The organism is Streptomyces sp. NPDC052020, assembly GCF_040680575.1.
Lineage (GTDB): Bacteria > Actinomycetota > Actinomycetes > Streptomycetales > Streptomycetaceae > Streptomyces.
Map to the genome: position 1 here is coordinate 1 of NZ_JBFAWY010000024.1, position 57,671 is coordinate 57,671.

Below are 57,671 nucleotides of genomic sequence, written 5' to 3' on the forward strand. Positions count from 1 at the left end.
CGTTCCGGTGTTGACGCGCCAACCGCTGCGGGCGGCCACCCCCCGACACGCCCCTCCCCGCCGCGGGCGCCCGCGGGTGGCACGCCCACTCCGGGGGCGGCGGGGGCGCGCGAAGCCGCTGACCGCGGGCAGTCGTGCCTCCCCCAGTGCTCGAACGGCCTGGGAGGTGCCCCAGGGCGGCGCGGGCGGCGCCCTGGCAGCGCCGGGCCGCGCGTCCCGCTCCGGCGGTCACGGCAACGCCGGGCAGCTCCCCGGGCGCGGGCGGTGCCATACGGGCGGCACCCCGGTGGTCACCGTGGTGCCGGGCCACCCGCCCGGCGTTCACCCGGCGGGTGAACGCCGGGTCACCTCACCGCGGTGACTCGTCCGGCGGTGGCGGAGCCGTGGGGCGGAGCTTGAGCCAGGTCAGGAAGAACAGGCCCAGCAGCAGCATCCCCAGCCCGGTCCACAGGTTGATGTTCACGCCCTCGGCCTTGTCGATGTCGGCGTCGGACGCCGTGAGGCCGGCGATCGTGACGATGACGCCGTAGACGACGAACAGGCCCCCGATGATGCGCCGGATGTCGAACAGCCGGGCGGCCGTGGCGGACTTGGTCTCCAGTTCGGAGACCTCCCGCTGGACGTCCTTGTCGGAGTAGGAATCGGACATGCTCTCTCAATCCTCCCGCGGTCAGAACGAGAACGGGACGTAGCAGGCGGCGGCCAGGATCACCGCGCCCCAGCCCAGCAGGGCCGGCTTGCGGTACCAGGCGTCGTCGCCCTGGGCGGGCGGCTCGGACATGCCGGGGGACGTGGTGCCGTAGACCAGGCCCTGGAGCTCGGCGGCCGGCTTCGGCCTGGTGAACAGGGACACCGCCACCATGACCACCGCGCCGGCGACGAAGCCCGCGATCGCGGAGACGAAGTTGGCGCCCTGGTCGGAGGGGATGTCGATGATGCCCTGCTTGTAGATGACGAAGTAGTTGATCATCGCCGCGGTGGTGCCCGCGATCAGGCCCCAGAAGCCGGACTTCATCGACGCGCGCTTCCAGAACATGCCGATGATGAAGACCACGAACATCGGCACGTTGAAGAAGGAGAACAGCGTCTGGAGGTAGGCCATGATGTTCGAGAAGGACTTGGCCAGGAACGCCGTGCCGATGGAGGCGAGGACGCCGATCGCCGTGATCAGGCGGCCGAACTTCACGTAGTACTCGTCCGGGCGGTTCCGGACCACGTACTTCGCCCAGATGTCGGCGGTGAAGACGGTGTTGAAGGACGACACGTTCGCCGCCATGCCCGCCATGAACGCGGCCATCAGACCGGTCACCGCGATGCCGAGCACGCCGTTGGGCAGCAGCGCCTCCATCAGGTACGGGATGGCGTCGTTGTACTGGAGGTCGGAGCCGGGCGTGCCGATGTCCGGGACCAGCGCGGCGGCGACCAGGCCCGGGATCATCACGACGAAGACGATGAAGATCTTCGGCAGGGCGGCGATGAGCGGCGTGCGCTGCGCGGCGGAGAGGTTCTTCGCGGACAGGGCGCGCTGCACCTCGGCGAAGTTCGTCGTCCAGTAGCCGAAGGACAGCACGAAGCCGAGGCCGAGGACGATGGTCAGCCAGTTGGCGCCCAGCGGGTTGTCGCTGCCGATGCCGGTGCCGCCCCAGGAGGTCAGGAAGTCCCCGCCGTGCTGTGCGGTGAGGGTGTCGGACAGGCCGTCCCAGCCGCCGGCCTTCTTCAGGCCGAGCACGGTGATCGGGATGAGCGCGGCGAGGATCACGAAGAACTGCAGGACCTCGTTGTAGATCGCCGAGGACAGGCCGCCGAGCGTGATGTAGCCGAGGACGAACGCGCCGGCGACCACGATGGCCACCCAGTCCGGCCAGCCCAGCAGCGCTTCCACGACGATCGACAGGGCGTACAGGTTGACGCCCGCGATCAGGATGGCGGCGAAGGCGAAGAGGATCGAGCTGAGCAGGTGCGCCGCCTTGTCGAAGCGGAGCAGGAGGAACTCGGGGACCGAGCGGACCTTGCTGCCGTAGTAGAACGGCATCATCACCAGACCCAGGAAGACCATGGCGGGGATGGCGCCGATCCAGTACCAGTGCGTGGTGTAGACGCCGTACTGCGCGCTGTTGGCGGCCATGCCCAGGATCTCGGTGGCGCCCAGGTTGGCGGCGACGAAGGCGAGACCGGTGACCCAGGCCGGCAGGGAGCGGCCGGACAGGAAGAAGTCGAGGCTGGTCTTGACCGAGCGGCGGGCGGCGAAGCCGATACCCAGGACGACGACGAAGTAGATCCCGAGGATCGTGTAGTCGAGCCAGTTGGTGGGAAGCCGTAGCTCGGCTGCCAGATATGTGGGGGTTTGCATGAGAACTCGCTTCGTTGCGCGAACTGATCCGGACGGAACCTACGCCTCCGCGTTCAGGAATTGAACACTTTCGGTGGTGTTCTTTGTTTGATCGTGATGAGCGAACGTGGGTGATCGGTTGTGGTGTGTTATGTTTGATTGTGTTGAGTGATTGGGTGCGGGCGTAGAGGAGTCCGGCAGTGAAGAAGACTTCGACCCGGCTGGCCGACGGCCGCGAGCTCATCTACTACGACCTGCGCGACGACACCGTGCGGGACGCCGTCGACCGCCGCCCCCTGGAGCGGACCGTCACCACGTCCGAGATCCGGCGGGACGTGCTGCTCGGCGACGCGGTGGCCGTCGCCTCGCACCGGCAGGGGCGCACGTACCACCCGCCCGCCGACGAATGCCCCCTGTGCCCCTCGCAGGGCGAGCGGCTGAGCGAGATCCCGGACTCCTCGTACGACGTCGTGGTCTTCGAGAACCGCTTCCCCTCGCTGGCCGGCGACTCCGGGCGGTGCGAGGTCGTGTGCTTCACCTCCGACCACCGGGCCTCCTTCGCCGATCTGAGTGAGGAGCAGGCCCGGCTGGTCCTGGACGCCTGGACGGACCGGACGTCGGAGCTGTCCCATCTGCCCTCCGTTGAACAGGTGTTCTGCTTCGAGAACCGGGGCGCCGAGATCGGCGTCACGCTGGGTCACCCGCACGGGCAGATCTACGCTTACCCCTTCACCACTCCGCGCACCGCGCTGATGCTCCGTTCACTCGCCGCCCACAAGGAGGCGACGGGCGGGGAGAACCTGTTCGACGCCGTGGTGGAGCGGGAACGGGCCGGGGAGCGGGTCGTCCTTGAGGGTGAACACTGGGTCGCCTTCGTGCCGTACGCCGCGCACTGGCCGTACGAGGTGCACCTGTACCCCAAGCGCCGGGTCCCCGACCTGCTGGGGCTGGACGAGGCGGCACGCACAGAGTTTCCCCAGGTGTATCTGGAACTGTTGAGGCGCTTCGACCGGATCTTCGGTGAAGGGGAGCCTCCGACGCCGTACATCGCGGCCTGGCACCAGGCCCCGTTCGGGCAGCTGGAGGAGTTCGACGGGGTCGGCCGCGACGATTTCGCGCTCCACCTCGAGCTTTTCACCATTCGCCGTACGTCCGGCAAGCTGAAGTTCCTCGCGGGTTCCGAGTCCGGCATGAGCGTGTTCATCAACGACGTGCCGCCGGAGCGCGCGGCCGAGCGACTGCGAGAGGTAGCGAGTTGATGAGTGGGAAGTACCTGGTCACCGGAGGCGCGGGGTACGTCGGCAGCGTCGTCGCCCAGCACCTGCTGGAGGCGGGGCACGAGGTCGTCGTGCTCGACAACCTCTCCACGGGCTTCCGCCAGGGCGTGCCCGCCGGTGCCTCCTTCGTCGAGGGCGACATTCGCGACGCCGCCAAGTGGCTGGACGCCTCCTACGACGGGGTGCTGCACTTCGCCGCGTTCTCGCAGGTCGGCGAGTCGGTGGTGAAGCCGGAGAAGTACTGGGACAACAACGTCGGCGGCACCATGGCCCTGCTGGCGGCCATGCGCGCCGCGGGCGTGCGCACGCTGGTGTTCTCCTCCACGGCGGCGACCTACGGCGAGCCCGAGCAGGTCCCGATCACGGAGTCCGCGCCGACCCGGCCCACCAGCCCCTACGGCGCCTCCAAGCTCGCCGTCGACCACATGATCACCGGAGAGGCCGCCGCGCACGGCCTGGGCGCCGTGTCGCTGCGCTACTTCAACGTGGCCGGCGCCTACCGCGAGTACGGCGAGCGCCACGACCCCGAGTCGCACCTGATCCCGCTCGTCCTCCAGGTCGCGCAGGGCCGGCGCGAGGCGATCTCCGTCTACGGCGACGACTACCCGACGCCGGACGGCACCTGCGTCCGCGACTACATCCACGTGGCGGACCTGGCCGAGGCGCATCTGCTGGCGCTGGGCGCGGCCGCCCCCGGCGAGCACCTGATCTGCAACCTCGGCAACGGCAACGGCTTCTCGGTGCGCGAGGTCGTCGAGACGGCCCGCCGGGTCACCGGCCACCCCATCCCCGAGGTCGTCGCGCCCCGCCGCGGCGGCGATCCGGCGGTCCTGGTGGCGTCGGCCGCGACCGCACGCGAGAAGCTGGGCTGGAATCCGTCGCGCGCGGACCTCGCGGAGATCGTCGCGGACGCGTGGGAGTTCGCGCGGAAGCGCGCGCAGTAGAACGTCACGAAGGGTCAGGGTCAGGGATGAGCGAGGCTGTCGCACAGGCTGTCGCCGAGCGGTTCGCACGGCTGTACGGGGCAGGTCCGGAAGGAGTGTGGGCGGCGCCGGGCCGGGTGAACCTCATCGGTGAACACACCGACTACAACGACGGCTTCGTCATGCCGTTCGCCCTGCCGCACACGGCCGTCGCCGCCGTGTCCCGGCGCGAGGACGGCGTACTGCGCCTGCACTCGGCGGACGTCGAAGGCGGCGTGACCGAGCTGCGCGTGGCGGACCTCGCCCCCGGGACCGACCGGGGCTGGACGGCGTACCCGGCGGGCGTCGTCTGGGCGCTGCGCGAGGCCGGCCACGAGGTGACCGGCGCCGACGTCCACCTGGCCTCGACGGTCCCGGCGGGCGCGGGCCTGTCGTCGTCGGCCGCGCTGGAGGTCGTGGTGGCGTTCGCCCTCAACGACCTGTACGGCCTCGGCCTGCGCGGCTGGCAGCTGGCCCGGCTGTGCCAGCGCGCGGAGAACGTCTACGTCGGCGCCCCCGTCGGCATCATGGACCAGACCGCCGCGGCCTGCTGCGAGGCCGGCCACGCCCTGTTCCTGGACACCCGCGACCTGTCCCAGCGGCAGATCCCCTTCGACCTGGCAGCCGAGGGCATGCGCCTGCTGGTGGTCGACACCCAGGTCAAGCACGCCCACAGCGAGGGCGAGTACGGCAAGCGCCGCGCCGGCTGCGAGAAGGGCGCCGCCCTGCTCGGCGTCGACGCCCTGCGCGACGTGCCCTACGCCGGACTGGACGCGGCGCTGGAGCGGCTCGGCGACGACGAGGAGGTGCGCCGCCTGGTCCGGCACGTCGTCACCGAGGACGAGCGGGTGGAGCGGGTGGTGTCCCTGCTGGAGGCGGGCGACACCGCGGCCATCGGGCCGGTCCTGACCGAGGGGCACGCCTCGCTGCGGGACGACTTCCGCATCTCCTGCCGCGAACTGGACCTCGTCGTCGACACCGCCCTGGCCGAGGGGGCGCTCGGCGCCCGGATGACGGGCGGCGGATTCGGCGGCTCGGCGATCGTCCTGGCCCGCGCCGCGGACGTGGACACCCTCACCAAGGCGGTCCAGGAGGCGTTCGCGCGGGCCGGTCTCACCGCGCCGCGCGTGTTCGAGGCGGTGCCCTCGGCGGGGGCGCGGCGGCTGGCCTGAGTCAGGCCAGCGCTTTCGTCAGCGTGTACTCGGTGATCCCCGGCGGGTAGTCGGGGATCACGCCCACCACCTCGTAGCCCCGCTTCCGGTAGAAGCCGGGCGCCTGGAAGTCCCAGGTCTCCAGGCGCGCCGCGCGGCAGGCCCGGTCGGTGCGGGCGACGTGTTCCGCCTCGGACAGCAGGCGCGATCCCAGGCCCGCGCCCCGGTGGCGGGCGTCGACCCACAGATACGTCACATGCAGCCAGCCGGCCCAGGTGTGGCCGACGAGCCCGCCGGCCAGGCCGCCGCCCGCGTCCGACACCCAGACGTGCAGGGGGGCCTCGCGGGCGCCCGCGGTGCCGCGCAGGGCGCGCAGGGCCGGGGAGGCCGCGGTGTTCGTCTCCCTCAGACGGGACCGCAGCTGATCGCGCCGCGCCATGTCGACTTCTGTCTCAAGACGAAACATGCGGCACACCATAAACGCGCCGGACCGTCAGTTCTGCACAGGGACTTCCGCTCCCCGCCCCCGTCCGTACCCTGAGGAGCAGCACCGGTGGGGGCCGGTGCTGCTCAGGGGGCGAGAAGCCGGGTACGGCGCCCGGGGCGGGGGTAGCGGTTCTACGGACGGCGGCGGCCGTGCGGCTGCGGCGCCCGTCCCCGGGTGCGAACGGTCTCACACGGGGTCTCGGGTGCCGTACCCGTGCCGGTGCCGCCCTGTGACGGTCGGGTGATCCCCTGCTCTCTCGGGAGCGCGGGGAAGGGGGTTTCGTGGTTCGCATCCGCGTGCTGGTCGTCGACGACCACCGCATCTTCGCCGAGTCGCTCGCCGCCGCCCTGGCCGCCGAGCCCGACGTCGAGGTCGCCGCGGCCGGCAGCGGACCGGCCGCGCTGCGCTGCCTGGAGCGGGCGGCGGGCGAAGGGCGCCGGTTCGACGTGCTGCTCGTCGACGCCGACCTCGGCGCCGGCGTGCCGGGACCGCGGCCCGCGACGCCGGTGCGCGGCGGCGGTGCGGACGGGGTGGTCGACGGGATCTCGCTCGTCGCCGGGGTGCGCTCCGCCCAGCCCGGGGTGCGGGTCGTCGTGCTCGCCGAGAGGGACGACCCCCGGCGGGCGGCGCTCGCCCTGCAAGCCGGTGCCTCCGGGTGGGTGGCCAAGGACTGCTCCCTGTCGCGGCTGCTCACCGTCATCCGGGGCGTGCTGCGCGAGGAGACGCATCTGCCGCCCGCCCTGCTGACCGGCGTCCTGCGGGAGCTGACCGCCGCCCGCAAGCACCGCACCGAGAGCGAGCGGCTGGTGGAGTCCCTGACCCCGCGGGAGCGGGAGGTGCTGCGCTGCATGGTCGCCGGGCTCGGGCGCAAGGCCGTCGCCGAGCGGCTCTACCTGTCCCCGCACACCGTGCGCACCCATATGCAGAACGTGCTGGGCAAACTGGGCGTCCACTCCACCCTCGCCGCGGTCGCGCTGGCCCGGCGGGCGGGGGTGGGGCCGGCCGAGCTAACCGGGGATGTTGTCGAACGGGGCGGTCAGCTGGCGTAGCAGCCCGGCCAGCTCCATGCGCTGGGCCCGGGAGAGCTCCGCCAGGATCGCGCGCTCCTGGTCCAGCAGGCCCGCCAGGGCCTGGTCGGCGCGGTCCCGGCCCTCGTCCGTCAGCCGCACCAGCACGCCCCGGCGGTCGCTGGGGTCGGGCAGGCGCTCCACCAGCCCCTTCTTGGCCAGGCGGTCGATGCGGTTGGTCATCGTGCCCGAGGTGACCAGGGTCTGGGTCAGCAGCTGACCGGGCGAGAGCTGGTACGGGGTGCCCGCACGGCGCAGCGCCGTGAGGACGTCGAACTCCCAGGGCTCCAGCTGGTGCTCGGAGAAGGCCAGCCGGCGGGCGCGGTCCAGGTGCCGGGCCAGCCTGCTGACGCGGCTGAGCACCTCGAGCGGTTCCACGTCGAGGTCCGGGCGCTCCCGGCGCCATGCTGCGACCAGCCGATCGACCTCGTCCTCCATACGATCAGTGTAGTGGTTGTGTCGACATGAAGTCTCTTGACGTCAAGACACATTGGGGGGAAGGTGTCGGCATGGCCGAACCCGCCTGGGACCCCGCCCAGTACCTCCGCCACGCCGGCCACCGCGCCCGCCCCTTCGCCGACCTTCTCGCCCGCGTCCCCGACCCGGCCGCCGAGGCGCCCCGCGTCGCCGACCTCGGCTGCGGCCCCGGCACCCTCACCGCCTGGCTCGCCGGCCGCTGGCCCGCCGCCCGCGTCACCGGCTACGACAACTCCCCGCAGATGCTCGACCGGGCCCGCCGGCACGCCGGCCCCACCCCGGGCGGCGGCCGCCTGGACTTCGTCCACGCCGACGTCCGCACCTGGAGGCCCGACGGGCCGCACGACCTGATCGCCGCCAACGCCGCCCTCCAGTGGGTGCCGGACCACGCCGAACTATTCCCCGCCTGGATCGACGGCCTCGCCCCCGGCGGCGTCCTCGCCTTCCAGGTGCCCGGCAACTTCGACGCCCCCAGCCACCGCCTGCTGCGGGACCTCGCCCACGCCCCCCGCTGGCGCACCCGCCTGGCCGGCGCCCTGCGCCACGACGGCGCCGTCCTCAGCCCCGCCGCCTACCTGGACCGCCTCACCGCCCTCGGCTGCGCCGCCGACGTGTGGGAGACGACGTACGTCCATCTCCTGGCGGGCGAGGACGCCGTGCTCGACTGGGTGAAGGGCACCGCGCTGCGGCCGGTGCTGACCGCGCTGGACGACGACCCGGAGGCCCGGGACGCCTTCGTCGACGCCTACCGGTCCGCCCTGCGCCGGGCCTACCCGGCCGGTCCGCACGGCACGCCGTTCCCGTTCCGCCGGGTGTTCGCGGTCGCCCGCAAGGCCGCGTGACACGGCTCAGGACTTCCGGTGCCCTATCAGCCGCGGCTTGGGCTCCAGCCCGTCCAGGCCGTGCCACGCCAGGTTCACCAGATGGGCCGCCACCTCCGCCTTCTTCGGGCGGCGCACGTCCAGCCACCACTGGCCGGTCAGCGCCACCATGCCGACCAGCGCCTGCGCGTACAGCGGGGCCAGCTTGGCGTCGAAGCCGCGGCTCTTGAACTCCTTGCCGAGGATGTCCTCCACCTGGGTGGCGATGTCGGAGATGAGCGAGGCGAAGGAACCCGTCGACTGGGGGATGGGGGAGTCACGGACCAGGATGCGGAACCCGTCCGTGTACTCCTCGATGTAGTCCAGCAGCGCGAACGCCGCCTGCTCCAGCAGTTCCCGGGGGTGGCCCGCGGTGAGCGAGCCCGTCACCATGTCCAGCAGGCACCGCATCTCGCGGTCCACCACCACGGCGTACAGCCCCTCCTTGCCGCCGAAGTGCTCGTACACCACCGGCTTGGAGACTCCGGCCTTCGCCGCGATCTCCTCCACCGAGGTGCCCTCGAAACCCTTCGCCGCGAAGAGGGTGCGACCGATCTCCAGCAGCTGCTGGCGGCGCTCGGCACCGGTCATCCGGGTGCGGCGCGTACGCCGCGGCTTGTCGTTGCTGGGGGTGCTGGAGTCGGTCGCCACAGCGACCATCATGCCGCCTTGACGGTTTCCTTCCCGCGCCGGGAGCCGCCTTCCCCGTCGTTACGGCGCGCGTCGATGCGCGAGCGCGACGGCCAGCGCACGTCGTACGCCCAGCCCAGCCGCTCGAACCAGCGGATCAGACGGGCCGAGGAGTCCAGCTGGCCGCGCTCCACACCGTGCCGCGCGGAGGTCGGGTCGGCGTGGTGCAGGTTGTGCCAGGACTCGCCGCACGACAGGATCGCCAGCCACCACACGTTGCCCGAACGGTCACGCGACTTGAACGGCCGCTTGCCGACCGCGTGGCAGATCGAGTTGATCGACCACGTGACATGGTGCAGCAGCGCCACCCGGACGAGTGAGCCCCAGAAGAACGCGGTGAACGCCCCCCACCACGACATGGTGACCAGGCCGCCGATCAGCGGCGGCAGCAGCAGGGAGACCGCCGTCCACAGGGCGAACTGGCGGGAGATCGCACGCAGTGTCCCGTCCTTGATCAGATCCGGCGCGTACTTGTCCTGCGGGGTCTGCTCCTCGTCGAACATCCATCCGATGTGCGCCCACCACAGGCCCTTCATCAGGGCCGGGACCGTCTCGCCGTACCGCCACGGGGAGTGCGGATCGCCCTCGTGGTCGGAGTACTTGTGGTGTTTGCGGTGGTCGGCCACCCAGCGGACCAGCGGCCCCTCGACCGCCATCGACCCCATGATCGCCAGAGCGATCTTCAACGGCCGCTTCGCCTTGAAGGAACCGTGGGTGAAATGGCGGTGGAAGCCGATGGTGATGCCATGGCAGCCCAGGAAGTAGAAGAACACCAGCAGGCCGAGATCCAGCCAGCTCACGCCCCATCCCCACGCCAGCGGAACCGCCGCCAGCAGCGCGAGGAACGGAACGGTGATGAACAGCAGCAGCGTGATCTGCTCGATCGAACGCTTCTGCTCGCCACCCAGCGTGGCGGAGGGCGTGGGGGTGTCGTCGGGCGCCTTCGGAGCCTGTGCGAGCACATCGGAGCTTGTGGTCATACGCGTCCCCTGTGGGGTCGAGGGATGTGGCTGTACCGCGCTGCGAAAACCGTGCCCAGTTCCTACGGTCCCGTAACCTACGGCATCGTAAGTATGGCAGCGCGATCTCCCGCGGCAAGAGCCCACGAGCCTGCGCGTCCGACTCGACACCTAGACTTGGAGACGGTCGGACAGCGCGGTCCGCTCTGAAGTTTTCTTCCCGGACGTCCGGCCCGCAAGCGGCGCGCGCCGCGCGAGACGTCCGTCCGGGTTCCCTCCCAGACGAGCTTCAACACTGCAAGGAGCCGCACCTGTGAGCAGTGCCGACGACCTGACTACGCGGTCCACGACGACCAGCAGCGAGCTGCGCGCCGACATCCGCCGACTGGGCGACCTCCTCGGGGAGACCCTCGTCCGGCAGGAAGGCCCCGAGCTGCTGGACCTCGTCGAGAAGGTACGCCGCCTCACCCGCGAGGACGGGGAGGCCGCCGCCGAGCTGCTGCGCGGCACCGAACTGGAGACCGCGGCCAAGCTGGTCCGCGCCTTCTCCACCTACTTCCACCTCGCCAACATCACCGAACAGGTCCACCGGGGCCGCGAACTGCGCGCCCGGCGCGCCGCCGAGGGCGGGCTGATCGCCCGCACCGCCGACCGGCTCAAGGACGCCGACCCCGAGCACCTGCGCGAGACGGTCGCCAACCTCAACGTCCGTCCCGTCTTCACCGCCCACCCCACCGAGGCCGCCCGCCGCTCCGTCCTCAACAAGCTGCGCCGCGTCGCCGCCCTCCTCGACACCCCCGTCCTGGAATCCGACCGGCGCCGCCACGACACCCGGCTGGCCGAGAACATCGACCTCGTCTGGCAGACCGACGAACTGCGCGTCGTCCGCCCCGAACCCGCCGACGAGGCCCGCAACGCCATCTACTACCTCGACGAACTGCACGCCGGCGCCGTCGGCGACGTCCTGGAGGACCTGACCGCCGAACTGGAGCGGGTCGGCGTCAAGCTCCCCGACGACACCCGCCCCCTCACCTTCGGCACCTGGATCGGCGGCGACCGCGACGGCAACCCCAACGTCACCCCCCAGGTCACCTGGGACGTCCTGATCCTCCAGCACGAGCACGGCATCAACGACGCGCTGGAGACCATCGACGAACTGCGCGGCCTGCTGTCCAACTCCATCCGCTACACCGGCGCCACCGAGGAACTGCTGGACTCCCTCCAGGCCGACCTGGAGCGGCTGCCCGAGATCAGCCCCCGCTACAAGCGCCTCAACGCCGAGGAGCCCTACCGGCTCAAGGCCACCTGCATCCGGCAGAAGCTGGAGAACACCAAGCAGCGCCTCGCCAAGGGCACCCCCCACCAGCCCGGCCGCGACTACCTCGGCACCAGCGAACTCCTCGCCGACCTGCGCATCATCCAGACCTCCCTGCGCGAGCACCGCGGCGGCCTCTTCGCCGACGGCCGCCTCGCCCGCACCATCCGCACCCTGGGCGCCTTCGGCCTCCAGCTCGCCACCATGGACGTCCGCGAACACGCCGACGCCCACCACCACGCCCTCGGCCAGCTCTTCGACCGGCTCGGCGAGGAATCCTGGCGCTACGCCGACATGCCCCGCGAGTACCGCGCCAAGCTCCTCGCCAAGGAACTCCGGTCCCGCAGGCCCCTGGCCCCCACCCCGGCGCCCGTGGACGCCGCCGGCGAGAAGACCCTCGGCGTCTTCCAGACCGTCAGGCGCGCCCTGGAGGTCTTCGGGCCCGAGGTCATCGAGTCGTACATCATCTCCATGTGCCAGGGCGCCGACGACGTCTTCGCCGCCGCCGTCCTCGCCCGCGAAGCCGGCCTCATCGACCTCCACGCCGGCTGGGCCAAGATCGGCATCGTGCCGCTGCTGGAGACCACCGACGAACTCAAGGCCGCCGACACCATCCTGGAGGACATGCTCTCCGACCCCTCCTACCGGCGCCTGGTCGCCCTGCGCGGCGACGTCCAGGAGGTCATGCTCGGCTACTCCGACTCCTCCAAGTTCGGCGGCATCACCACCAGCCAGTGGGAGATCCACCGCGCCCAGCGCCGCCTGCGCGACGTCGCCCACCGCTACGGCGTCCGCCTCCGCCTCTTCCACGGCCGCGGCGGCACCGTCGGCCGCGGCGGCGGCCCCACCCACGACGCCATCCTCGCCCAGCCCTGGGGCACCCTCGAAGGCGAGATCAAGGTCACCGAACAGGGCGAGGTCATCTCCGACAAGTACCTCGTCCCCTCCCTGGCCCGGGAGAACCTGGAACTGACGGTCGCCGCCACCCTCCAGGCCTCCGCCCTGCACACCGCGCCCCGCCAGTCCCAGGAGGCCCTCGCCCGCTGGGACGCCGCCATGGACGTCGTCTCCGACGCCGCCCACGCCGTCTACCGCCGCCTGGTGGAGGACCCCGACCTCCCGGCGTACTTCTTCGCCTCCACCCCCGTCGACCAGCTCGCCGACCTCCACCTGGGCTCCCGCCCGTCGCGGCGCCCCGACTCCGGCGCCGGCCTCGACGGCCTGCGCGCCATCCCGTGGGTGTTCGGCTGGACCCAGTCCCGGCAGATCGTCCCCGGCTGGTTCGGCGTCGGCTCCGGCCTCAAGGCCCTGCGCGAGGCGGGCCTGGACACCGTGCTGGAGGAGATGTACGGCCAGTGGCACTTCTTCCGCAACTTCATCTCCAACGTCGAGATGACGCTCGCCAAGACCGACCTGCGGATCGCCGCCCACTACGTGGAAACCCTGGTGCCGGACGAGCTGCGGCACGTCTTCGACACCATCCGCGCCGAACACGAACTGACCGTGCGCGAGGTGCTCCGCGTCACCGGTGAGAAGGAATTGCTCGACGCCCAGCCGGTGCTCAAGCAGACCTTCGCCATCCGCGACGCCTACCTCGACCCGATCTCCTACCTCCAGGTCGCCCTGCTCAAGCGCCAGCGCGACGCCGCCGCCGGCCAGGAGGCCGACCCGCTGCTGGCCCGCGCCCTGCTGCTCACCGTCAACGGCGTCGCCGCCGGCCTGCGCAACACCGGCTGACCGCGCCCGCGCATAAAGCACACAGGGGTGCCCCCGGGCTCGTACGGGCCCGGGGGCACCCCCTTGCGCGTCTCCCGGCGCGGGGTCAGCCGCGGGCGGCCCCGCGACGCCGGAACACCAGGTAACCGCCCGCCGCGACCAGCACCGCCGCCGCGGCCGACAGCAGGCCCGCCGGGGCGCCGTTGCCGGTCTCGGCCAGGTCACCCTCGATGCCGCCCTGCGCGGACGCGGACGCGGACGGTACCGGGGCAGCGGCCGGGGCGGAGGAGGCGGGCGAGGCGGAGCCGGAGGCCGAGGAGCCGGACGGGGCCGAGGAGGCGGACGGGGCCGAGGAGGCGGACGGGGCCGAGGAGGCGGACGGGGCCGAGGAAGCCGGCGGTGCGTCCGCAGAGGCCGACGGCGACGACGGCGACGACGGCGAGGCGGCCGGGGCGCCGGGCGCCGTACCGGCCTCCTCCGACTCCGCGCAGTCCGTCCAGAACACCTTGTGCTTGGCGGAGCCCTTCTCACCGTCGAAGTTCCAGAACAGCTTGTAGTGCCCGTCGGGCAGCGACAGGTCGTTCGTCCGGCCGTGACCGCCGGCGTCCAGGGTCAGGGAGCCGGACTCCACCGTCTCGCCCTTGGCGGCGGCCGCCGGGGCCCAGGACTCGATGTGCCAGTCGACCCGCTGACCGCCGTCGAAGCCGAAGGCGTCCAGGTAGAACGTGCAGACGTGCGGCTCGTTGTGCCGCAGCTCCTCGCCGGTGGCGGCGTCATGGATCTTGACCGTCCCGTTGTCGCCCGGAGCGGCGTGGGCGGCGGGCGCGAGCAGCAGCGCGGCAGAGGACGCGCAGACGAGAACGCCGGCGCGAGTGAGGGTTCGCATGAAGTAGAAATCCATCTTCGAGAAGTGAACGGGAAGATGTGGAGGGGGCGGTTCAGCTTCCAGCCCGGTCCGGCCCTTCGTCAATCACGAACAGGCAACACACAAAACCCACGCATGCGGGGGAGGGCCTCCTCAGGAGTTGTACGTGCTCTGCGCCCGCTCCAGCCCCTCCGTCACCAGACACTCCACCGCGTCCGCCGCCCGGTCCACGAACCAGTCCAGCTCCTTGCGCTCCACCGACGAGAAGTCCTTCAGCACGAAATCCGCCACCGGCATCCGCCCCGGCGGCCGGCCGATCCCGCACCGCACCCGGTGATACTCCGCCCCCATCGCCTTCGTGATCGACTTCAGCCCGTTGTGCCCGTTGTCCCCGCCGCCCAGCTTCAGCCGCAGCACCCCGTAGTCGATGTCCAGCTCGTCATGGACCGCCACCACATGCGCCACCGGCACCTTGTAGAAGTCCCGCAGCGCGTTCACCGGCCCGCCCGACAGATTCATGTACGACATCGGCTTCGCCAGCACCACCCGCCGGCTCGCCGGCCCCGGCGGACCGATCCGCCCCTCGACCACCTGCGCCTGCGCCTTCCCGTGCCGCTTGAAACGGCCCCCCATGCGCTCCGCCAGCAGATCCACCACCATGAAACCGACGTTGTGCCGGTTGGCGGCGTACTCCGGACCGGGATTGCCGAGCCCCGCGATCAGCCAGGGAGCACCCGCGTCGGTCGTCACGTCCAATGTCTCCTTCATACGCGTCGGCCGCTGCCCCCGAAGGGAACAGCGGCCGACCGACGATGCCTACGAGCCCGAGGCCCTGAAGCGAGCAGCGGCTCAGGCCTCGGCGGCCTCTTCGCCCTCGCCCTCGGCGGGAGCCTCGACCTGGGCGTTCACGACCTGGAGGACGGCCGTCTCGCCGTCCACCGCCAGCTTCGTGCCCTTCGGCAGCGGGATGTCCTTGGCGTGGATCGTGTCACCCGCGGTCAGACCCTCGATGGAGACCGTCACCGACTCCGGGATGTGCGTGGCCTCGGCCTCGACCGTCACGGTGTCCAGCAGGTGCTCCAGCAGGTTGCCACCCGGGGCCAGCTCGCCCTCGGTCTGGACCACGATCTCGACCGTGACCGTCTCGCCACGCTGCACCAGCTGGAGGTCGACGTGCTCCAGGAAGCCCTTCAGCGGGTCACGCTGCACGGCCTTCGGGATCGCCAGCTCGTTCGTCTTGCCGTCGATGTCCAGCGCGATCAGCACGTTCGGCGTACGCAGCGCCAGCAGCAGCTCGTGACCCGGGAACGTCAGGTGCAGCGGGTCCGAACCGTGCCCGTACAGCACACCCGGGACCTTGTTGTCACGGCGGATACGACGCGCGGCACCCTTGCCGAACTCGGTGCGCGTCTCGGCGGCGATCTTCACCTCGGACATGATCACTCCTCGCAGAAATTCAGAAACGGACGTGGTCACCCGGCCACGAACGGCCTGCTACGAAGAGCGCGTCGATTACGGACCGCCGTACGAGCCTCTTCCGAAGCGGTACGGCCTCCCTCGCCGAGCAACTTCGGCAGTCTACTCGGAGAAGGAGGCCGTACCCAAAACGATCTACCGGCGCCCCGGAACCCCGGAACCCCGGCGCCCCGGGGTTCCGGGACGCCGGGGTTCCGGCCGGAAGAACCCTTACTGCTCGTCGAACAGGCTCGTCACCGAACCGTCCTCGAACACCTCACGCACCGCACGCGCGATCGTCGGCGCGATCGACAGCACCGTGATCTTGTCCAGCTCCAGCTCGTTCGGCGTCGGCAGCGTGTTCGTGAACACGAACTCGCTCACCTTCGAGTTCTTCAGCCGGTCCGCCGCCGGACCCGACAGCACACCGTGCGTCGCCGTCACGATGACGTCCTCCGCACCGTGCGCGAACAGCGCGTCCGCCGCCGCGCAGATCGTGCCACCCGTGTCGATCATGTCGTCGACCAGCACACAGATCCGGCCCTTCACATCACCGACGACCTCGTGCACCGTCACCTGGTTCGCCACGTCCTTGTCACGGCGCTTGTGCACGATCGCCAGCGGCGCGCCCAGCCGGTCGCACCAGCGGTCCGCGACCCGCACCCGGCCCGCGTCCGGCGACACCACCGTCAGCTTCTGCCGGTCCACCTTCGCACCCACGTAGTCCGCCAGCAGCGGCAGCGCGAACAGGTGGTCCACCGGACCGTCGAAGAAGCCCTGGATCTGATCCGTGTGCAGATCCACGGCGAGAATCCGGTCCGCACCGGCCGTCTTCATCAGGTCCGCGATCAGGCGCGCCGAGATCGGTTCACGTCCCCGGTGCTTCTTGTCCTGCCGCGCGTAACCGTAGAACGGCACGATGACCGTGATGGAGCGGGCCGACGCGCGCTTCAGCGCGTCGATCATGATCAGCTGCTCCATGATCCACTTGTTGATCGGAGCCGTGTGGCTCTGAATCAGGAAGCAGTCCGCACCACGGGCCGACTCCTGATACCGCACATAGATCTCGCCGTTGGCGAAGTCGAAGGCCTTCGTCGGGACGACCCCGACACCCAGCTCGTGGGCGACCTCCTCGGCAAGCTCGGGGTGGGCGCGGCCGGAGAAGAACATCATCTTCTTCTCGCCGGTCGTCTTGATCCCGGTCACAGCACTTTCTCCTCAGAGGTGTCGCAGCTGGGTCACACACCAAGCCGTCCCCGCACACGCGGGAGGCCATCTCAGCTGGTGGGGTGCGGGTGTGCACTTATCACGGTACGCCGTGTTCGACGCACCGGTTTCCGGTCAGCCTTCGCCGCCCGGCTCCCGGGACGCCGCCTCAGCCGCCTTCGCGGCCGCGCTCCCAGGACGCTTACGAGCCACCCAACCCTCGATATTCCGCTGCTGACCGCGGGCCACGGCCAGCGAACCGGGCGGCACATCCTTCGTGATCACCGAGCCGGCGGCGGTGTACGCGCCGTCCCCGATCGTGACAGGAGCCACAAACATGTTGTCCGAACCGGTACGGCAGTGAGAACCGACCGTCGTGTGATGTTTGTCCTGCCCGTCATAGTTCACGAACACACTCGCGGCACCGATGTTCGTGTACTCACCGATCGTCGCGTCACCGACATACGACAGATGCGGCACCTTCGTGCCCTCACCGATCGTCGCGTTCTTCGTCTCGACGTACGTACCGATCTTGCCCTTGGCCCCGAGCCGCGTACCGGGCCGCAGATACGCGTACGGACCCACCGTCGCCTCCGGGCCGACCTCGGCCGCCAGCGCCACCGTGTTGTCCACCCGCGCCCCCGCGCCCACCCGGGTGTCCGTCAGCCGAGCGTTCGGCCCGACCTCGCAGCCCTCCGCCAGATGCGTCGCACCCTGCAACTGCGTCCCCGGGTGCACCAGCACGTCCCGCTCGAACGTCACCGACACATCGACCCACGTCGTCGCCGGGTCGACCACCGTCACACCCGACAGCATCGCGCGCGTCAGCAGCCGGTCGTTCAGGATCCGGCGCGCCTCCGCCAGCTGCACCCGGTTGTTGATCCCGGCGATCTCGCGGTGGTCACCCGCCACACAGGCGCCCACCCGGTGACCGGCCTGACGCAGAATCCCCAGGACGTCGGTCAGGTACTCCTCGCCCTGGCTGTTGTCCGTACGGACCTTCCCCAGCGCGTCCGCCAGCAACCGCCCGTCGAACGCGAACACACCCGAGTTGATCTCCCGGATCGCCCGCTGCGCGTCCGAGGCGTCCTTGTGCTCCACGATCGCCGTCACCGCGCCCGTGGCCTCGTCCCGCACGATCCGCCCGTAACCGGTCGCGTCCGGGACCTCGGCCGTCAGCACCGTCACCGCGTTGCCGTCCGCGGCATGGGTCGACGCCAGGGACCGCAGCGTCTCGGCCGTCAGCAGCGGAGTGTCACCGCAGACGACGACCACGGTCCCGTCCACCGCGCCGCCCAGCTCCTCCAGCCCCATCCGCACGGCGTGCCCGGTGCCGTTCTGCCGCTCCTGCACGGCGGTACGGACGTCCGGGGCCACCTCGGCCAGGTGCGCGGTGACCTTCTCGCGTGCGTGGCCCACGACGACGACCAGGTTCTCCGGCTCCAGCTCGCCGGCGGCGGCGAGGACGTGGCCCACCAGGGAACGGCCACAGATGTCGTGCAGGACCTTCGGCGTGGCCGACCTCATACGGGTGCCCTCACCCGCTGCGAGAACGACGACGGCTGCCGGGCGGTTGGCGCTCACGGGATGCCCTTCGGCTTATGGGGTGGGGTTGGACATCCGCAGGATACCGGGGGGTTTCGTGGGGGGTATGGGTGCGGGTCCCGAGCGGGGGTGATGGCGGTCGGGACCCGGACCCGGGCTGTGCGCCGTGGGCTCCCGGAGAAGGATTCGAACCCTCATTCAACGGACCAAAACCGTTTGTCCTACCCTTAGACGATCCGGGATGGATTGTGCGCTATGCCCGATTTTGGTGATCGGCCTCACGCACGGACTCCACTATGCCGTACCAGGAGCCTTCGATGCGACGGTACAAATCGGCTCCCTTCAGGACTTTGACGACCAGGCAGCCGCGGTAGGAGTCACCGACGTTCTTCCGGACCGTCCTGGGGTTGTGCCGCTTGAGCGTCGTCTTGTTGAAGGCGGACCGGTCCGCGCCGACGAGTGCGGCCCAGTACCGCTCGGCACCGGCCACATCGGCGGACTCGTGGATCATCACGGTGAACCGCAGGCGCTCTCGCCCCACGCCCAGCAGGTCCAGCCAGGCCAGGAAGACCCGGATCATGTCGGGGTCGCTGTTGACGAAGGCGACGGACTCCCGGCGGGCGTACGGCCTGTCCTTGCCGCCCTCGGCCCAGTACAGGCCCACCCCCAGGAGGAAGAGCTCGCGGGGCGAGAGCCCGCCGACCGCCGTCCTGGCGGCCTTCTTCGCGCGCTCGCGCTCCTCCTCGCGAACGCGCAGCCTCGCCTCCCAGCCCCGACGTGCGATGGTGGCGGCTTGCCCGGGGGTGCGCCTGCGCTCCGGGCGGGGCAGATCCCGCACCCACAGCGAGACCGAGCTGCGGGAGCAGCCCAGCTCCGCCTCGATCCGGTCGTAGGTCCAGCCCTGGAGGCGCAGCTCCCGGGCCCTCTCCCGCAGGTCGTCCTTGGCGTTCGGGCGCTTCGTCCACTGGGGCGGCGGCTCGCCCTTGAGGAGCTGGTTGAGGATGTCGTTGTTGAAGATCTTCAGCTCGTCGCGGATTTGGCGGAGGCTGTAGCCCGCCCGGCGCAGGGCCACCGCCTGCTTCCGCAGTCCCTCGAAGTCGGCGTATTTGCCGGTTGCACGTGCCATGCGTACACCGTCCGGGCGGAATGGTGGAATCCGGGATCGAACGGTGTTTGGTTCAACAGTTCGGGGGAAATGGGTTCGTTTCGCTGACGGAGGGGTCACGGACCGTGGTGGTCCGGTGGGGGAAACTCGCCGGAAAAGCCGCACCCGGCGCCCGTAGGCTGGAGCCATGACCACGACGGGGGAGAACCACGTGCCGGCCCGGGGAGGGCCGTGGTGGTGGGTGAGGCGGCGGGGGGCCGTGCTCGACGCGGGGCTGGCCGCGGTGTCCGCGCTGGAGTGCGCGGTGGAGGGGGTTCCGTTCGCCCGGGACGCGGGGATCCCGGTGGCGGCGGGGGTGGTGTTCGGTCTGCTGGCCGGCTCGGTGCTGCTGGTGCGGCGGCAGTGGCCGATCGCCGTGGTGCTGGTGGCGATCGCGATCACGCCGGCCCAGATGGGTTCCCTGATGGGCATCGTCGGTCTGTACACGCTGGCGGCCTCGGAGCTGCCGCGCCGGATCATCGGCGCGCTGGCCGGGATGTCGCTGGTGGGCACGCTGATCGTGATGTTCGTGCGGTTGCGGCAGGACATGGCGCGGGGGGATCTGGATCTCGGGGACTGGTTCGTGCCGTTCGCGTCGATCACGGCGTCGCTGGGGCTGACCGCGCCTCCGGTGCTGCTCGGGATGTACGTGGGGGCGCGGCGGCGGCTGATGGAGAGCCTGCGGGAGCGGGCGGACAGCCTGGAGCGGGAGCTTCAGTTGCTGGCGGAGCGGGCCGAGGAGCGGGCCGAGTGGGCCAGGAACGAGGAGCGGACGCGGATCGCGCGGGAGATGCACGACGTGGTCGCGCACCGGGTGAGTCTGATGGTGGTGCACGCGGCGGCGTTGCAGGCGGTGGCGCGGAAGGACCCGGAGAAGGCGGTGCGGAACGCGGCGCTGGTGGGGGACATGGGGCGGCAGGCGCTGACCGAGTTGCGGGAGATGCTCGGGGTGCTGCGCAGCGGTGGGGTGGAGCGCCGGGAGCGGGCGGTGTCGGCGGCGCCGTTGGCGGCGGTGGGGGCGGCGGCTGCCGCGGCGGCGTCGCGGGCGGCCGCGGAGGAGGGCGGTCCGTGTCTGGCGGAGCTGGAGGAGCTGGTCGGGCAGTCGGCGGCGGCGGGGATGGCCGTGGATCTGTCCGTGGAGGGTGAGCCGCGTTCGTGTGCGGCGGAGGTGGAGCAGACGGCGTTCCGGGTGGTGCAGGAGGCGCTGACCAACGTGCACAAGCACGCGGCGGGGGCGAAGACGCATGTGCGGTTGGCGTACCGGGCGTCGGAGATCGCGATGCAGGTGGAGAACGAGCCGCCGCCGGAGGGGTCGTCGGCGTCGTCGGCGCGGTTGCCGTCGGGTGGGAACGGCCTGGTGGGGATGAGGGAGCGGGTGGTCGCGCTGGGCGGGGTGTTCGTGTCGGGGCCGACGGAGGCGGGGGGTTTCCGGGTGTCGGCGGTGATCCCGGAGTCGTAGGGCGCGGGGGCGGGGCGGGCCCCCGGGGGCGGGGTGGGCCCGGTGGGGTCAGCCGGCGGTGAGGCGTACGGGCTGGATGCCGGTGACGAGGGCGTTCAGGGCGTGGTCGATGTCGGGGCCGAGGTACCAGTCGCCGGTGTGGTCCAGGCCGTAGACGCGGCCTTCGGCGTCGATGGCGAGCAGGGCCTGGGTGTCGGTTTCGCAGCCGAGGGGGCAGACCTCGGTGCCGAGGGCGCGGCCGAGGTCGCCGAGGGTGCGGGCCAGGTGGAGGCCGTGCAGGGGGTCGAGGTGGACGGTGGCGGGGGCGATCTGGCGGCCGGGTCCGGTGGGGGTGATGGTGAGGCCGCCGAATTCGGCCCAGGCTTCCACGGCGGCGGGGAAGACGGTGTGGCGGTGGCCGGCGGGTGAGGTGTGGCCGCGCAGGGTGTCGGCCCAGATCTCGGCCTGTTTGATGTCCCAGCGTCCGGGGTGCCAGCCGGCGGTGCGCAGGGCGGCGTCCACGGGGGCGGGGAAGCGGGTGGTCGGGGTGCGGTCGGTGTGCATCTGCCCTTCGTTCGTCGTGCGGGGGTGGGGTGGTTCCCGGGGGCGGGCGGGGTGGTCAGGTGCCGGCTGCGGGGTCGACGATGCGGACGCCGAAGTGGGCGCTGAGGGCGGTGCAGGCGCGGCAGGGGTCGGCGAAGCTGCCGTGGAGGGGGTCGCCTTCCTCGCGGATGCGGCGGGCGGTGAGTTTGGCGTGTTTGAGGGCTTTGCGGGCTTCGCCGTTGGTCATGGGTCTGCGGCTGGCGCGTTTGCTGCGGGCGGCGTCGGCGGTGGTGAGGTGCCGGGAGATGAGGAGGGTTTCGGCGCAGCGGCCGGTGAAGCGGTCGCGCTGGCCGCTGGTGAGGGTGTCGAGGAAGTCCTGGACGAGGGGGTGGAGGGCGGGGGGTGTGTCGCCGCGGGCGGCGGTGCCGGTGAGGGTGGTGCCGCGGACGGAGAGGGCGGCGGCGATGGTGGGGAGTATGCCGTCGCGGCGGTGCCGGAGGGTGGGGGTGCGGGGGGCGTCGGTGGCGCTCCAGCCGACGCGCGGGTCGCCGGTCCGGGGGTCGCCGGGCCGGCTGGTGTGCGGGCCCGAGTGTGGGTCCGTCTGCGTCACGCTCATGATCGTCATCCCCTCCTGAGCATCCCCCCGGAGGTCACAGAGTGCCAAATGGCGTGGCTGGTGGGGAAGCTGGGGCCGGGTGACACGCGGGTGTTCGAGCGTGCCGTCACGCTGGGGTGACGTCCGGTCACGGGGGCGGAGGGGGTGGGCGGCCGGTGCCGGTGACCGGTGTCGTCGTACCGCATAGGCTGTTCGGCACCGTGGGCCGTGCCGTGAGGGGTGTGGCCGGCGGGGTGGCGGGACGTCCGGTGGGGCGGTCCGCCGGTCAGTCAGCTGGACGTGACAGTCGATACGGACCGTAGTGTGCCTCGGGTGGCCCTGCGGGTCGTACGGAATGCCGCAGGGGGCAACCGCCATGACGACAGGTCGGCTCGGGCTGGGGGCTGCTCCCGGCTCCCAGGCCGGGGGACAAGCCGTGCCGCCGAACGCGGCCTACGCCGGGCAGGTCGTGCGTTTCCCGGATCCGGTCAGGGCGGCCCGTCATCCCCGGGGGGTGCGGGTGGACGAGCGTGGTTATCCCGATTTCTCGCCGTATGCCCGGGCGGTGGTGGAGATCGCGGAGCCGCCGGCGGGTTTCGGTGTCGACGAGTTGCGGCTGACGGACTACGTGTCGGCGAACGCGGCGCTGTCGGCGGCGGGGCACGAGTTGTGGGACACGGTGCCGACGGTGGCGACGCCGCACGGCTGGACGTGGCATCACGTGGCGGGTACGCGGCGGCTGGAGCTGGTTCCGGTCGAGGTGAAGGCGCTGCTGCGGCACCACGGGGGGATCGCGACCGCCGGCGTCGACCAGGGCAAGCGGGGGACGCGTCCGTTGCAGGAGACGCGTCCGGCGCACTTCGGGCTGCCGAAGTCGGGTGTGGCGGTGACGGAGTCGCAGGTGCAGGGGGTCGAGGAGGATCTCGGGTACCGGCTGCCGGGCGCGTACCGGTCGTTCCTGAAGGCGGCGGGCGGGTGCGCGCCGGTGGGGACGGCGCTCGACGCGGAGCTGGGGCTGCTGCTGGACCAGCCGTTTTTCACGGTGCGGGACGAGGCGGCCGTCAACGATCTGGTCTACGTCAACAAGTGCCTGCGGGACCATCTGACCAAGGATTACCTGGGTGTGGCCTTCGTCCAGGGCGGGTTGCTGGCGGTGAAGGTGAAGGGTGACCGGATCGGTTCCGTGTGGTTCTGCGCGTACGACGACGCGCGGGACGTGGATCCGTCGTGGACGCCGGCGGAGCGGGCGGAGCGGCTGCTGCTGCCGTGCGGGGAGGACTTCGACGCCTTTCTGTCGCGGTTGGCGGGTTCGCCGCCGGAGCTGGAGACGGTGGCGAATCTGATGGTGGACGGGGGCTTCGCGCGCGTGGTGTCCCCTACGGGGCCCGCCGTGGCCGCGGCGGCCCCGGTCGGGGAGTGAGCTGGCGATGGTGACGTTCGCGCAGGCGCAGGAGCGCGCCGAGGAGTGGATCAACGGCGATGTGCCGTCGTACCGGCACCGTGAGGTGCGGGTGCGGGAGTTCGAGCTCGGGTTCGTGGTGTGGCCGGAGGACCGGGCGGACGGGCCGCCTTCGGACGGGGGCGCGCAGCGGCTGGTGATCGCACGGGACAGCGGTGAGGCGACGCTGTGGCCCGCGCTGCCGGTGGGTGAGGTGATCCGCCGGTACGAGGAGGAGTACGGCCGTCCGGACCCGGTGGACGAGCCGGCGCCGGGGCCCGCGGCGCGCGTCGACCTGAATCAGACGTCGTTCCTGCTGACTCCGCCGGAGTGGTTGCAGGAGGCGGCCGACCGGATGGGCGGGGCGGATCGGCGGGGTGCCGGTGCGGGGGGCGGTGCCCCGTCGTCCCCGCCCGCGCCGCGGCCGGGGCCCACGGGGGCGGACGGCGGTGTCTCGGGAGCGCCGGGTGTCCCGGCCGGGGCGACGCCCTGGACCGGGACGGACACCAGCGCGGACGCCGGGGACGACCGTTCCGTACCGCTTCCCGAGACCGTGTCCGCACCCCCTTCGGGGGAAGCCGGTGACGACCCGGAGCCGGAGGTGCCCCCGCGGGGTGCGCCTCGGCCGCCGGCCGGGCGGGGGACGCGGGGGACGCCTTCCCGCGGCTCCGGTCCGGGGACGCCTCCGTACGGATCGGGGCAGGGTGCCGGGGCCGGGGCTCCGGCGTCGCCTCCGCCGGGCGCGGCCGTCGCGGGCACGCCGGAGTCGCCGGGCGCCTGGCCGGGGATCCCGGACGGTACGTCTGCGGAGGCGGAGGGGGCCCACCACGTCGCGCCGGTGCCGGGCGACCCCGGCCGCACGGGCGGCGTCCCGCGGCCCGCCGGGCCTCTTGGGCCTCCGGGGCCGCAGATGGCTCCTGGCGGGCAGGGGGCTGTGCCGCCGCCGGCTCCACCTGTTCCGCCGGTTCCTTCCGGGGCGCCTGTGCCGCCGCCGGGGGTCCCGCAGTCGTCCGGTGGTCCTGGCATGCCTGGGGGTCCCGGTATGCCCGGTGGTCCCGGTGGTCCGGGGGCGCCTGTGCCGCCGCCGGGGGACCGGCAGTCGTCCGGTGGTCCCGGCATGCCTGGGGGTCCCGGCGCTCCGGGCGTGCCCGGTGCCCCAGGCGTTCCCGGCGCTCCGGGCGTTCTCGGCGCTCCGGGCACGCCCGGAGCCGCCCCGGCCGCCGGGCCCGGTACACCTCCGTTCGGCGGGCCGGGCACGCCTCCTGCTCCCCCCTCGGCTCCGGGCACGCCGCTTCCGCCAGCGGTACCGGGCGCGCCGCCGTCGCCGCCGGTGCCGGGCGCGCCGCTGCCGGGCCCGGGCGCGCCTCCGCCGGCTCCCGGGATGCCCCTTCCGCAGCCGGGGCCGGGGATGCCCCCGGCGCCGGGGGCGCCGCTGCCGCCCTCGGCTCCGGGTACGCCCCCCGCGCCGCAGGTCCCGGGTGCGCCCGCCGGACACGGTGTTCCCGCGCCCATGCCGCCCGGCGCGGTGCCGCCGCCCGGCGGGCCCGTGCCCGGCCGGCCCCCGGCGTACGGCTATCCGCAGCAGCCCACCGGCCTGCCGACCGTCGGCCCCGGTTATCAGGCCGTGCTGCGCTACCGGGCGCAGGACGGTTCCGAGCAGCAGCTGATCCGGCGTTCGGCGCCGGGCATGCCGCACCCGGAGTGGCAGATCTTCCACGAGCTGCGCGCGATGAACGTGCCGCCGGACCAGGTGCTGGAGCTGCACACGGAGCTGGAGCCGTGCGAGCTGCCGGGGGCGTACTGCGCCCGGATGATCCGGGAGCAGTGGCCGCAGGCGCGGCTCGCGTCCATCGCGCCCTACGGCACGGATCACGCGAGCCGGCAGCAGGGTATGCGGCAACTGCTGGCCCACCAGGGGGAGTTGCACCAGGTGGCCGACGGTCCGGCGCGCCCGGCTCCGGTGCGGGCGCCGCTGCCGCCGGTGCGGGCGGTGCCGCCGGTGCCGCCGGAGGCGGTCGCGCAGGAGCTGGCGGGGGCGTTCGGGCCGGGGCTGTTCCGGTTCGAGCAGGCCGCGGTGGACCGGCAGGGCGTGCCGCCGGTCGTGGCGCACACCCTGGTGGTGGCGGGACTGCCGGTGGACATGGGCCCGTTCTTCTGGGCGCAGGCCCAGCCAGGCCGTCCGGTGCCGACGCTGGCCGAGCTGGCGGCCGAGCGGGGTGTGCGGCCGGCCTCGGACGCGGGCTCGTACCTCGTCGTGGGCAGCGACTTCGGCAAGGCGATCTGTGTGCAGTACGGCACGGCGCACATCGTCGCGGTGCCGGTGGAGGCGGGTGCGGGCGGTGCGCCGGTGCCGCCGCAGTTCGTGAACACGGGGCTGCCGGAGTTCGCGCGCTGCCTGGCGTTGCTGGGCCGGATGTGGCGGCTGAGGTACGGGCTGAACCAGGAGCAGGCGGGCCGCTGGACCGTCGACTTCCAGGCCCAGCTCGCCGCCCTGGACCCGGCGGCGCTGGGGTCGCCGGAGAGCTGGTGGTCGGTGCTGCTGGAGCAGATGTGGGACGGGCTGCTGTGACCCGGGTCCGCTGACGGCGACCGGCGGGAAGCGAGGGGCCCGGCCCGGTCGTGCGACACCGACCGGGCCCGGCCCCGCGGTGTCGCACGCGGGCCGGGCCCCTCGGTGTCGCGGGCGAGGCGGTGCCGCCCTGGGGGCGCTGAGTCGACGCATCGTGCCATATGTACGGAGTGTCGGATTATGTCACTTACGTCTGATCCTTCAAGATGTGCGCATGAGCAGCGCATCCGGATCGCCCCACGGCTTTGTGGCCGTACGGGGGCGCGGCTACCGCCCCGAGCAGGTCGACGCCTGCGCCACCGCCCTCTTCGCGGAGCGGGACACCGCCTGGGAGCGGGCGGCCCGGCTGACCGTGCTCGCCCGGGAGATGGACGCGGAGGTGAGCCGGCTGCGGGAGGAGGTGGCACGGCTTACGCCGCAGACGTACGAGACGCTGGGGGAGCGTGCGCGGCGCCTCTTCCGGCTCGCGCGCGAGGAGGCCGCGGCGCTCGGAGAGGGCGCGCGGCGTGCGGCGGAGCGCACGATGGAGGAGGCGCGGGCGCACGCGGCCGGTGTGCGCAAGTCCGCGCAGGTGTACGCCGACACCGTACGCGCCGAGGCCGACGAACACGGCCGGCAGCGGCTGCTCGCGGCACGCACCGAGGCCGCCGGGATCCGCGTCGCGGCCCGGCGCGCGGTGCGGGAGAGCCGCCGCGAGGCGCTGTCGGTCCTGCGGGAGGCGCGGCGGCGCGCCTCGGAGACGCTCGCCGGCCAGGCGCAGGAGCACGCTCAGCGGTGGGCGGACGAGGAGCGGGCCGAGGCGGAGCGGGCGGCGGCCCTGAAGAAGCGTCACGCGGAGCTCCTGAAGCGGGCCGAGGACGCGCTCGCCGAGGCGGAGCGGGACCTGTCCGGCGCGCGGACGGAGGCCCGGCGCCGGCAGGAGGAGGCGCGGGCCCGGGCGGCGGAGGTGATCGCCGGGGCGCGGGTGCACGAGGAGCGCATCGCGAGCGAGACGGAGCGGGTGCTCCGCGAGCACGGGGAGCACTGGGACGCCGTACAGGCCCAGATGGACCAGGCGCGCAGTCGGCTGAACGCGCTCTCGGCGCAGGTGGCGGAGTGACCCGCGGCGGCCCGCCCGCGCGGGCGGACCGCGCCGCGTCGGCGGCGCCGCGTCGGCGGCGTCGCGTCGGCGTCCGCTTCGGCTTCGGCTTCGGCGGGCGTGACCCCTGGCGGTGAGTCCTGACAGTCAGTCCTTGAGCACCGGGAAGACGCGTGGCGCCAGCACCAGCAGCACCAGGAACGCCAGGGCGGCCGCGCCCGCCGCTCCCAGGTAGACGGCGTGGACGGCGTCGGCGATGGCGCGCCGGGTCGCTTCGGGGGCGATGCCCGCGTCCAGGGCCCGGGTGACGGAGTCGAGGTCGCCGGAGCCGCCGAGCCGGGCGGCCAGCACGCCGTTGGCGATCGCGCCGAAGGCGGCCGCGCCGACGGTCTGGCCGGTCTGCCGGCAGAAGAGGACGGAGGCGGTCGCCGTGCCCCGCTCGGACCACACCACCGTCGACTGCACGCCGACGATGAGCGGGAGCTGGAACAGGCCGAGCGCGGCGCCGAGCACCAGCATCAGCAGGGCCGGCTGCCAGGGTTCGCCGGGGTAGGGGAGGAAGGGGAAGGCGAAGAGGATCAGCGTGGCCGCGCCGATGCCGAGCATCGCGGTGTTGCGGAAGCCGATCCTGCGGTACACGTGCTGGCTCAGCGCCGCCGACACCGGCCAGCTCAGCGTCCATACCGACAGCACGAAACCGGCCGCGACGGGCGCGAGGCCCAGCACCGACTGGGCGTAGGTCGGCAGGAAGACCGTCGGCGCCACCATCAGCAGGCCGAGCGCGCCGAGCGCGAGGTTGACCGCGGCGATGGTGCGGCGCCGCCACACCCAGCCGGGGATGATCGGCTCCGCCGCCCGGCGTTCGATCACCACCACGGCGACGAGCAGGAGCAGTCCCGTACCGAACAGCGCCAGGGAGGGCGGCGACAGCCACGGCCAGGCCACTCCGCCCTGCACCAGCGCGGTGAGCAGGGCGCCGCCGCAGGCGAAGACCGCCAGCGCGCCCGCCCAGTCGACGCGGGGACGGACGCCGGACGGCTCCCGCTGCGGCTCGCGCAGGTGGCGCACGATCAGCCACAGCGCGACGGCCCCGATGGGCAGGTTGACCAGGAAGATCCAGCGCCAGTCGGCGTACGCGGCCAGGACGCCGCCCAGTCCGGGGCCCGCCACCGCGGACACCGCCCACACGGTCGACAGCCTGGCCTGGATCTTAGGGCGTTCCTCCAGGGGGTACAGGTCGGCGGCGAGGGTCTGCACCGTGCCCTGAAGGGCACCGCCGCCCAGGCCCTGGACGACGCGGAAGGCGATGAGGGCGGCCATGTTCCAGGCCAGCGCGCACAGCAGGGAGCCGAGGAGGAAGAGGGCGGCGCCCGCGACCAGGACCGGTTTGCGGCCGAAGGTGTCGGAGAGCTTGCCGTAGACGGGCAGGGTGACGGTGACGGCCAGCAGATAGCCGGAGAACAGCCAGGAGAAGACGGAGAACCCGCCGAGGTCGCCGACGATCTGCGGGACGGCGGTGGAGACGATGGTGGAGTCCAGGGCCGCCAGCGCCATCGACAGCATCAGCGCGGCGACCACCGCGCCGCGCCGGTGTGCCGTGGTGGGCCGTTCGGTGTCGCGTATCGCCGGTCTGGTGCTGTCCACCCGGGTTCTCCCCTTGTTCCCTTGGTCCCTGTGCCGTTCTGCTTTCCCTGTGCAGCTAACTGCCGGGTCAGCTTCCCACCTGACCCGCCGCGGCGGGAGGGTGGACCCCGGGTGCGCCCGAAGAGGGAGACCGCCCCCTAGGCGTGCTCCGCCGGAGGGGGGACTGCCCCTAGGGGTACCTCCGTACTACGGCTCGGGGAGGGTTCGTACCGCCGTAGGACGAGACGGGGTGTGCGCCGTCCTTAATCTGGCCTTACGCCGCCGGGGGGTGGTGGACCGCAGCAGTGGGGGTGGGGTTTTCCTCAGGGAAAGAGTGCGCTGAACACCAGCGCGCCGGGCCGCGTTCGGGCGGCAGACTCATCGACGAACCACTTCGCGGGGCCACTTCGCGGGACGGCCGCTGCACCGGGCCGGCTCTCGGGGCCCGGCGTGAGACCGGTTCGGGCAGCAGTGGCGACCGCTTTGACAGGACCGGCCGGCGGGACCACGTCGGCAACCGCTTCACGGAACCGGCCATCCGCCAGCCGGGAGAACCGGCCGGCGGCCGGCCGGCGGGACCGTACCCGATTCGTTCGCGGGCGCGCGTCACACGACGCGCCATTCATATCCGATATAGGAGACTTGCCATGACAACGGCCGTAACCATTCCCAGGCACGGGAGCACTGGAGGGCGTACGGCCGTTGCCGCGCGGGCGCGGCAGGTCGTGAAGGCGTACGGGTCCGGGGAGACCCGGGTCGTCGCCCTCGACCACGTGGACGTGGACATCGCCCGCGGCCAGTTCACCGCGATCATGGGCCCCTCGGGGTCCGGCAAGTCCACGCTGATGCACTGCCTGGCCGGCCTCGACACCGTCACCAGCGGGCGGATACACCTGGACGAGACCGAGATCACCGGCCTGAAGGACAAGAAGCTCACCCGGCTGCGCCGGGACCGGATCGGGTTCATCTTCCAGGCGTTCAACCTGCTGCCGACCCTGAACGCGATCGAGAACATCACGCTGCCCATGGACATAGCGGGCCGCAAGCCGGACCGGGAGTGGCTCGCGCGGGTCGTGGACACCGTGGGGCTCGCCGGGCGGCTCAAGCACCGGCCGACCCAGCTGTCCGGCGGTCAGCAGCAGCGCGTCGCCGTGGCGCGGGCGCTCGCCGCCCGGCCCGAGATCATCTTCGGGGACGAGCCCACCGGCAACCTCGACTCCCGCGCCGGCGCCGAGGTGCTGGGCTTCCTGCGCCGGTCGGTCGACGAACTGGGCCAGACCATCGTGATGGTCACCCACGACCCGGTGGCCGCCTCCTACGCGGACCGGGTGCTGTATCTCGCCGACGGCCGCATCGTCGACGAGATGCACCAGCCCACCGCCGAGCAGGTCCTGGACCGCATGAAGGACTTCGACGCCCGGGGGCGGACGTCATGACCGTGCTGAAGACCTCGCTGCGCAACTTCTTCGCGCACAAGGGCCGTATGGCGCTGTCGGTGGTGGCGGTGCTGCTGTCGGTGGCGTTCGTCAGCGGCACGCTGGTGTTCACCGACACCATGAACACGACGTTCGACAAGCTCTTCGCCGTCACCGCCTCCGACGTCACCGTCGCCCCGAAGGACGCCAAGAGCGCGGAGACACCGCAGAGCGGTGTCCCGCAGTCCCTTCCCGCCTCCCTGCTGGAGAAGGCCCGGTCCGCCGAGGGCGTCGAGTCCGCGGAGGGCGGCGTCACGTCGACGAACGTGACCGTCGTCGACAGCGGCAACGACAACGTGGGCGCGAGCAGCGGCGCTCCGACGATCGCCGGCAACTGGACGAAGAACGAACTGAAGTCGATGGAGATCACCTCCGGGCACGCCCCGCGCGGCCCGACCGAGGTGATGGTCGACGCCGACACCGCCGACAAGCACGGCCTGAAGCTCGGTGACGAACTGCGCGCCATCGCGCAGACCGGCGACATCAAGGCGCGGATCGTCGGTATCGCCGCCTTCAAGGTGACCAACCCCGGCGCGGCCATCGTCTACTTCGACACGGCCACCGCCCAGCGCGAACTGCTCGGCGGCACCGGGCGGTTCACCCACCTCCTCGTCACCGCCGCGGCCGGTGTCTCGGACGCGGAGCTCAAGGGGAACGTCACGCGGGCCCTGGACGGCACCTACAAGATCCAGACGGCCGCGGAGACCGCTGACGAGAACCGCAAGGACGTCGGCGAGTTCCTGGACGTCATCAAGTACGCCATGCTCGGCTTCGCCGGGATCGCGTTCCTCGTCGGCATCTTCCTGATCATCAACACCTTCTCGATGCTGGTCGCCCAGCGCACCCGCGAGATCGGCCTGATGCGGGCGATCGGCTCCTCCCGCCGCCAGGTCAACCGCTCGGTGCTGGTCGAGGCGCTGTTCCTCGGCATCGTGGGCTCGGTCCTCGGCGTCGCGGCCGGGGTCGGTATCGCCATCGGCCTGATGCGGGTGATGACGGCCGCGGGCATGAACCTGTCCACCGACGACCTCACCGTGAAGGCGACCACCCCGGTGGCCGGCGTGCTCCTGGGCGTCGTGGTCACCGTCCTGGCCGCCTATCTGCCGGCCCGCCGCGCCGGGAAGGTCTCCCCGATGGCCGCCCTGCGCGACGCCGGTACCCCGGCCGACGGCAAGGCCGGCCGGATCCGCGCCGCCGCCGGCCTGATCCTCACCGGGGCGGGCGCCCTGGCCCTGTACACGGCGGGCACGGCCGAGAAGGCCGGGGACGGCGCGCTGCTGCTGGGCGCGGGCGTGGTGCTGTCCCTGATCGGCTTCGTCGTCGTCGGCCCGCTGCTGGCGGGCGGGGTCGTGCGGGTGATCAGCGCGGTGCTGCTGCGGGCCTTCGGGCCGGTGGGCCGCATGGCCGAGCGCAACGCCCTGCGCAACCCCCGCCGCACCGGCGCCACCGGCGCGGCCCTGATGATCGGCCTGGCGCTGGTGGCCTGCCTGTCGGTGGTCGGCTCCTCCATGGTCGCCTCGGCCACCGGCGAGCTGGACAAGTCGGTCGGCGCCGACTTCATCGTCCAGGGCGGCCAGCGGATCGTCCCGCAGGCCGAGCGGGCGATGAAGGACACCCCGGGCCTGGAGCACGTCACCCGGTACAAGACCCTCGACGCCACGCTGACCGCCCCCGACGGGGCGAAGGACGACAGCGGCATCACGGCCGCCGACCCGACCTACGCCCAGGACCTGCGGCGCCCGACGACCGCCGGCTCCCTGGCGGACGCCTACGGCACGGACGCGATGTCGGTCGGCTCGGACTACGCCGAGAAGCACGGCGTGCGCGTCGGCGACACCGTCACCGTCGCGTTCAAGGGCGGTGCGACGGCGAAGCTGAAGGTCGCCGCCATCACCGACGACGACACCGCCATCGACCAGGGCGCCCGTTACATCAGCATCGCGACGATGCGGAAGTACCTCCCGGCCGACAAGGTCCCGTCGAACACGATCATGTTCGCCACGGCCCGGGAGGGCCAGGAGGAGCAGGCGTACGCGGCGCTGAAGAAGGCGCTCGACCCGTACCCGCAGTACCAGGTCCGGGACCAGACCGACTACAAGCAGGAGCTGAAGGACCAGATCGGCCAGTTGCTGAACCTGGTCTACGGCCTGCTCGCCCTGGCGATCATCGTGGCGGTCCTGGGCGTGGTGAACACCCTGGCCCTGTCGGTGGTGGAGCGGACCCGTGAGATCGGCCTGATGCGGGCGATCGGACTCTCCCGCCGCCAGCTGCGCCGCATGATCCGCCTGGAGTCCGTGGTGATCGCCCTCTTCGGTGCCCTGCTGGGTCTGGGGCTGGGCCTGGGCTGGGGCACCACCGCGCAGAAGCTGCTCGCCCTGGAGGGCCTGAACGTCCTCGACATCCCCTGGCCGACCATCATCGGCGTGTTCGTCGGATCGGCGTTCGTGGGCCTGTTCGCGGCACTGATCCCGGCCTTCCGGGCGGGCCGGATGAACGTGCTGAACGCGATCGCGACGGAGTGACCGGCGCGGGCGGGGACAGACCGGTGCCGAGAAGCCACGGGGGGCTTCTCGGCACCGGGCCGTTCCGGGGCGGCGGCAGGGCCGGCGCCGAAGCGGCTCGGCTCCCGGCGGCCCCGGCGGCCAACGGGACCGGGGCGCGGACCGGTGGCCGGGGCCGGTCGGGACGGCGCGTCGGAACGTCCCGGCGCCACCCCGGCCCCCGGGTGGACCGGGGTGGCGTTGTCCACAGGCCCGGCGCACGCCGGTGCGGAGTCGTACGCTGGACACCCCCGGCCCGCGGCGCGTGTCGGGCCCGTCGTGTTGTCCACCCCCCGGACGGAAAGCGCCCCTCCATGAGCCTGCACGGTCTGCTCGACGCCGTCGTCAAGGACGCCGCCCTCGCGGAAGCGATCACGGCGGCCGCCGACGGCAGCCGCCCGCACGTCGATCTGGTCGGCCCCCCGGCGGCCCGCCCCTTCGCGGTCGCCGCCCTCGCCCGCGAGACGGGCCGCCCGGTGCTCGCCGTGACGGCGACCGGCCGGGAGGCGGAGGACCTCGCCGCCGCCCTGCGCTCGCTGCTGCCGCCCGAGGGCGTGGCGGAGTACCCCTCCTGGGAGACCCTCCCGCACGAGCGGCTCAGCCCCCGCAGCGACACCGTCGGCCGCCGCCTGGCCGTCTTGCGCCGGCTCGCCCACCCCCGCCCCGACGACCCCGAGACCGGCCCGGTCTCCGTCGTCGTCGCCCCCGTGCGGTCCGTGCTCCAGCCGCAGGTCAAGGGCCTGGGTGACCTGGAGCCGGTGGCGCTGCGCACCGGGCAGAGCGCCGACCTGAACGAGGTCGTCGAAGCCCTGGCCGCCGCCGCGTACGCGCGCGTGGAGCTGGTGGAGAAGCGCGGCGAGTTCGCCGTACGAGGCGGCATCCTCGACGTGTTCCCGCCCACCGAGGAGCACCCCCTGCGCATCGAGTTCTGGGGCGACGACGTCGAGGAGATCCGCTACTTCAAGGTCGCCGACCAGCGCTCCCTGGAGGTCGCCGAGCACGGGCTGTGGGCGCCGCCCTGCCGCGAGCTGCTGCTCACCGACGAGGTGCGGGAGCGGGCCCGGGCCCTGGCGGAAGACCACCCGGAGCTGGGAGAACTGCTCGGCAAGATCGCCGAGGGGATCGCGGTGGAGGGCATGGAGTCCCTCGCGCCGGTCCTGGTCGACGACATGGAACTGCTGCTCGACGTGCTGCCCAAGGGCGCCATGGCCGTCGTCTGCGACCCCGAGCGGGTCCGGACCCGGGCCGCCGACCTGGTGGCGACCAGCCAGGAGTTCCTCCAGGCGTCCTGGGCGGCCACCGCCGGAGGCGGCGAGGCGCCCATCGACGTCGGCGCGGCCTCCCTGTGGTCCATCGCCGACGTACGGGAGCGGGCCCGCGAGCTGGACATGATGTGGTGGTCGGTGTCGCCGTTCGCCGCCGACGAGGAACTCGGCACCGACACCCTGAAGCTGGGGATGCACGCCCCCGACACCTACCGGGGCGACACCGCCAAGGCGCTCGCCGACACCAAGGGCTGGCTCGCCGACGGCTGGCGCACGGTCTTCGTCACCGAGGGCCACGGCCCCGCCGCCCGCACGGTCGAGGTGCTCGGCGGCGAGGGCATCGCGGCCCGCCTGGACGCGGACCTCGGCGAGGTGAGCCCCTCCCTCGTGCACGTGGCCTGCGGCTGCATCGACCACGGCTTCGTCGACCCCGTGCTCAAGCTGGCCGTCCTGACCGAGACCGACCTGACCGGCCAGAAGACCGCCGGCCGCGACGGCACCCGGATGCCCGCCCGGCGCCGCAAGACCATCGACCCGCTCACCCTGGAGCCGGGCGACTACATCGTCCACGAGCAGCACGGCGTGGGCCGCTACATCGAGATGGTGCAGCGGACCGTGCAGGGCGCCACCCGCGAGTACCTGGTCGTGGAGTACGCCCCCGCCAAGCGCGGCCAGCCCGGCGACCGCCTCTACATCCCCACCGACCAGCTGGAGCAGATCACCAAGTACGTCGGCGGCGAGGCGCCCACCCTCCACCGCCTGGGCGGCGCCGACTGGACCAAGACCAAGGCGCGGGCCAAGAAGGCCGTCAAGGAGATCGCCGCCGACCTGATCAAGCTGTACAGCGCCCGCATGGCCGCCCCCGGCCACTCCTTCGCGCCGGACACCCCCTGGCAGCGGGAGCTGGAGGACGCCTTCCCCTACGCGGAGACGCCCGACCAGCTCACCACCATCGCCGAGGTCAAGGAGGACATGGAGAAGACGGTCCCGATGGACCGCCTGATCTGCGGTGACGTCGGCTACGGCAAGACCGAGATCGCGGTGCGGGCCGCCTTCAAGGCCGTGCAGGACGGCAAGCAGGTGGCCGTCCTGGTGCCCACCACCCTCCTGGTGCAGCAGCACTACGGGACGTTCTCCGAGCGCTACGCCCAGTTCCCGGTGAACGTCAGGGCGCTGTCCCGCTTCCAGACCGACACCGAGGCCAAGGCCGTCCTGGAAGGGCTGCGCGACGGCTCGGTGGACGTCGTCATCGGCACCCACCGCCTGTTCTCCTCGGAGACCAAGTTCAAGGACCTCGGCCTGGTCATCGTCGACGAGGAGCAGCGCTTCGGCGTGGAGCACAAGGAGCAGCTGAAGAAGCTCCGTGCCAACGTCGACGTGCTCACCATGTCCGCCACTCCCATTCCCCGCACGCTGGAGATGGCGGTCACCGGCATCCGCGAGATGTCGACGATCACCACCCCGCCGGAGGAGCGGCACCCGGTGCTCACCTTCGTCGGGCCGTACGAGGAGAAGCAGATCGGCGCGGCGATCCGCCGTGAGCTGCTGCGCGAGGGCCAGGTCTTCTACATCCACAACCGGGTGGAGTCCATCGACCGCGCCGCCGCCCGCCTGCGGGACATCGTCCCCGAGGCCCGCATCGCCACCGCCCACGGCCAGATGTCGGAGCAGGCCCTGGAACAGGTCGTCGTCGACTTCTGGGAGAAGAAGTTCGACGTGCTGGTCTCGACGACCATCGTGGAGTCCGGCATCGACATCTCCAACGCCAACACCCTGATCGTGGAGCGCGGCGACACCTTCGGCCTCTCCCAGCTGCACCAGCTGCGCGGCCGGGTCGGCCGTGGCCGCGAGCGCGGTTACGCCTACTTCCTCTACCCGCCGGAGAAGCCGCTGACCGAGACCGCGCACGAGCGGCTCGCCACCATCGCCCAGCACACCGAGATGGGCGCGGGCATGTACGTGGCGATGAAGGACCTGGAGATCCGCGGCGCGGGCAACCTGCTCGGCGGCGAGCAGTCCGGCCACATCGCGGGGGTCGGCTTCGACCTGTACGTGCGGATGGTCGGCGAGGCGGTCGCGGACTACCGGCGGCAGCTGGAGACGGGTGAGGCCGAGGAGGAGCAGCCGCTGGAGGTCAAGATCGAGCTGCCCGTCGACGCGCACGTCCCGCACGACTACGCCCCCGGCGAGCGGCTGCGGCTCCAGGCGTACCGGGCCATCGCCTCCGCCAACACCGAGGAGGACATCAAGGCCGTACGGGAGGAACTGGCCGACCGCTACGGCAAGCTGCCGGAGCCGGTGGAGAACCTGCTGCTGGTGGCGGGCCTGCGCATGCTGGCGCGCGCCTGCGGCGTGGGCGAGGTCGTGCTCCAGGGCACCAACATCCGGTTCGCGCCGGTGGAGTTGCGCGAGTCGCAGGAGCTGCGGCTCAAGCGGCTGTACCCGGGCAGCGTCCTCAAGCCGACGGCGCATCAGGTCCTCGTACCGCGTCCGAAGACCGCGAAGGTCGGCGGCAAGCCGCTGGTCGGGCGGGAACTGCTCGCGTGGGTGGGCGAGTTCCTGACGTCGGTGCTGGACGTGTAGGCGCGGTCCTGGTTCCACGTGAAACACCGAATCCGCCCGCGCGATCGTCGCGCGGGCGGATTCGGTGCTTCGGTGCTTGGTGTGTTGCGTGTGGTGCGTGACCTGCTGGGTCTGAGGCCCTACGGCCGCTCGGGCCGGTCGCGATCACCGAACCGTCCCTCTATCTTCTGCTGAGCGGTGTCGACCTGGTCCTCGTACTTGTGGCCGGTCCTCTCGTTGACCTGCTTCTCCGCAGCGTCGGACATGCCCTTGGCCTTGTCCGGCGACACCTTGTTCTTCAGCTTGTCGAAGATGCCCATGCGCGACTCCTTCCGGAGGTGGTCCTCCACCGACGATACGCCGAATGGTGGAGGAATGCCGGATTTCTTCCGATGTGGTCTGGACCTCCCGGCGGCTACCGTTGCGGCAGGCGGCAGGGCCGGAGACAGTGGATCAGCGGGCAGGCGAGGGAGGGCGCACCGTGAGGTGTCGGAGGAGGGGTGGGGCGGTGACCGCCGTGGCGGTGGCGCTGCTCACGGTGGCCGGTTGCACCGAGGGGACCACCGGGGGCGGCGGGCCGGAGAGCACCGCGCGGACGGGAACGGCCCTCGCGGCCGTCGACTCGCTGACCGTGAAGGGACGCGCGCCCAGGACGGGGTACGACCGCGACAAGTTCGGCACGCCGTGGGCCGACACCGACGCCAACCGGTGCGACACCCGTGACGACATCCTCCGACGCGATCTGGAGGACGTGAAGTTCGGCGACGGCCGCTGCAAGGTGGCCTCCGGGGTGCTGGAGCCCGACCCGTACACCGGCCGCCGGATCGCCTTCATCCGAGGGCGCAGCCGGGTGGACATCGACCACGTCGTCGCCCTGTCCGACGCGTGGCAGAAGGGCGCCCAGCGGTGGGACGCCGCCCAGCGGGTCGCCCTGGCCAACGACCCGCTCAACCTGCTCGCCGTCGACGCGGGCGCCAACCGCGCCAAGGGGGACGGCGACACCGCGACCTGGCTGCCGCCCGACAAGGCGTACCGCTGCCCGTACGTCGCCGCCCAGGTCGCCGTGAAGAAGAAGTACGGGCTGTGGGTCACCGCCGCCGAGAAGGCCGCGATGAAGAGAGTGCTCGCCCGCTGCCCGGACCAGCCGCTCCCCGAGGGCGGCAACCCGACCCGGGCCCCCGAGCGGTTCCACGCGGACTGAACCCGCCGGCACGTCCCGGCGCCGGGCCCGGGCACCACCGGGACGGCAGGGGGTACCGGGGCGGGACCGTGCGCCGGGGGAGCCTCAGCCGGGTCCGGGCGGCAGCGGTACGCCGGGGAGCCGGGCCCGTGGTCGGGCGGTTCGGCCGCCGGGTCCCGCTGCCTAGGGTGGCTGTATGAAGCCGAAGATATCGACCCTCGCCGAACGGCCCGGCATGCGTGAGCGGATCCTCACCATGGCCGACGACTGGCCGCAGTTCGTGATCGAGGACCTGATGGGCAGCGCGCACTACCCGCGGATCTCCGCCGAACTGCCCGAATACGTGCTCTTCGCCGAGGATGAGCGGGGAGAGGTCGTCGCCCACGCCCACAGCGTGCCCTTCGCCCTCGGTGCCGAAGGCCGCGGCTCACTGCCCGCCCGCGGCTGGGACGAGGTGCTCGACTGGGCCTTCGGCGACCTGCGCCGCGGCGTGCGCCCGGACACCGTCAGCGCCGTGTCGGTCACCGTGGCGCCGCGCGTCCAGGGCCGCGGTCTGTCCGCCCTCCTCGTCGCCGCCCTGCGGGACAACGCCCGCGCCCTCGGCTTCCGGGAGGTCGTCGCCCCGGTCCGGCCCAGCGCCAAGCACCTCGAACCCCGGACGCCGATGCACGAGTACGTGCGCCGCGTCCGTCCCGACGGGCTGCCCCATGACCCCTGGCTGCGCGTCCACGCCCGGGCCGGTGCCACCGTCGACTCCATCGCTCCGGCGTCCATGACCGTGTCCGGCTCGCTGGAGCAGTGGCGCGAGTGGACCGGGCTGCCTTTCGATGCCCCCGGGGAGGTCGAGGTGCCCGGCGCGCTGGTGCCGGTGCGCTGCGAACCCGACCACGGGTACGCCGTCTACGTCGAACCCAACGTGTGGATGCGGCACACCCTGTAGTCCCGGCCCTCCCCGGCCCTCCGGGCCTCCCCGCCCGCCCATGCCGGGCCGGGGCGGTCAGCCGGTCTTCTTCCAGTCCTGGCAGCCGGTCGTCTTGAAGTACGCGTCCGAGGGACTGATCCTGACGACCGCCGTACCGGAGACGTTGTCGTTCGCGATGATCGAGTCGATCGAGTGGCCGGCGTCCTTGGCGCGCTCCCAGTAGCAGGAGTCGTCGGTGTTGCCCGTGGACTTGTAGGTGCCCGGCGCGATGTCGGCGCCGATCCGGAACATGCCGCCGTCCCCGGCCATCGTCGCGGCGGGGGTGCCCTTCGCCTGCGGGTCGACGGCCTCCCAGTCGCCGCAGCCGCTCGACTTGAAGATCTTGTCGGTGGGCTTGACCGTGACGTAACCGGTCCCGCTGACGTTGTCGTTGGCCAGCAGGGAGTCCAGCTCGCCGGAGGCGTCCTTGGCCCGCTCCCAGTAGCACATCCCGTCGGTGTTGCCGGTGGTGCGATAGGTGCCCGGCTTGACGTCCGTGCCGACCTGGAAGTCGCCGTTCCCCTCGAAGGCGGCCTTCTTCTCGTCGGCCGCCTGGTCCGCGTCCTTCTCGCCGCCCGTCTTCCCCTGCGCGGAGGCCGACGTGCCCTTGCCGCTGTCCGAGCCGCCGCCGTCTCCGCCGCCCGCGTTCGCCGACACGGCGCCGATGACGACGATCCCCACGACGGCGCCCAGCGCGACCTTGCCCTTCATGCCCATGCCTGCGTCCCCTCCCGATGCGGAAACCGCCGCCGACCGGCGGTTGATCGTTCGCTGCGTCAATAAGAACAGAGCCTGTGAATCGAGTCAACACGGTTCACAGGAGTCGTCGCGCGCACACGTGTAAACGCCTGGCTTACTTGTGCGCCGGTATGCTCGACGCCACGGTGCACGGGGGCAGGGGAACGGCCACGTGAACGGGCATGAGCGGGCACGCGGGCACGGCACGGGCGCGGGGACGAGGAAGAAGTGGGGCGGATGCAGGACAACGCGACGGAAGTGACCGCGGCGGGGATCGCCCGGCTCGCCGGCGTCGGCCGCGCGGCCGTGAGCAACTGGCGCCGCCGCCACGCCGACTTCCCCAAACCGGTCGGCGGCACCGAGACCAGCCCGTCCTTCGCCCTGGCCGACGTGGAGGCATGGCTGCGCGGGCACGGCAAGCTCGCCGAGGTCCCGCTGCGCGAACGCCTCTGGCAGCACCTGGCGGGCCATCCCGCGGGGCCGGTCACCGCGCTCACGCACGCCGGGTGCGCCCTGCTGCTGATCCACGACCGCCCCACCGTCTGGCTGGAGGTGAGCGCGGGCTCCGACGAGCGGCTCGCGGCGATGCTGCCGGGTGCGCTGGAGCAGGTGTTCACACCGCGCTTCGGAACGGCACCACGTCATGCGGCGACCGGCGCCGCCCCTGTGAACGACGGGCGGACCGAAGACACGGCCGCCACGGTTCACAGCCCGGCCGCACCCTCCGCCCCCGCGGGCCTCGCCCTCCCCGCCTCCGGCCGCCCCGGTCCCTCCGGCTCCGCCGGGGCCGCTCCCTCCGCCCCCGCCCTCCCCGTCCCCACGGGCCCCGAACTCCTCCCCTCCGCCCCCCTCCTGCGCGGCACCGCCGAACTGGCCGCCGAGCTGGGTGCCCGGCAGACGTTCGAGTTCCTGCTGGGGCGGCACCTGGACGCCAATCCCCGGCAGTACACGCTCACCCCGGCCGCTCTCGCCGACCTCATGGCCCGTCTCGCCGGCCCCGCCCGCACCGTCCTCGACCCCGCGTGCGGAGCCGGCGCCCTGCTGTGCGCGGCCGCCGCCGGCCCCGAACAGGCCGGCCAGGAGCTGTACGCCCAGGACGGCGCCCCCGAACTCGCCGCGCTCACCGCCCTCCGGCTCGCCCTGCACACCCGCGCCGCCGTCCGCGCCGCCGCCGGCGACACCCTGCGCGCCGACGCCCACCCGCACCTGCGCGCCGACGCCGTCCTGTGCCACCCGCCCTTCAACGAGCGCAACTGGGGACACGACGAACTCGCCTACGACCCCCGCTGGGAGTACGGCTTCCCGGCCCGCACGGAGTCCGAGCTGGCCTGGGTGCAGCACGCGCTCGCCCGCCTCGCGGACGGCGGCACGGCGGTCGTGCTCATGCCCCCCGCCGCCGCCTCCCGCCGCTCCGGCCGCCGTATCCGCGCCGACCTGCTGCGCCGGGGCGCGCTGCGCGCCGTCGTCGCCCTGCCGGCCGGCGCGGCACCGCCGTACAACATCCCCCTCCACCTGTGGGTGCTGCGCCGGCCCGGCAGGGCCGCCGCCCACCCGGAGGTGCTGCTCGCCGACGCGGGCCGGTTCGCCGGCGAGGGCCGCGGCGGCCCGGACTGGCCGGGCGTGCGGGAGGCGGTGCTCGGCGCCTGGCGGGCCTACGACCGGGCCGGCCGCCTGGACGAACGGCCGGGCCTGGCCCGCTCCCTGCCCGTGATCGACCTGCTCGACGACGACGTCGACCTGGCCCCCGCCCGCCATCTGCCGCCCCCGGCGGCGGCCGGCGGCGCCGAGCAGCTCGCCGGCGTGCGCGACCGCCTCGGCGAGACCCTGCGCCTGACCGCCGAGCTGACCCCGCCGCCCGCTGACGCCGCCCCGTCCGCGCCCCGCTGGCCGCTGACCACCGTCGGCGAACTCGCCCGCGGCGGCGCCCTGGTGCTGCGCACCGGCGGAAACGGCGGCCACGCGCGCGTGCCGGTCCTCACCGACCACGACGTCCTCGCCGGAACGGGTCCCTCCGGAACGTTGCCCGAGAGCGACGAGGAGGCGGTGCTGACCCAGCCCGGTGACGTCGTCCTGCCGGTGCTCGGCGGCGGCGCGGTGGCACGCGTGATCGACGAGGCGGCGAGCGGCGCCGCGCTGGGCCGCAACCTCGTCCTGCTGCGCCCCGACCCCGCCGCCCTCGACCCCTGGTTCCTCGCCGGCTTCCTGCGCGGCACCGCCAACACCCGCCAGGCCAGCAGCTACGCGTCCACCGCCACCCGCCTGGACGTGCGCCGCCTCCAGCTGCCCCGGCTCCCGCTCGCCGAACAGCGCCGCTACGGCGCCCGGTTCCGCGCCCTGGACGAGTTCGAACGGGCGCTCAAGCACGCGGGGCGCCTCGGCGAACAGCTCGTGCGGGGCATGTACGACGGCCTCACGGACGGTACGGTGGCGCCCGGCTGACGGACCGTTAACCCCTGCGGGCGGGTGCGGCGTGACCAGCGCGACAACGGTTCGGTACAACCCGGGACCGGTTGTCCGTGTCGGCCTATACGCTCGAAGCGACCTCGCACGACCGTCCGGTGCCGTCGGCACCGGACGCGCCCGCACGCCCCCTCACAGGCATCAGGAGCAGCCATGCACGGCCACGGCTACACGCAGCCGGTGAAGCAGCCGCCCCCGACGGGGTGGCTGGTCTTCCTGCGCGTGCTGTTCGTGACCCTCTCGATCCTCAGCCTCGGCTTCCTCACCTGGACGATGCCGCTGCGGCTGGCGATCGTGACCCGCAAGCCGCTCGACTGGGGCCTGTTCGCGGCCGTGCTGGCGGTCGACATCGTCAGCGTCGTCCTGCTGGGCAGCGAGCCCGGCGACGAGATCCACACCGCCGGCGGCTGGACCGGACTCGGCCTGCTGCTCGGCACGCTGGTCGTCGTGATCGCCTACTACCTCTCCGCGGACGTGCGCCACTTCCACCAGCTCCGGTACGGCGGCTTCGCCCCGCACCCGGCACCGGCGCCCGCACCGTCGTACGGCTACCCGCAGCCGCCGGCCCCGTACCCCGCCGCGCCTTTGGCCCCGATGCCCGGCCACCCCATACCCGCCCCCGCCCCGCACGCCCCGGCCGTGCCCCCGCCCCCCGCCTCCGCCCCCGTCCCCGCCCCGCCGCCCCGGCGTCCCGCGCCGGCCCGCATCGACCAGGTGCGCGCCGAGCTCGACGAACTCAGCGACTACCTGCGCCGGCAGGACGGCGGCCACGAGGGCGGACGGTGACCGTGGCGGCGGGACGGATCGTCGCCGGGCGGTACGAACTGGCGACGCTCATCGGGCAGGGCGGCATGGGCCAGGTCTGGACCGCGTACGACCAGCGCCTGGACCGGCGCGTGGCGGTGAAGCTGCTGCGCCCCGACCGGGTGGCCGGCCAGGAGGCGGACGAACTGCGCCGCCGCTTCGCGCGCGAGTGCCGGGTCACCGCGCAGGTCGACCACCCCGGCCTGGTCACGGTGCACGACGCGGGCAGCGAGGGCGAGGAGCTGTTCCTCGTCATGCAGTACGTCGACGGCGCCGACCTCTCCGACCACCTCGCCGAGCACGACCCCTACCCCTGGCCGTGGGCGGTCGCGGTCGCGGCGCAGCTGTGCGCCGTGCTGAGCGCCGTGCACGCCGTGCCGATCGTCCACCGCGACCTGAAGCCGCGCAACGTGATGGTGCGACAGGACGGCACGGTGACCGTCCTCGACCTCGGCGTCGCCTCGGTGATGGACGCGGACACCACCCGTCTCACCCACACCGGCACGCCCATCGGGTCGCCCGCCTACATGGCCCCCGAGCAGGCGATGGGCGGCGCGGTCGGCCCGTACACCGATCTCTACGCGCTCGGTGTCCTGCTGCACGAACTGCTCAGCGGCGACGTGCCGTTCGCGGGCTCGACGGCGCTCGGCGTGCTGCACCGGCACCTGTACGAGCCGCCGCTGCCCGTGCGCCGCGTCCGCCCGGAGGTGCCCGAGGCACTGGAGAGACTCGTCCTGCGCCTGCTCGCCAAGGACCCGCAGCACCGCCCGGCCTCCGCGCAGGAGGTGTACGAGCACCTGGAGCCGCTCCTGCCCGCGCGCGGGACCCCCGCCGGAGCGCCCCTCGACCCGACCCGCCCCTTCCTGCGCCCGCACGCCCCCTGGCCGGACCGCGCCCGCACCCCCGCCCCGCAGCCCGCCCCGGTGCCGCCGGTCACCGAGCGGGCCGGGAAACCGGACGTCGTCCGGGCCGTCGACGAGGTCAAGCGCCTGCTCGGCGAGGGCCGCATCACCCAGGCCGTCGACATCCTCGGCGCGATCCTGCCCGCCGCCGCCGAACAGCACGGCGAGCACTCACCCGTGGTCCGGACCCTGCGCAAGCAGTACGCGGCCACCCTCATGGACGACGGCCAGTACCGGCGCGCGCTGCCCGAGCTGCGCCGCCTCGCCGACGAACGCGCCGCCGAGGCCGGCCACGCCGACCCGCAGTCCCTGCGCTTCCGCCACGACGCCGCCCAGTGCCTGGAGCAGCTCGGCGAACCGGCGGCGGCGCTCGCCGAGTACCGGGCGCTGCTGCCGTACTACGAGAACCAGTACGTCGCCGCCGGCGACCCGGACCTCGCCCACGACGTCCGCCGCCGCATCGGCCACCTCCTGCTGGCCCTCGGCGACCGCGCCGCCGCCCACGACACGCTGGCCCGGCTCCACCACGACATCGAACACCTGCACGGTCCCGGGCATCCGCTCGCGGTGGAGATCCGCCGCACGCTGCAGTGGCTGGGCCAGGTGCGCGGCTGACCACCCGGCCGGCGCGCGCGGCGGTGCCGCAAGCCCCGGTGAATCGTTGGTCGAATGGGTTGGCCAGAGCTTGGCCACTGCCTACCATCGATCACCGCAAGACCTTGTGCACCGCCGCACAATCCCCCTGGGAGGTCCCCTTGCACCGCCGCCGTCGCACCGCGTTCCTCGTTACCGCCGCGATCGCCGCGGCGCCCCTCCTGACCGCCTGCGGTAACGACGCGCGCCCCGGCGCGGCGGCCGTCGTCGGCGGCCAGCGGATCACCGTCGCCCAGCTGGAGGACCGGGTCGGCGAGGTACGTGCCGCGCAGCGCGCCGCCGTGCGGGACGACGCCCGGTACGCGCAGGCCGTCGCCCGGACCGGCACCCTCACCCGCACCACCCTCCAGAGCATGGTCCTGGACCGGGTGCTGCACCGCGCCGCGCAGGACGCGGGCGTCACCGTCAGCCGCAAGGAGGTCCAGCGGATGCGCACCGGCCTGGAGCGGCAGGTCGGCGGCGCCCAGGCGCTGGAGACGGCCTGGCTGGAGCAGTACGACGTCGCGCCCGAACGCCTCGACGACAACCTCCGCCTCCAGCTGGAGGCCCAGAAGCTCGCCGAGAAGCTCGGCACCGACACCAGCCGGCCGGAATTCTGGAAGGCCCTGTCCGAGGCGTCGAAGAAGCTCGACATCGACCTCAACCCGCGCTACGGCACCTGGGACGCCGACAAGAGCAGCCGCGCCGACGTGAAGACGCCATGGCTGCGCGACGTGTCCGCGGCGGGCGCCGGGCAGACGGCCTACTAGCCGGCGGCCGGGCGGAGGGCCTCGCCGGCCCGCCCGGCCGCCGCGCCGGCCCTCCCGCGCACCCTGTGGACAACCCGGAGGCGCCCGGCGCCCGTGCGGCCCCGGGCGCCTGTGGACGACGCGCGGCCCCGTCGGCGGTGTGCGTTACGTTCGGAGCGTGAACGCAACCAGCTCCGCAGCCGTCCCCGACCCCGGCCGTATCGTTCTGCTCACCACCAGTCACCGCGTCGCCCCCGGCCTGCTGTCCTGGCCCGCCTGGCAGGCTCTGCGCGGGGCCGACCGCGTGCTGTGCGCGGACGGGGCACACCCGCAGCTGCCGTATCTGCGCGAGGCGGGGATAGCCGTCGACGAGGCGACCCCCACCGCCGAGGACCTGGTCGGCGCCTGCGCCGGGGGGCGTACGGTCGTGGTGGTGGCCACCGGCGAGGGCGAGCCGGCCCTCACCGACGGCCTGGCCCGGCTCGCCGGATCCGGCCGCGTCCGCATGCCCGAGCTGGAGCTGCTGCCCGCCTCCTACGACCTGCCGGGCGCCCGCCTGCTCGACCTCGTGCAGGTCATGGACCGCATCCGCGCCGAGTGCCCCTGGTCGTCCGAGCGGACCCACGAGGGCCTGGCGAAGTACGCCATCGAGGAGGCGTACGAGCTGGTCGAGGCCATCGAGGACGGCGACCGCGAGGAGTTGCGCGAGGAGCTCGGCGACGTCCTGCTCCAGGTCGTCTTCCACGCGCGGATCGCCGAGGAGGATCCGCAGGCCCCCTTCTCCGTCGACGACGTGGCCGCCGGCATCGTCGCCAAGCTGATCCACCGCCATCCGCACGTCTTCGGGGACGCCACGGCGACCACTCCCGAGGAGGTCAAGGAGCACTGGCTGCGCACCAAGGCGGTCGAGAAGCGGCGCACCTCCGTCACGGAGGGCATCCCGCTCGGCCAGCCCGGTCTGGCCCTCGCGGCGAAGCTGGCGTCCCGGGTCCGCACGGCCGGGCTCGACGTGCCGCTCCCGGCGGGGGAGGGCATCGGCTACGAGCTGCTGGCGCTGGCGGTGCGCGCGGAGGCGGCCGGGGTGGACCCCGAGGCGGCCCTGCGCAGCGCGGCCCGCGCGTACCGGGACGCGGTACGGGCCGCCGAGGGGGTGGCCGGCTAACGCCCCCGGGGGGCGTGGGAGCGCGTCGCCAACGCGCCGCCCCACCCCTCGCCCGGCGCTCCCGCACCCCCGCCGATACGGTCGGGGGGTGACCGACCAGCCCCACCGCACCACCCCGTCCCCCGCCCCGTCCGGGCCCGCCCCCGCCCTCTTCACCTGGGAGTTCGCCGCCGACCCCTACCCCGCCTACGCCTGGCTGCGCGAGCACGCCCCCGTGCACCGGACCACGCTGCCCAGCGGGGTGGAGGCATGGCTGGTCACCCGGTACGCCGACGCCCGGCAGGCGCTCGCCGACAACCGCCTCTCCAAGAACCCGGCGCACCACGCCGAGCCCGCGCACGCCAAGGGCAAGACCGGCATCCCCGGCGAGCGCAAGGCGGAGCTGATGACGCACCTGCTCAACATCGACCCGCCGGACCACACCCGGCTGCGCCGCCTGGTGAGCAAGGCGTTCACGCCCCGCCGCGTCGCCGAGTTCGCCCCCCGCGTGCAGGAGCTCGCCGACCGGCTCATCGACCGGTTCGCGCCCGCGGGAGAGGCCGACCTCATCCACGAGTTCGCCTTCCCGCTGCCCATCTACGCCATCTGCGACATGCTCGGCGTTCCCCGTGAGGACCAGGACGACTTCCGCGACTGGGCGGGCATGATGATCCGCCACCAGGGCGGCCCCCGGGGCGGGGTCGCCCGCTCGGTGAAGAAGATGCGCGGGTACCTCGCCGACCTCATCCACCGCAAGCGCGAGGCGCTGCCGCCCGAGCCCGGCCCCGGCGAGGACCTGATCTCCGGCCTCATCCGCGCCTCCGACCACGGCGAGCACCTCACCGAGAACGAGGCCGCGGCGATGGCGTTCATCCTCCTGTTCGCCGGCTTCGAGACGACCGTCAACCTCATCGGCAACGGCACCTACGCCCTGCTCACCCACCCCGGGCAGCGCGCCCGCCTCCAGCGGTCCCTCGCCGCCGGGGAACGCGGCCTGCTGGAGACCGGCGTCGAGGAACTCCTGCGCTACGACGGGCCGGTGGAGCTGGCCACCTGGCGGTTCGCCACCGAGCCGCTCACCCTCGGCGGGCAGGACATCGCACCCGGCGACCCGGTCCTCGTCGTCCTCGCCGCCGCGGACCGGGACCCGGAGCGCTTCGCGGACCCGGACACCCTCGACCTCGCCCGCCGGGACAACCAGCACCTCGGGTACGGCCACGGCATCCACTACTGCCTCGGCGCCCCGCTGGCCCGGCTGGAGGGCCAGACCGCGCTGGCCACGCTCCTGACCCGTCTGCCCGACCTGCGTCTGGCGGCAGATCCGGCCGACCTGCGCTGGCGCGGCGGGCTCATCATGCGGGGCCTGCGCACGCTGCCCGTGACGTTCACACCCGCCCCCTGACCGGCCCGCGAACCGACCGGCCGCCACCAAAAGGTGACAGCCGTTCACCTCTGTGATCTTCGTGTGATCTACGCGGCATGAACTTGTGACAAGTGATCGTATGCCTATACGTTCACGGATCAGCGCGGCGCCCAGCGTCACCCGCCGCGCGGTCCCTGTCGTCTCGCGAAAGGTCTCCGCATGCTCTCCGGGAACGGTCGTCACCGCCGCCCCCGCCAGGCTCCGGCCCTCGTGGTCGCCGCCGGAGTGACCGGCTCCGCCATCGCGATCCCGCTCCTGGGGGCCTCCGGCGCAAGCGCGGCCGACGGTACGACCTGGGACCGGGTCGCCGAGTGCGAGACCGGCGGCGCCTGGAGCGAGAACAGCGGCAACGGCTACTACGGCGGTCTGCAACTCACCCAGGACGACTGGGAGAAGTACGGCGGACTCGCCTACGCGTCCAGCGCCGACCAGGCCAGCCGTTCCCAGCAGATAAGAATCGCCGAGAAGGTGCTCGCCGCCCAGGGCATCACCGCCTGGCCGACCTGCGGTCTGCTGGCCGGCCTGAGCGGTGGTGCCGGGTCGGCCGCCGGCGGCACGGGCCTCGCGGACGGCGCGTCCTCCGCGTCCCCGGACGCGTCCGGCGGACCGGACGGCACGACGTCCACCGAGTCCACCGATTCGCCCGAATCATCCGGTTCGTCGAGCTCGTCGGGGTCTTCCGACTCGTCCTCCTCCGCGGATCCGTCCGCGTCGCCGGACTCCTCCGCCGGCTCCGCGGAATCCGAAAGCTCCGCATCTTCCGAATCCTCCGGAACACCCGAATCATCCTCTACGCCACCCCGCTCCGGCCCTTCTGACGCGCCGTCGAACACGGGGGACGAATCGCCGAAGCCGGACACAATAGCTGATTCCGCTTCCGGTGGCGCCTCCGGCTCCACCCGGGCTCCGGCCGCCCCCGAAGGCGGCGGATCGGGCAACTCCGGCCAAGAGGGCGCCATTTCCGGCCTGACGGACACCGGGTCGTCCGGCGGCGGCCGCCATCGCGGCACCAGCGCCGACGAGAACCCCGCCGACCGCCGCGGCGGTGCCTCCTCCGGGCGGCACGCCTCGCGCGGCGAGGAGGCCGCGCGCGAGGCCGTCGACGGCTCCTATACCGTCCGCCGCGGCGACAGTCTGTGGGCCATCGCCGACTCCCTCGACCTCGGCGGCGGTTGGCAGGGGCTGTACGCCGGCAACAAGGAGACGATCGGCGCCGACCCGGACCACATCCTTCCCGGTCAGAAGCTTGCGGTCACGGCCGAAACGGGCGAAAAGTAGCGGGAGTTCGCGCCCGGGTTCGGGGGTGATGTCCGTTATAAACGCGGTGAGAGATAGGTCTCAGAAGCCCTGATCGTCTTTGAAATTCCGTCGGTTCCCTGCCTACGGTCGTGATCGCTCGCCATCGCGGGCCCCGGCTGCCGCAACGCCGAATCCTGCCAGCGGCCGCCCGGGAACAGTCGTCGCGTCACGCGCCGCAGGCAGGAGCGGGGGAACCAAGGTAGGCGCCGCGCCGGGCAGTTGAGCCGGGGCGGCTAGGGGTGGAGCCGAGTCCCGCGAGGGACCCGGCCGGGCAACTCAACCGGCCCGAACCCGACAGCTCACCTCGCAGGCGTCGGTGAGGGGATCGATCCATGCTGTTTTCCGGCAAGGGCAAGCACCGTCGTCCGTCCAAGGCCACCCGCGCCCTCGCGCTCGCCGGTGTCACCGGCGCCGCCGTCGCCGCCCCGCTGATGGCGGCCGGCAACGCCTCCGCCGCCACCGCCTCCGAGTGGGACGCGGTCGCCCAGTGCGAGTCCGGCGGCAACTGGTCCATCAACACCGGCAACGGCTACTACGGCGGTCTGCAGTTCTCCGCCTCCACCTGGGCCGCGTACGGCGGCACGCAGTACGCCGCCACCGCCGACCAGGCCAGCAAGGAGCAGCAGATCGCGATCGCCGAGAAGGTGCTCGCGGGCCAGGGCAAGGGTGCCTGGCCGGTCTGCGGCACGGGCCTGTCGGGCGCCGCGTACACCGGTGGCGGCGCGGCGGCCGGCTCGTCGAGCGGCTCGGACACCGGTTCCGGCGGCTCGGCCGGTTCCTCCGCGGGCTCCACCGCGGGCTCCTCGGCCGGCTCGTCGGCGGCCCAGCCCGAGACCACGACCCGCTCCACCGAGCAGAAGGCCTCCCGCTCCGAGGAGCGCCCGGCCGCCTCCCAGAAGACCGTCACCACCCCGACCGGCGAGAAGGTCCAGAAGGGCGACGGCGAGTACAAGGTCGTCGAGGGCGACACCCTCAGCACCATCGCCGAGAAGCACGACGTCAAGGGCGGCTGGGAGAAGCTGTTCCAGCTGAACGAGGACATCGTCGAGGACGCCGACCTCATCTACCCGGGCCAGCAGCTGCACCTGAAGTAAGGCGCGGCGTCCGGCCCGTCCGGCCCCCTCGCGGCCACCCGCCCCGGTGCGTATCCCCCGTACGCGCCGGGGCGGGCTTTTTTCACCCCGTGTTACCGGCCCGTACGGGGAGACATATTTGTTCCGTTCGGAAACAATTTACTCTCGGTTCTGCCCAACGGGTGGGTGACCGGCTGGCCGATCGCCCGGAGCCGGTTAGGCTCGTCCCGCAGAGCCACACGGTTTCTCTGGCAGAACCGCCGCGGTCCTGCCCACCCGCGTCACATCCAAGAAGGAGATGCTCGTGCCGTCCATCGACGTCGTCGTAGCCCGGGAAATCCTGGACTCCCGAGGCAACCCCACGGTCGAGGTCGAGGTCGGCCTCGACGACGGCAGCACGGGTCGTGCCGCCGTTCCGTCCGGCGCCTCGACCGGCGCCTTCGAGGCCATCGAGCTGCGCGACGGCGACACCAACCGCTACCAGGGCAAGGGCGTCGAGAAGGCCGTCCTGGCCGTCATCGAGCAGATCGGCCCGGAGCTGGTCGGCTACGACGCCACCGAGCAGCGCCTGATCGACCAGGCCATGTTCGACCTGGACGCCACCGACAACAAGGGCTCCCTGGGCGCCAACGCCATCCTGGGTGTCTCCCTCGCCGTCGCCCACGCCGCCTCCGAGGCCAGCGACCTGCCGCTCTTCCGCTACCTGGGCGGCCCCAACGCGCACCTGCTGCCGGTGCCGATGATGAACATCCTGAACGGCGGCGCGCACGCCGACTCCAACGTGGACATCCAGGAGTTCATGATCGCCCCGATCGGCGCGGAGTCCTTCTCCGAGGCCCTGCGCTGGGGCGCCGAGGTCTACCACACCCTGAAGAAGGTCCTGAAGAACAAGGGCCTGTCCACCGGCCTCGGCGACGAGGGCGGCTTCGCCCCGAACCTGGACTCCAACCGTGCCGCCCTCGACCTGATCATCGAGGCCATCAAGGAGGCCGGCTACACCCCCGGCGAGCAGGTCGCCCTGGCCCTGGACGTGGCCGCCACCGAGTTCTACAAGGACGGCGTGTACGTCTTCGAGGGCAAGGAGCGCACGGCCGAGGAGATGACGGAGTACTACGCGGAGCTGGTCGACGCCTACCCGCTGGTCTCCATCGAGGACCCGCTGAACGAGGAGGACTGGGAGGGCTGGAAGACCATCACCGCCAAGCTCGGTGACAAGGTCCAGCTCGTCGGCGACGACCTGTTCGTCACCAACCCCGAGCGCCTCCAGCGCGGCATCGACGAGGGCGCCGGCAACGCCCTGCTGGTCAAGGTCAACCAGATCGGCTCGCTGACCGAGACCCTCGACGCCGTCGAGCTGGCCCAGCGCAACGGCTACAAGTGCATGATGTCCCACCGCTCCGGCGAGACCGAGGACGTCACCATCGCCGACCTGGCCGTCGCCACCAACTGCGGCCAGATCAAGACCGGCGCCCCGGCCCGCTCCGAGCGCGTCGCCAAGTACAACCAGCTGCTGCGCATCGAGGAGATCCTCGACGACGCCGCGGTGTACGCCGGCCGCAGCGCCTTCCCGCGCTTCAAGGGCTGAGCCACCGCCTCGTAGGAAGCGTCGGACGTACGTCCCCGTACCCGGTCCCGTACCGTGTGCGGGGACGTACGCACGTAGGACGGTGAAACGGGAGGCCGGGGACATGGCGGTGAAGGACCGGGACCGATTCTCCACCGCGACCCGGATCCGGCTGCTCGGCGAGCAGACGGCGGCCCGGGTCTACCGCTCGCAGACCAAGCGCCAGGCCCGCCGCTCCCGGCTGACCGGCCGGGCCGCGCTGCTGGCGATGGTCGTCTGCTCCCTCGTCGTGGCGCTCGCCTACCCCATAAGGCAGTACGTCGCCCAGCGCGGGGAGATCGCCGACCTCCGCCGGCAGAAGCAGCAGACCCAGGAACGCGTCGAACGCCTGCGCGACGAAAAGGCGCGCTGGCAGGATGACGCGTACGCGGAGCAGCAGATTCGGCGGCGGCTGCACTACGTGATGCCGGGCGAGACGGGGTACATCGTCGTCGACCCCGGCGCGGGCAAGCAGTCCCGCACCGACCTGGGGGCCGCCGACCGCCCCTGGTACCGGAACGTCTGGGACGGGGTGGACACCGCCGACGCCGCCGGCCGGTGACCGCGTCCCCGGGACACACGCGTCCCGGACAGCACGCGTCCCCGGACGGCACGTATCCCGGGACAGCACGTATCCACGGACAGAAAGACAGCCTGAAGACAGCCATGGAAACCCCTCCGCCGCCCACCCCGCGCACCGAGCCCACCGACGCGGACGTAGCGGCCTTCAAGCAGCAGCTCGGGCGGCCGCCGCGCGGACTGCGCGCCATCGCCCACCGCTGCCCGTGCGGGCAGCCGGACGTCGTGGAGACGGCACCGCGGCTGCCCGACGGCACGCCCTTCCCCACGCTGTACTACCTGACGTGCCCGCGCGCCAACTCGGCCATCGGCACGCTGGAGGCCGAGGGCGTGATGAAGGAGATGACCGAGCGGCTGGGGACCGACCCGGAGCTGGCCGCCGCCTACCGCGCCGCCCACGAGGACTACATCCGGCGCCGCGACGAGATCGAGGAGCTGAGGAACTTCCCGAGCGCGGGCGGCATGCCCGACCGGGTCAAGTGCCTGCACGTGCTGGTCGCCCACTCGCTGGCGGCCGGGCCGGGCGTCAACCCGCTCGGCGACGAGGCGCTCGCGATGCTGCCTCAGTGGTGGCGCAAGGGACCGTGCGTGACGGCTCCCGGAACCTGTGGGGAGGACGAGAAGTGACCCGTGTCGCCGCCGTCGACTGCGGTACGAACTCCATCCGGCTCCTGGTCGCCGACGCCGATCCGGCCACCGGCGAACTCGTCGACCTGGACCGGCGCATGACCATCGTCCGTCTGGGCCAGGGCGTCGACCGCACCGGCCGGCTCGCCCCCGAGGCGCTGGAGCGGACCTTCGCCGCCTGCCGTGAGTACGCGGAGATCGTCAAGGGGCACGGCGCCGAGCGGCTGCGGTTCGTGGCCACCTCCGCCTCCCGCGACGCCTCCAACCGCGACGACTTCGTCCGCGGCGTGCTGGACATCCTCGGCGTCGAACCCGAGGTGATCACCGGCGACCAGGAGGCCGAGTTCTCCTTCACCGGTGCCACCAAGGAGCTCGCGGGGCGCGCCGACCTGCACCGCCCCTTCCTGGTGGTGGACATCGGCGGCGGCTCCACCGAGTTCGTCGTCGGCGACGACCACGTCCGCGCGGCCCGCTCCGTCGACGTCGGCTGCGTCCGCATGACCGAGCGGCACCTGCTGCGCGACGGCGCGGTCACCGACCCGCCCACCGAGGAGCAGATCGCCGCCATGCGCGCCGACATCGAGGCGGCCCTCGACCTCGCCGAGCGGACGGTCCCGCTGCGCGAGGCCCGCACGCTGGTCGGCCTGGCCGGCTCGGTGACGTCGGTGTCGGCCATCGCCCAGGAGCTCCCGGAGTACGACTCCACCGCCATCCACCACTCCCGCGTCACCCTCGACCGGGTCCGGGAGATCACCGGCCACCTGCTCCGCTCCAGCCACGCCGAGCGCGCCGCGATCCCGTCCCTGCACCCGGGCCGCGTCGACGTGATCGGGGCCGGCGCCCTCGTACTGCTGTCCGTCATGGAGCGGATCGGAGCGCGGGAGGTCGTGGTGAGCGAGCACGACATCCTCGACGGGATCGCCTGGTCGGTGGCGTAAGCCGCGCCCGCCACGGTGCCGCCCCGCCCGGCCGGGGCGGCTCCCTCAGTGCTCGGCCGACGGGCCCGTCGGGTCGGGCGGTACGGCGCAGCCACCGCCGGACTTTTCGGAACTTCCGGAAGCCATGGCTCTCGGCGGCCGGTACGGCGTCTCCGTGACGGTGACCGCCATCAGCGCCAGATCGTCCGCGAGGACACCCCCGGCGTGCCGGTGCACCAGGCGCGCCACGGTGTCCACCACGGTCGGCGGCCCCTGGCGCCAGCAGCCGCCCAGCCCCTCCTCGGGGGTGAAGAAGACGCCGTCGGCGTCCCGCGCCTCCAGCAGGCCGTCCGTGCACATCAGCAGCAGATCGCCGGGGGCGAAGGGCCGCGAGTCGTACGTCCAGGGGCCCGGGTCCAGCTCGCCGAGCCCCAGCGGAAGCCCGGGGTCGGCCGGCTCCCACGAACGGGTGCCCTCGGCGCCGGCCAGGAACGCGGGACAGTGGCCCCGGCTGATCAGGCGCACCTCGCCCCCGCCGGGCGGGAACTCGGCGATGGCCGCCGTGACGAACTGCTCGCTCCGGGTGCCGTCCCGGTCCCGTACGGCGGCCAGGTCCCGGGTGTGCCGGGTGACCGCCTCGTCGAGGTGCCGGGCCAGCATCGACAGGGTCTCGGTGTGGTGCGCCGCCTCGCGGAAGCTGCCCACCAGGGCGGCCACGCCGGGGATCGCGTCGAGGCCCTTGCCGCGCACATCGCCGATGAGCAGCCGTACGCCGTACGGGGTCTCCTCGGCCGCGTACAGGTCGCCGCCCACGGCGGCCGCGTCCGAGGCGGCCTCGTACCGCACGGCGATCCAGGTGCTGCCGAGCCAGGCCCGCACCGGCGGCAGCACCGCGCGCTGCGCGGACTCGGCGATCTGCCGGGCGCCCCGCAGCCGCCGGTGCAGCCACATCCGCAGCAGGCACAGCGGCACGGAGGCCCAGGCCAGCAGGAGCAGGGCGAAGTAGTCGACGACGGCGTGCCCGCCGTCGGACTCCAGATGCCCGGCGAACAGCAGGAGCAGACCGGCCGCGCTGTTGAGCAGCGCGGTCAGGACCACCGGGCGCGGGGCGAGGACGCAGGCGGCGCTCATCGCGCTGAGGACCAGGAAGACGTCGCCGCTGAAGGCGCCGGGCGTCGGCAGGTCGACGGCGAGGGCGAGCGCCACCAGCGCCAGGGGCAGCCACCGCGCCCAGTGGGGCAGCGGAAGGTTCTCCGGATCCGCGGCGTGGGAGACCAGTCCCGTCGTACGGCGGTGCGGACTCATGCCATCCCTTTCCCGAGCTGCCGACGCGGCACGTCCTCACTCCTCGAAGCCTCGCCGAACCCGGCACAAGGGGCAAAAGTACTCGCGGTGACGGGCTCGGGCGCCGTTCCGGAGGTGAGCCTTCCGGGCTGGTCAGGCGACGCGTGAGTACGGGCGCCGGGCGCAGGGGCGGCCGGCCGGCCGCGGTCCGCGAGAAAGTTCGTGAAGTTCTTCACAAGGAATTGGGCCCGGCCGGACGACCCGGGCGGTTCCGTTGACCCTTTTGGGGGCTCAACTGCCCTTTGAACACGTTCAGGAGAGCGCTGCGCGCACAGTCCGGGAGGGGCCGTTGTGAGGGTGGCCCGGATGGCCCGACGGGCCTGAAGGGCAGCTCACGCGCCGTTGACAACGAGCTCCCCTACACGGTGGTTCCCCTCCCGCGCCATGATCTCCGTCACGTGGGCGGCGGAGTGTAACACAGCCCCCGTCGGAGCTTGTGAAGGGGCGCACGAGGAACCCCCCGGGAGCGGGTGGATACTCGATGCCATGAGCACCACGGAGCGTCCCAGGATCCTCGTAGTAGGCGGTGGGTACGTAGGCCTGTACGCAGCTCGGCGCATCCTGAAGAAGATGCGTTACGGAGAGGCGACCGTCACCGTCGTCGACCCCCGGTCGTACATGACCTACCAGCCCTTCCTCCCCGAAGCCGCCGCCGGCAACATCTCCCCGCGGCACGTCGTCGTCCCCCTGCGGCGCGTGCTTCCCAAGGCGGAGGTCCTCACCGGCCGGGTCACCACCATCGACCAGGACCGCAAGGTCGCCACGATCGCCCCGCTGGTCGGCGAGGCGTACGAGCTGCCCTTCGACTACCTGGTCATCGCCATGGGCGCGGTCTCCCGCACCTTCCCGATCCCCGGCCTCGCCGAGCAGGGCATCGGCATGAAGGGCGTCGAGGAGGCCATCGGCCTGCGCAACCACGTGCTGGAGCAGCTGGACAAGGCCGACTCCACCACGGACGAGGAGATCCGCCGCAAGGCGCTCACCTTCGTCTTCATCGGCGGCGGCTTCGCCGGCGCCGAGACCGTCGGCGAGGTCGAGGACATGGTCCGCGACGCGGCCAAGTACTACAAGAACGTGTCCCGTGAGGACATGCGCTTCATCCTCGTCGACGCCGCCGACAAGATCCTCCCCGAGGTCGGCCCGAAGCTCGGCAAGTACGGCAAGGAGCACCTCGAGGGCCGCGGCGTCGAGGTCTACCTGTCCACCTCCATGGAGTCCTGCGTCGACGGCCACGTGGTGCTGAAGAACGGCCTCGAGGTCGACTCCAACACCATCGTGTGGACGGCGGGCGTCAAGCCCAACCCGGCCCTGTCCCGCTTCGGCCTTCCGCTGGGTCCCCGCGGTCACGTCGACTGCGAGCCGACGCTCCAGGTCAAGGGCATGGACTACGTCTGGGCCGCGGGCGACAACGCCCAGGTGCCCGACCTCGTCGGCCGCAAGAACGGCAACCCGAACGCCTGGTGCCCGCCCAACGCCCAGCACGCGCTGCGCCAGGCCCGGGTCCTCGGTGACAACGTCCTCTCCGGCATGCGGGGCTTCCCGCAGAAGGAGTACAGCCACGCCAACAAGGGCGCGGTGGCGGGTCTCGGCCTGCACAAGGGCGTCGCGATGATCGTCATGGGCAAGATGAAGATCAAGCTCAAGGGCCGTCTCGCCTGGTACATGCACCGCGGCTACCACGGCATGGCGATGCCGACCTGGAACCGCAAGATCCGGGTCTTCGCCGACTGGACGCTCGGCATGTTCCTCAAGCGCGAGGTCGTCTCGCTCGGCGCGATCGAGTCCCCGCGCGAGGAGTTCTACGAGGCCGCCAAGCCCGCCCCCGCCCCGGTCGCCGCCAAGACCGAGGAGAAGGCCAAGGCCTCCTGACCGCACGGTCACCGGACGTGCCGCCGGCCCGCTGACGGCACGTCACCCCTCGACAGCCCGAAGGGGCCGCCCGCCATCCGTGGTGCGGGCGGCCCCTTCGGCGTCCGCGCCACCGGGCGGCCTCCCGCCGCGGGATCGGCCGTCGCCCGCCCTGCCGCCGCCCGCCCTGGTGGCCGTCGCCCGGTCTCGCGGCCGGGTCCCGGTCCGTGCGCGGCCGGATGAAGGTGGCGTCTGCACCTGCTTTTTTCCCGGCCATGACCCGGATGCGGGACTGCGCCGCGCCCGCGCAGGTGTTTACGTGGTGTCGCAACATTCCGGGATCGCCCGTCACGGAGGTGTACGCCATGGCCGACGCCGCGCCGCGGCTGAAGGGGCTCGTCGAGCAAGTGCTGGGAACGCCGCTTCCGGTGCGCATCCGCGCCTGGGACGGCTCGCAGGCGGGCCCGCCGGGCGCGCCGGTGCTGGTGGTACGCAACCGCCGCGCCCTGCGCCGGCTGCTGTGGAAGCCGGGCGAACTGGGCCTGGCCCGCGCCTGGGTGGCCGGTGAGCTGGAGATCGAGGGGGACCTGTACACCGCCCTCGACCTGCTCTCGGGCCTGATCTGGGAGCGCGGGGAGGACGCCCGGGGCCTCGGCCAGGCACTGCGCGACCCCGCGGTCCGGTCCGCCGTACGCGGGCTGGTGCGGCTCGCCGGACCGGCGCTGCCGCCCGCGCCGCCCCGCGAGGAGGTCCGCCGGG

General features: G+C 72.7%; 47 protein-coding genes, 1 tRNA gene and 1 riboswitch (1 of these 49 running past the window's edge). Of the genes, 29 read left to right on the plus strand and 19 right to left on the minus strand.

Translation table 11 applies throughout. The features are described 5' to 3' along the window. Positions 1–349 precede the first annotated feature (349 nt). Both AB0L74_RS23285 and AB0L74_RS23290 read right to left on the minus strand, forming a co-directional pair. A complete protein-coding gene (locus tag AB0L74_RS23285) occupies positions 350–649 on the minus strand; it encodes a hypothetical protein (RefSeq protein WP_365655496.1) in 300 nt (99 codons plus the stop codon). Positions 650–670: 21 nt separating this feature from the next. Beyond that, positions 671–2,350: a sodium:solute symporter family protein gene (locus AB0L74_RS23290; protein WP_365655499.1), complete on the minus strand. Its 1,680-nt coding sequence runs from the start codon at positions 2,348–2,350 to the stop codon at positions 671–673. A 179-nt stretch (positions 2,351–2,529) separates the two neighbouring features. On the opposite strand from AB0L74_RS23290, the gene galT reads away from it, so the two are divergent. Genes galT through galK form a run of 3 tightly spaced genes read left to right on the plus strand, consistent with a single transcriptional unit; the run spans position 2,530 to position 5,740 of the window. Further along, positions 2,530–3,588 (plus strand): galactose-1-phosphate uridylyltransferase, encoded by a 1,059-nt coding sequence (gene galT, locus AB0L74_RS23295; RefSeq protein WP_365655502.1) that lies wholly within the window; start codon positions 2,530–2,532, stop codon positions 3,586–3,588. After that, the gene (gene galE, locus AB0L74_RS23300; RefSeq protein ID WP_365655505.1) at positions 3,588–4,550 is read left to right on the plus strand and encodes a UDP-glucose 4-epimerase GalE; all 963 of its coding nucleotides are present in this window, start codon (positions 3,588–3,590) and stop codon (positions 4,548–4,550) included. Before galT ends, galE begins: the two co-directional genes overlap by 1 nt. Before the next feature lie 26 nt (positions 4,551–4,576). Further along, complete coding sequence (gene galK, locus AB0L74_RS23305) at positions 4,577–5,740, plus strand: galactokinase (protein ID WP_365655508.1); 1,164 nt, start codon at positions 4,577–4,579, stop codon at positions 5,738–5,740. A gap of 1 nt (position 5,741) precedes the next feature. Here the strand turns inward: galK and AB0L74_RS23310 are convergent, their stop codons facing one another. After that, the gene (locus AB0L74_RS23310; RefSeq protein WP_365655512.1) at positions 5,742–6,197 is read right to left on the minus strand and encodes an N-acetyltransferase; all 456 of its coding nucleotides are present in this window, start codon (positions 6,195–6,197) and stop codon (positions 5,742–5,744) included. A gap of 290 nt (positions 6,198–6,487) precedes the next feature. Here AB0L74_RS23310 and AB0L74_RS23315 point away from each other — a divergent pair, with 290 nt between their 5' ends. Continuing rightward, complete coding sequence (locus AB0L74_RS23315; RefSeq protein ID WP_365655515.1) at positions 6,488–7,255, plus strand: response regulator transcription factor; 768 nt, start codon at positions 6,488–6,490, stop codon at positions 7,253–7,255. Here the strand turns inward: AB0L74_RS23315 and tamR are convergent. After that, positions 7,214–7,711: a MarR family transcriptional regulator TamR gene (gene tamR, locus AB0L74_RS23320; protein ID WP_029381540.1), complete on the minus strand. Its 498-nt coding sequence runs from the start codon at positions 7,709–7,711 to the stop codon at positions 7,214–7,216. The genes AB0L74_RS23315 and tamR overlap by 42 nt on opposite strands. A gap of 71 nt (positions 7,712–7,782) precedes the next feature. Here tamR and AB0L74_RS23325 point away from each other — a divergent pair, with 71 nt between their 5' ends. After that, a complete protein-coding gene (locus AB0L74_RS23325; protein WP_365655518.1) occupies positions 7,783–8,592 on the plus strand; it encodes a trans-aconitate 2-methyltransferase in 810 nt (269 codons plus the stop codon). A gap of 6 nt (positions 8,593–8,598) precedes the next feature. Here the strand turns inward: AB0L74_RS23325 and AB0L74_RS23330 are convergent, their stop codons facing one another. After that, the gene (locus tag AB0L74_RS23330) at positions 8,599–9,273 is read right to left on the minus strand and encodes a TetR/AcrR family transcriptional regulator (protein ID WP_365655521.1); all 675 of its coding nucleotides are present in this window, start codon (positions 9,271–9,273) and stop codon (positions 8,599–8,601) included. Next, positions 9,270–10,280, minus strand: a complete 1,011-nt coding sequence (locus AB0L74_RS23335; protein ID WP_365655524.1) for an acyl-CoA desaturase — start codon at positions 10,278–10,280, stop codon at positions 9,270–9,272. Before AB0L74_RS23335 ends, AB0L74_RS23330 begins: the two co-directional genes overlap by 4 nt. A 292-nt stretch (positions 10,281–10,572) precedes the next feature. On the opposite strand from AB0L74_RS23335, the gene ppc reads away from it, so the two are divergent. After that, on the plus strand, positions 10,573–13,311 hold the full coding sequence (gene ppc / locus AB0L74_RS23340) for a phosphoenolpyruvate carboxylase (protein ID WP_365655527.1): 2,739 nt from the start codon (positions 10,573–10,575) through the stop codon (positions 13,309–13,311). 85 nt (positions 13,312–13,396) lie between these two features. Here ppc and AB0L74_RS23345 read toward each other — a convergent pair whose 3' ends face one another. From AB0L74_RS23345 to AB0L74_RS23375, 7 genes are all read right to left on the minus strand, one after another. Then, positions 13,397–14,176, minus strand: a complete 780-nt coding sequence (locus AB0L74_RS23345) for an LPXTG cell wall anchor domain-containing protein (protein ID WP_365655530.1) — start codon at positions 14,174–14,176, stop codon at positions 13,397–13,399. Between the two features lie 132 nt (positions 14,177–14,308). Continuing rightward, the gene (pth, locus tag AB0L74_RS23350; protein WP_365655533.1) at positions 14,309–14,911 is read right to left on the minus strand and encodes an aminoacyl-tRNA hydrolase; all 603 of its coding nucleotides are present in this window, start codon (positions 14,909–14,911) and stop codon (positions 14,309–14,311) included. Between the two features lie 93 nt (positions 14,912–15,004). Beyond that, positions 15,005–15,592, minus strand: a complete 588-nt coding sequence (locus AB0L74_RS23355) for a 50S ribosomal protein L25/general stress protein Ctc (RefSeq protein WP_365655536.1) — start codon at positions 15,590–15,592, stop codon at positions 15,005–15,007. Between the two features lie 249 nt (positions 15,593–15,841). Continuing rightward, positions 15,842–16,816: a ribose-phosphate diphosphokinase gene (locus AB0L74_RS23360; RefSeq protein ID WP_044382054.1), complete on the minus strand. Its 975-nt coding sequence runs from the start codon at positions 16,814–16,816 to the stop codon at positions 15,842–15,844. A 135-nt stretch (positions 16,817–16,951) separates the two neighbouring features. After that, complete coding sequence (gene glmU, locus AB0L74_RS23365) at positions 16,952–18,400, minus strand: bifunctional UDP-N-acetylglucosamine diphosphorylase/glucosamine-1-phosphate N-acetyltransferase GlmU (protein WP_365655541.1); 1,449 nt, start codon at positions 18,398–18,400, stop codon at positions 16,952–16,954. A 132-nt stretch (positions 18,401–18,532) separates the two neighbouring features. Continuing rightward, positions 18,533–18,603: transfer RNA gene (locus AB0L74_RS23370), tRNA-Gln, on the minus strand. A gap of 11 nt (positions 18,604–18,614) precedes the next feature. Then, complete coding sequence (locus tag AB0L74_RS23375; RefSeq protein WP_365655544.1) at positions 18,615–19,487, minus strand: hypothetical protein; 873 nt, start codon at positions 19,485–19,487, stop codon at positions 18,615–18,617. A 166-nt stretch (positions 19,488–19,653) separates the two neighbouring features. On the opposite strand from AB0L74_RS23375, the gene AB0L74_RS23380 reads away from it, so the two are divergent. Further along, positions 19,654–20,964 carry a histidine kinase gene (locus AB0L74_RS23380; protein WP_365655547.1) on the plus strand — a complete coding sequence of 437 codons (1,311 nt, stop codon included), beginning with the start codon at positions 19,654–19,656 and terminating at the stop codon, positions 20,962–20,964. Between the two features lie 48 nt (positions 20,965–21,012). Here AB0L74_RS23380 and AB0L74_RS23385 read toward each other — a convergent pair whose 3' ends face one another. Both AB0L74_RS23385 and AB0L74_RS23390 read right to left on the minus strand, forming a co-directional pair. Next, a complete protein-coding gene (locus tag AB0L74_RS23385; protein WP_365655550.1) occupies positions 21,013–21,507 on the minus strand; it encodes an SUKH-3 domain-containing protein in 495 nt (164 codons plus the stop codon). A 55-nt stretch (positions 21,508–21,562) separates the two neighbouring features. Beyond that, positions 21,563–22,102, minus strand: a complete 540-nt coding sequence (locus AB0L74_RS23390) for a YwqJ-related putative deaminase (RefSeq protein ID WP_365655553.1) — start codon at positions 22,100–22,102, stop codon at positions 21,563–21,565. Between the two features lie 355 nt (positions 22,103–22,457). On the opposite strand from AB0L74_RS23390, the gene AB0L74_RS23395 reads away from it, so the two are divergent. The 3 genes from AB0L74_RS23395 to AB0L74_RS23405 all read left to right on the plus strand — a co-directional run bounded on the left by AB0L74_RS23395 (position 22,458) and on the right by AB0L74_RS23405 (position 27,187). Next, a complete protein-coding gene (locus AB0L74_RS23395; protein ID WP_365655556.1) occupies positions 22,458–23,501 on the plus strand; it encodes an SMI1/KNR4 family protein in 1,044 nt (347 codons plus the stop codon). Between the two features lie 7 nt (positions 23,502–23,508). Further along, complete coding sequence (locus AB0L74_RS23400) at positions 23,509–26,088, plus strand: SUKH-4 family immunity protein (RefSeq protein WP_365655559.1); 2,580 nt, start codon at positions 23,509–23,511, stop codon at positions 26,086–26,088. A gap of 214 nt (positions 26,089–26,302) precedes the next feature. Beyond that, a complete protein-coding gene (locus tag AB0L74_RS23405) occupies positions 26,303–27,187 on the plus strand; it encodes a cellulose-binding protein (protein ID WP_365655562.1) in 885 nt (294 codons plus the stop codon). Positions 27,188–27,313: 126 nt separating this feature from the next. Here the strand turns inward: AB0L74_RS23405 and AB0L74_RS23410 are convergent, their stop codons facing one another. Continuing rightward, positions 27,314–28,810 carry an MFS transporter gene (locus AB0L74_RS23410; protein WP_365655564.1) on the minus strand — a complete coding sequence of 499 codons (1,497 nt, stop codon included), beginning with the start codon at positions 28,808–28,810 and terminating at the stop codon, positions 27,314–27,316. 626 nt (positions 28,811–29,436) lie between these two features. On the opposite strand from AB0L74_RS23410, the gene AB0L74_RS23415 reads away from it, so the two are divergent. The 3 genes from AB0L74_RS23415 (at position 29,437) to mfd (ending at position 36,652) form a co-directional block, all read left to right on the plus strand. Continuing rightward, on the plus strand, positions 29,437–30,225 hold the full coding sequence (locus AB0L74_RS23415; protein ID WP_365655567.1) for an ABC transporter ATP-binding protein: 789 nt from the start codon (positions 29,437–29,439) through the stop codon (positions 30,223–30,225). Beyond that, positions 30,222–32,786 (plus strand): FtsX-like permease family protein, encoded by a 2,565-nt coding sequence (locus AB0L74_RS23420; protein WP_365655570.1) that lies wholly within the window; start codon positions 30,222–30,224, stop codon positions 32,784–32,786. The genes AB0L74_RS23415 and AB0L74_RS23420 overlap by 4 nt, the downstream gene beginning before the upstream one ends. 332 nt (positions 32,787–33,118) lie before the next feature. After that, complete coding sequence (gene mfd, locus AB0L74_RS23425) at positions 33,119–36,652, plus strand: transcription-repair coupling factor (protein ID WP_365655573.1); 3,534 nt, start codon at positions 33,119–33,121, stop codon at positions 36,650–36,652. A 119-nt stretch (positions 36,653–36,771) separates the two neighbouring features. On the opposite strand, the gene AB0L74_RS23430 is transcribed toward mfd, so the two are convergent. Then, positions 36,772–36,951 carry an antitoxin gene (locus AB0L74_RS23430; protein ID WP_365655575.1) on the minus strand — a complete coding sequence of 60 codons (180 nt, stop codon included), beginning with the start codon at positions 36,949–36,951 and terminating at the stop codon, positions 36,772–36,774. Positions 36,952–37,139: 188 nt separating this feature from the next. On the opposite strand from AB0L74_RS23430, the gene AB0L74_RS23435 reads away from it, so the two are divergent. Further along, positions 37,140–37,832: an HNH endonuclease family protein gene (locus AB0L74_RS23435; RefSeq protein WP_365655578.1), complete on the plus strand. Its 693-nt coding sequence runs from the start codon at positions 37,140–37,142 to the stop codon at positions 37,830–37,832. A gap of 175 nt (positions 37,833–38,007) precedes the next feature. Then, a complete protein-coding gene (locus tag AB0L74_RS23440; protein ID WP_365655581.1) occupies positions 38,008–38,751 on the plus strand; it encodes a GNAT family N-acetyltransferase in 744 nt (247 codons plus the stop codon). 57 nt (positions 38,752–38,808) lie between these two features. Here the strand turns inward: AB0L74_RS23440 and AB0L74_RS23445 are convergent, their stop codons facing one another. After that, a complete protein-coding gene (locus AB0L74_RS23445; protein ID WP_365655584.1) occupies positions 38,809–39,489 on the minus strand; it encodes a hypothetical protein in 681 nt (226 codons plus the stop codon). Between the two features lie 258 nt (positions 39,490–39,747). Between AB0L74_RS23445 and AB0L74_RS23450 the strand changes: the two genes are divergently transcribed. The 12 genes from AB0L74_RS23450 to AB0L74_RS23505 all read left to right on the plus strand — a co-directional run bounded on the left by AB0L74_RS23450 (position 39,748) and on the right by AB0L74_RS23505 (position 53,741). Further along, positions 39,748–41,949 (plus strand): N-6 DNA methylase, encoded by a 2,202-nt coding sequence (locus AB0L74_RS23450; protein WP_365655587.1) that lies wholly within the window; start codon positions 39,748–39,750, stop codon positions 41,947–41,949. A 174-nt stretch (positions 41,950–42,123) separates the two neighbouring features. Beyond that, entirely contained in the window at positions 42,124–42,756 is a 633-nt protein-coding gene (locus AB0L74_RS23455; protein WP_365655590.1) for a hypothetical protein, read from the plus strand. Between the two features lie 17 nt (positions 42,757–42,773). Continuing rightward, a complete protein-coding gene (locus AB0L74_RS23460; protein WP_365655768.1) occupies positions 42,774–44,291 on the plus strand; it encodes a serine/threonine-protein kinase in 1,518 nt (505 codons plus the stop codon). A 140-nt stretch (positions 44,292–44,431) separates the two neighbouring features. Further along, positions 44,432–45,079 carry a SurA N-terminal domain-containing protein gene (locus tag AB0L74_RS23465; protein WP_365655593.1) on the plus strand — a complete coding sequence of 216 codons (648 nt, stop codon included), beginning with the start codon at positions 44,432–44,434 and terminating at the stop codon, positions 45,077–45,079. Positions 45,080–45,236: 157 nt separating this feature from the next. Then, positions 45,237–46,220, plus strand: coding sequence for a nucleoside triphosphate pyrophosphohydrolase (locus AB0L74_RS23470; protein WP_365655596.1), 984 nt, complete (start codon positions 45,237–45,239; stop codon positions 46,218–46,220). 88 nt (positions 46,221–46,308) lie between these two features. Further along, positions 46,309–47,601: a cytochrome P450 gene (locus AB0L74_RS23475; RefSeq protein ID WP_365655599.1), complete on the plus strand. Its 1,293-nt coding sequence runs from the start codon at positions 46,309–46,311 to the stop codon at positions 47,599–47,601. 180 nt (positions 47,602–47,781) lie between these two features. Then, entirely contained in the window at positions 47,782–48,900 is a 1,119-nt protein-coding gene (locus tag AB0L74_RS23480) for a transglycosylase family protein (protein ID WP_365655602.1), read from the plus strand. 182 nt (positions 48,901–49,082) lie between these two features. Then, positions 49,083–49,249: riboswitch (cyclic di-AMP (ydaO/yuaA leader) on the plus strand. Between the two features lie 4 nt (positions 49,250–49,253). Further along, on the plus strand, positions 49,254–50,015 hold the full coding sequence (locus AB0L74_RS23485; protein ID WP_365655605.1) for a transglycosylase family protein: 762 nt from the start codon (positions 49,254–49,256) through the stop codon (positions 50,013–50,015). A 283-nt stretch (positions 50,016–50,298) separates the two neighbouring features. Continuing rightward, positions 50,299–51,579, plus strand: coding sequence for a phosphopyruvate hydratase (gene eno, locus AB0L74_RS23490; protein WP_365655608.1), 1,281 nt, complete (start codon positions 50,299–50,301; stop codon positions 51,577–51,579). Between the two features lie 103 nt (positions 51,580–51,682). Further along, the gene (locus AB0L74_RS23495) at positions 51,683–52,159 is read left to right on the plus strand and encodes a septum formation initiator family protein (protein ID WP_365655611.1); all 477 of its coding nucleotides are present in this window, start codon (positions 51,683–51,685) and stop codon (positions 52,157–52,159) included. Between the two features lie 104 nt (positions 52,160–52,263). Continuing rightward, positions 52,264–52,803, plus strand: coding sequence for a DUF501 domain-containing protein (locus AB0L74_RS23500; RefSeq protein WP_365655614.1), 540 nt, complete (start codon positions 52,264–52,266; stop codon positions 52,801–52,803). Next, the gene (locus AB0L74_RS23505; protein ID WP_365655617.1) at positions 52,800–53,741 is read left to right on the plus strand and encodes a Ppx/GppA phosphatase family protein; all 942 of its coding nucleotides are present in this window, start codon (positions 52,800–52,802) and stop codon (positions 53,739–53,741) included. The genes AB0L74_RS23500 and AB0L74_RS23505 overlap by 4 nt, the downstream gene beginning before the upstream one ends. A 45-nt stretch (positions 53,742–53,786) precedes the next feature. Here AB0L74_RS23505 and AB0L74_RS23510 read toward each other — a convergent pair whose 3' ends face one another. Continuing rightward, positions 53,787–55,025 carry a PP2C family protein-serine/threonine phosphatase gene (locus AB0L74_RS23510; protein WP_365655620.1) on the minus strand — a complete coding sequence of 413 codons (1,239 nt, stop codon included), beginning with the start codon at positions 55,023–55,025 and terminating at the stop codon, positions 53,787–53,789. A gap of 525 nt (positions 55,026–55,550) precedes the next feature. Here AB0L74_RS23510 and AB0L74_RS23515 point away from each other — a divergent pair. Together AB0L74_RS23515 and AB0L74_RS23520 are read left to right on the plus strand one after the other, a co-directional pair. Beyond that, positions 55,551–56,933 carry an NAD(P)/FAD-dependent oxidoreductase gene (locus tag AB0L74_RS23515; protein ID WP_365655623.1) on the plus strand — a complete coding sequence of 461 codons (1,383 nt, stop codon included), beginning with the start codon at positions 55,551–55,553 and terminating at the stop codon, positions 56,931–56,933. A gap of 344 nt (positions 56,934–57,277) precedes the next feature. Further along, positions 57,278–57,671, plus strand: partial view of a cyclopropane-fatty-acyl-phospholipid synthase family protein gene (locus tag AB0L74_RS23520; RefSeq protein ID WP_365655627.1) — the 5' portion only. It continues 911 nt past the right edge of the window; the window shows 394 of its 1,305 coding nt (coding positions 1–394); the start codon lies at positions 57,278–57,280; its stop codon lies beyond the right edge, outside the window.

Excerpts from the sequence above, each read along its gene's own strand:
- AB0L74_RS23420 (WP_365655570.1), top strand. The coding sequence starts at position 30,222 with ATGACCGTGCTGAAGACCTCGCTGCGCAACTTCTTCGCGCACAAGGGC.
- AB0L74_RS23375 (WP_365655544.1), bottom strand. The coding sequence starts at position 19,487 with ATGGCACGTGCAACCGGCAAATACGCCGACTTCGAGGGACTGCGGAAG.
- AB0L74_RS23285 (WP_365655496.1), bottom strand. The coding sequence starts at position 649 with ATGTCCGATTCCTACTCCGACAAGGACGTCCAGCGGGAGGTCTCCGAA.
- AB0L74_RS23455 (WP_365655590.1), top strand. The coding sequence starts at position 42,124 with ATGCACGGCCACGGCTACACGCAGCCGGTGAAGCAGCCGCCCCCGACG.
- AB0L74_RS23330 (WP_365655521.1), bottom strand. The coding sequence starts at position 9,273 with ATGATGGTCGCTGTGGCGACCGACTCCAGCACCCCCAGCAACGACAAG.
- AB0L74_RS23400 (WP_365655559.1), top strand. The coding sequence starts at position 23,509 with ATGGTGACGTTCGCGCAGGCGCAGGAGCGCGCCGAGGAGTGGATCAAC.
- AB0L74_RS23390 (WP_365655553.1), bottom strand. The coding sequence starts at position 22,102 with ATGAGCGTGACGCAGACGGACCCACACTCGGGCCCGCACACCAGCCGG.
- tamR (WP_029381540.1), bottom strand. The coding sequence starts at position 7,711 with ATGGAGGACGAGGTCGATCGGCTGGTCGCAGCATGGCGCCGGGAGCGC.
- AB0L74_RS23485 (WP_365655605.1), top strand. The coding sequence starts at position 49,254 with ATGCTGTTTTCCGGCAAGGGCAAGCACCGTCGTCCGTCCAAGGCCACC.
- AB0L74_RS23385 (WP_365655550.1), bottom strand. The coding sequence starts at position 21,507 with ATGCACACCGACCGCACCCCGACCACCCGCTTCCCCGCCCCCGTGGAC.
- AB0L74_RS23415 (WP_365655567.1), top strand. The coding sequence starts at position 29,437 with ATGACAACGGCCGTAACCATTCCCAGGCACGGGAGCACTGGAGGGCGT.
- AB0L74_RS23335 (WP_365655524.1), bottom strand. The coding sequence starts at position 10,280 with ATGACCACAAGCTCCGATGTGCTCGCACAGGCTCCGAAGGCGCCCGAC.
- AB0L74_RS23405 (WP_365655562.1), top strand. The coding sequence starts at position 26,303 with ATGAGCAGCGCATCCGGATCGCCCCACGGCTTTGTGGCCGTACGGGGG.
- AB0L74_RS23290 (WP_365655499.1), bottom strand. The coding sequence starts at position 2,350 with ATGCAAACCCCCACATATCTGGCAGCCGAGCTACGGCTTCCCACCAAC.
- AB0L74_RS23450 (WP_365655587.1), top strand. The coding sequence starts at position 39,748 with ATGCAGGACAACGCGACGGAAGTGACCGCGGCGGGGATCGCCCGGCTC.
- AB0L74_RS23430 (WP_365655575.1), bottom strand. The coding sequence starts at position 36,951 with ATGGGCATCTTCGACAAGCTGAAGAACAAGGTGTCGCCGGACAAGGCC.
- AB0L74_RS23355 (WP_365655536.1), bottom strand. The coding sequence starts at position 15,592 with ATGTCCGAGGTGAAGATCGCCGCCGAGACGCGCACCGAGTTCGGCAAG.
- galK (WP_365655508.1), top strand. The coding sequence starts at position 4,577 with ATGAGCGAGGCTGTCGCACAGGCTGTCGCCGAGCGGTTCGCACGGCTG.
- mfd (WP_365655573.1), top strand. The coding sequence starts at position 33,119 with ATGAGCCTGCACGGTCTGCTCGACGCCGTCGTCAAGGACGCCGCCCTC.
- AB0L74_RS23445 (WP_365655584.1), bottom strand. The coding sequence starts at position 39,489 with ATGGGCATGAAGGGCAAGGTCGCGCTGGGCGCCGTCGTGGGGATCGTC.
- AB0L74_RS23510 (WP_365655620.1), bottom strand. The coding sequence starts at position 55,025 with ATGAGTCCGCACCGCCGTACGACGGGACTGGTCTCCCACGCCGCGGAT.
- AB0L74_RS23500 (WP_365655614.1), top strand. The coding sequence starts at position 52,264 with ATGGAAACCCCTCCGCCGCCCACCCCGCGCACCGAGCCCACCGACGCG.
- AB0L74_RS23380 (WP_365655547.1), top strand. The coding sequence starts at position 19,654 with ATGACCACGACGGGGGAGAACCACGTGCCGGCCCGGGGAGGGCCGTGG.
- AB0L74_RS23440 (WP_365655581.1), top strand. The coding sequence starts at position 38,008 with ATGAAGCCGAAGATATCGACCCTCGCCGAACGGCCCGGCATGCGTGAG.
- AB0L74_RS23345 (WP_365655530.1), bottom strand. The coding sequence starts at position 14,176 with ATGCGAACCCTCACTCGCGCCGGCGTTCTCGTCTGCGCGTCCTCTGCC.
- AB0L74_RS23480 (WP_365655602.1), top strand. The coding sequence starts at position 47,782 with ATGCTCTCCGGGAACGGTCGTCACCGCCGCCCCCGCCAGGCTCCGGCC.
- AB0L74_RS23515 (WP_365655623.1), top strand. The coding sequence starts at position 55,551 with ATGAGCACCACGGAGCGTCCCAGGATCCTCGTAGTAGGCGGTGGGTAC.
- AB0L74_RS23395 (WP_365655556.1), top strand. The coding sequence starts at position 22,458 with ATGACGACAGGTCGGCTCGGGCTGGGGGCTGCTCCCGGCTCCCAGGCC.
- AB0L74_RS23325 (WP_365655518.1), top strand. The coding sequence starts at position 7,783 with ATGGCCGAACCCGCCTGGGACCCCGCCCAGTACCTCCGCCACGCCGGC.
- AB0L74_RS23495 (WP_365655611.1), top strand. The coding sequence starts at position 51,683 with ATGGCGGTGAAGGACCGGGACCGATTCTCCACCGCGACCCGGATCCGG.
- galE (WP_365655505.1), top strand. The coding sequence starts at position 3,588 with ATGAGTGGGAAGTACCTGGTCACCGGAGGCGCGGGGTACGTCGGCAGC.
- AB0L74_RS23310 (WP_365655512.1), bottom strand. The coding sequence starts at position 6,197 with ATGGTGTGCCGCATGTTTCGTCTTGAGACAGAAGTCGACATGGCGCGG.